The 57,671-nt window shown below is 35.1% G+C and carries 53 protein-coding genes, 1 tRNA gene and 1 other RNA gene (1 of these 55 running past the window's edge); 30 read left to right on the forward strand and 25 right to left on the reverse strand.

What is annotated here, in order from left to right; genetic code table 11:
* Positions 1 to 496: 496 nt before the first annotated feature.
* The 3 genes from B8780_RS03570 to B8780_RS03580 are packed head-to-tail and all read left to right on the forward strand — an operon-like array spanning position 497 to position 2,960.
* Complete coding sequence (locus B8780_RS03570; protein ID WP_084272687.1) at positions 497 to 1,348, forward strand: phytoene/squalene synthase family protein; 852 nt, start codon at positions 497 to 499, stop codon at positions 1,346 to 1,348.
* Complete coding sequence (locus tag B8780_RS03575; protein WP_084272688.1) at positions 1,339 to 2,076, forward strand: lycopene cyclase domain-containing protein; 738 nt, start codon at positions 1,339 to 1,341, stop codon at positions 2,074 to 2,076. Before B8780_RS03570 ends, B8780_RS03575 begins: the two co-directional genes overlap by 10 nt.
* Complete coding sequence (locus B8780_RS03580) at positions 2,073 to 2,960, forward strand: glycosyltransferase family 2 protein (protein WP_084272689.1); 888 nt, start codon at positions 2,073 to 2,075, stop codon at positions 2,958 to 2,960. The genes B8780_RS03575 and B8780_RS03580 overlap by 4 nt, the downstream gene beginning before the upstream one ends.
* On the opposite strand, the gene B8780_RS03585 is transcribed toward B8780_RS03580, so the two are convergent.
* Entirely contained in the window at positions 2,916 to 4,397 is a 1,482-nt protein-coding gene (locus B8780_RS03585) for a phytoene desaturase family protein (protein WP_084272690.1), read from the reverse strand. The two genes, B8780_RS03580 and B8780_RS03585, sit on opposite strands and share 45 nt — an antisense overlap.
* Before the next feature lie 4 nt (positions 4,398 to 4,401).
* The gene (locus tag B8780_RS03590; protein ID WP_084272691.1) at positions 4,402 to 4,911 is read right to left on the reverse strand and encodes a sterol desaturase family protein; all 510 of its coding nucleotides are present in this window, start codon (positions 4,909 to 4,911) and stop codon (positions 4,402 to 4,404) included.
* 131 nt (positions 4,912 to 5,042) lie between these two features.
* Between B8780_RS03590 and B8780_RS03595 the strand changes: the two genes are divergently transcribed.
* Positions 5,043 to 6,197, forward strand: coding sequence for an MFS transporter (locus B8780_RS03595; RefSeq protein ID WP_011178331.1), 1,155 nt, complete (start codon positions 5,043 to 5,045; stop codon positions 6,195 to 6,197).
* Positions 6,198 to 6,328: 131 nt separating this feature from the next.
* Positions 6,329 to 8,863 (forward strand): MMPL family transporter, encoded by a 2,535-nt coding sequence (locus B8780_RS03600; RefSeq protein WP_084272692.1) that lies wholly within the window; start codon positions 6,329 to 6,331, stop codon positions 8,861 to 8,863.
* Between the two features lies 1 nt (position 8,864).
* On the opposite strand, the gene B8780_RS03605 is transcribed toward B8780_RS03600, so the two are convergent.
* Positions 8,865 to 9,635, reverse strand: coding sequence for an Lrp/AsnC family transcriptional regulator (locus tag B8780_RS03605; protein ID WP_084272693.1), 771 nt, complete (start codon positions 9,633 to 9,635; stop codon positions 8,865 to 8,867).
* Between the two features lie 201 nt (positions 9,636 to 9,836).
* Here B8780_RS03605 and B8780_RS03610 point away from each other — a divergent pair, with 201 nt between their 5' ends.
* The 3 genes from B8780_RS03610 to B8780_RS03620 all read left to right on the forward strand — a co-directional run bounded on the left by B8780_RS03610 (position 9,837) and on the right by B8780_RS03620 (position 14,109).
* A complete protein-coding gene (locus B8780_RS03610; RefSeq protein ID WP_084272694.1) occupies positions 9,837 to 10,946 on the forward strand; it encodes an aminotransferase class V-fold PLP-dependent enzyme in 1,110 nt (369 codons plus the stop codon).
* Between the two features lie 192 nt (positions 10,947 to 11,138).
* The gene (locus B8780_RS03615) at positions 11,139 to 12,665 is read left to right on the forward strand and encodes a MutS-related protein (protein WP_084272695.1); all 1,527 of its coding nucleotides are present in this window, start codon (positions 11,139 to 11,141) and stop codon (positions 12,663 to 12,665) included.
* Entirely contained in the window at positions 12,640 to 14,109 is a 1,470-nt protein-coding gene (locus tag B8780_RS03620; protein WP_084272696.1) for a MutS-related protein, read from the forward strand. The genes B8780_RS03615 and B8780_RS03620 overlap by 26 nt, the downstream gene beginning before the upstream one ends.
* A 102-nt stretch (positions 14,110 to 14,211) precedes the next feature.
* Here B8780_RS03620 and B8780_RS03625 read toward each other — a convergent pair whose 3' ends face one another.
* From B8780_RS03625 to B8780_RS03660, 8 genes are all read right to left on the reverse strand, one after another.
* Entirely contained in the window at positions 14,212 to 14,529 is a 318-nt protein-coding gene (locus B8780_RS03625; RefSeq protein ID WP_084272697.1) for a hypothetical protein, read from the reverse strand.
* Positions 14,530 to 15,513: 984 nt separating this feature from the next.
* On the reverse strand, positions 15,514 to 16,740 hold the full coding sequence (locus B8780_RS03630) for an alkaline phosphatase family protein (RefSeq protein ID WP_236719370.1): 1,227 nt from the start codon (positions 16,738 to 16,740) through the stop codon (positions 15,514 to 15,516).
* 59 nt (positions 16,741 to 16,799) lie between these two features.
* Positions 16,800 to 17,066, reverse strand: coding sequence for a hypothetical protein (locus B8780_RS03635; RefSeq protein ID WP_084272699.1), 267 nt, complete (start codon positions 17,064 to 17,066; stop codon positions 16,800 to 16,802).
* 36 nt (positions 17,067 to 17,102) lie between these two features.
* Positions 17,103 to 17,190 (reverse strand) — tRNA-Met (locus B8780_RS03640).
* An 8-nt stretch (positions 17,191 to 17,198) separates the two neighbouring features.
* Entirely contained in the window at positions 17,199 to 17,828 is a 630-nt protein-coding gene (locus tag B8780_RS03645; RefSeq protein ID WP_011178325.1) for a 30S ribosomal protein S3ae, read from the reverse strand.
* A gap of 72 nt (positions 17,829 to 17,900) precedes the next feature.
* Entirely contained in the window at positions 17,901 to 18,920 is a 1,020-nt protein-coding gene (locus B8780_RS03650) for a TrmB family transcriptional regulator (RefSeq protein ID WP_011178324.1), read from the reverse strand.
* A 51-nt stretch (positions 18,921 to 18,971) separates the two neighbouring features.
* Positions 18,972 to 19,556: a peroxiredoxin gene (locus B8780_RS03655; protein ID WP_011178323.1), complete on the reverse strand. Its 585-nt coding sequence runs from the start codon at positions 19,554 to 19,556 to the stop codon at positions 18,972 to 18,974.
* A gap of 127 nt (positions 19,557 to 19,683) precedes the next feature.
* The gene (locus B8780_RS03660) at positions 19,684 to 20,034 is read right to left on the reverse strand and encodes a nuclear transport factor 2 family protein (RefSeq protein WP_084272700.1); all 351 of its coding nucleotides are present in this window, start codon (positions 20,032 to 20,034) and stop codon (positions 19,684 to 19,686) included.
* Between the two features lie 120 nt (positions 20,035 to 20,154).
* Between B8780_RS03660 and B8780_RS03665 the strand changes: the two genes are divergently transcribed.
* Positions 20,155 to 20,934: a hypothetical protein gene (locus B8780_RS03665; RefSeq protein WP_084272701.1), complete on the forward strand. Its 780-nt coding sequence runs from the start codon at positions 20,155 to 20,157 to the stop codon at positions 20,932 to 20,934.
* Here B8780_RS03665 and ppsA read toward each other — a convergent pair.
* Complete coding sequence (gene ppsA / locus B8780_RS03670) at positions 20,931 to 23,261, reverse strand: phosphoenolpyruvate synthase (RefSeq protein WP_084272702.1); 2,331 nt, start codon at positions 23,259 to 23,261, stop codon at positions 20,931 to 20,933. The two genes, B8780_RS03665 and ppsA, sit on opposite strands and share 4 nt — an antisense overlap.
* A 293-nt stretch (positions 23,262 to 23,554) precedes the next feature.
* Here ppsA and B8780_RS03675 point away from each other — a divergent pair, with 293 nt between their 5' ends.
* Complete coding sequence (locus tag B8780_RS03675) at positions 23,555 to 25,294, forward strand: hypothetical protein (protein ID WP_084272703.1); 1,740 nt, start codon at positions 23,555 to 23,557, stop codon at positions 25,292 to 25,294.
* A 72-nt stretch (positions 25,295 to 25,366) separates the two neighbouring features.
* The gene (locus B8780_RS03680; RefSeq protein ID WP_084272704.1) at positions 25,367 to 26,041 is read left to right on the forward strand and encodes a helix-turn-helix domain-containing protein; all 675 of its coding nucleotides are present in this window, start codon (positions 25,367 to 25,369) and stop codon (positions 26,039 to 26,041) included.
* On the opposite strand, the gene ftsY is transcribed toward B8780_RS03680, so the two are convergent.
* From ftsY to B8780_RS03695, 3 genes are read right to left on the reverse strand one after another with little or no spacing between them, the layout of a single operon-like run.
* Positions 26,033 to 26,980 carry a signal recognition particle-docking protein FtsY gene (ftsY, locus tag B8780_RS03685; RefSeq protein WP_084272705.1) on the reverse strand — a complete coding sequence of 316 codons (948 nt, stop codon included), beginning with the start codon at positions 26,978 to 26,980 and terminating at the stop codon, positions 26,033 to 26,035. The two genes, B8780_RS03680 and ftsY, sit on opposite strands and share 9 nt — an antisense overlap.
* The gene (gene pfdA / locus B8780_RS03690) at positions 26,964 to 27,383 is read right to left on the reverse strand and encodes a prefoldin subunit alpha (protein WP_084272706.1); all 420 of its coding nucleotides are present in this window, start codon (positions 27,381 to 27,383) and stop codon (positions 26,964 to 26,966) included. The genes ftsY and pfdA overlap by 17 nt, the downstream gene beginning before the upstream one ends.
* Entirely contained in the window at positions 27,373 to 28,617 is a 1,245-nt protein-coding gene (locus B8780_RS03695) for a phosphoglycerate kinase (protein WP_084272707.1), read from the reverse strand. Before B8780_RS03695 ends, pfdA begins: the two co-directional genes overlap by 11 nt.
* Positions 28,618 to 28,976: 359 nt before the next feature.
* Here B8780_RS03695 and B8780_RS03700 point away from each other — a divergent pair, with 359 nt between their 5' ends.
* From B8780_RS03700 to B8780_RS03720, 5 genes are all read left to right on the forward strand, one after another.
* A complete protein-coding gene (locus B8780_RS03700; RefSeq protein ID WP_084272708.1) occupies positions 28,977 to 29,177 on the forward strand; it encodes an ETC complex I subunit in 201 nt (66 codons plus the stop codon).
* Positions 29,177 to 29,590: a type II toxin-antitoxin system VapC family toxin gene (locus B8780_RS03705; RefSeq protein ID WP_084272709.1), complete on the forward strand. Its 414-nt coding sequence runs from the start codon at positions 29,177 to 29,179 to the stop codon at positions 29,588 to 29,590. The genes B8780_RS03700 and B8780_RS03705 overlap by 1 nt, the downstream gene beginning before the upstream one ends.
* A gap of 294 nt (positions 29,591 to 29,884) precedes the next feature.
* Complete coding sequence (locus B8780_RS03710; RefSeq protein WP_236719371.1) at positions 29,885 to 32,263, forward strand: penicillin acylase family protein; 2,379 nt, start codon at positions 29,885 to 29,887, stop codon at positions 32,261 to 32,263.
* Complete coding sequence (locus tag B8780_RS03715) at positions 32,256 to 32,585, forward strand: hypothetical protein (protein ID WP_084272711.1); 330 nt, start codon at positions 32,256 to 32,258, stop codon at positions 32,583 to 32,585. Before B8780_RS03710 ends, B8780_RS03715 begins: the two co-directional genes overlap by 8 nt.
* Positions 32,586 to 32,628: 43 nt before the next feature.
* A complete protein-coding gene (locus tag B8780_RS03720) occupies positions 32,629 to 33,966 on the forward strand; it encodes an APC family permease (RefSeq protein ID WP_084272712.1) in 1,338 nt (445 codons plus the stop codon).
* Here B8780_RS03720 and B8780_RS03725 read toward each other — a convergent pair.
* The gene (locus B8780_RS03725) at positions 33,963 to 34,721 is read right to left on the reverse strand and encodes an XdhC family protein (RefSeq protein ID WP_084272713.1); all 759 of its coding nucleotides are present in this window, start codon (positions 34,719 to 34,721) and stop codon (positions 33,963 to 33,965) included. The two genes, B8780_RS03720 and B8780_RS03725, sit on opposite strands and share 4 nt — an antisense overlap.
* A gap of 88 nt (positions 34,722 to 34,809) precedes the next feature.
* Between B8780_RS03725 and B8780_RS03730 the strand changes: the two genes are divergently transcribed.
* Genes B8780_RS03730 through B8780_RS03745 form a run of 4 tightly spaced genes read left to right on the forward strand, consistent with a single transcriptional unit; the run spans position 34,810 to position 37,649 of the window.
* Positions 34,810 to 35,118 (forward strand): NfeD family protein, encoded by a 309-nt coding sequence (locus tag B8780_RS03730; protein WP_011178308.1) that lies wholly within the window; start codon positions 34,810 to 34,812, stop codon positions 35,116 to 35,118.
* A 30-nt stretch (positions 35,119 to 35,148) separates the two neighbouring features.
* Positions 35,149 to 35,652, forward strand: a complete 504-nt coding sequence (locus B8780_RS03735; protein ID WP_084272714.1) for a TIGR00725 family protein — start codon at positions 35,149 to 35,151, stop codon at positions 35,650 to 35,652.
* 12 nt (positions 35,653 to 35,664) lie between these two features.
* The gene (locus B8780_RS03740) at positions 35,665 to 36,831 is read left to right on the forward strand and encodes an acetyl-CoA C-acetyltransferase (protein ID WP_084272715.1); all 1,167 of its coding nucleotides are present in this window, start codon (positions 35,665 to 35,667) and stop codon (positions 36,829 to 36,831) included.
* The gene (locus tag B8780_RS03745) at positions 36,828 to 37,649 is read left to right on the forward strand and encodes a 3-hydroxyacyl-CoA dehydrogenase family protein (RefSeq protein ID WP_084272716.1); all 822 of its coding nucleotides are present in this window, start codon (positions 36,828 to 36,830) and stop codon (positions 37,647 to 37,649) included. The genes B8780_RS03740 and B8780_RS03745 overlap by 4 nt, the downstream gene beginning before the upstream one ends.
* Here B8780_RS03745 and B8780_RS03750 read toward each other — a convergent pair whose 3' ends face one another.
* Complete coding sequence (locus B8780_RS03750) at positions 37,650 to 38,351, reverse strand: DUF72 domain-containing protein (RefSeq protein ID WP_236719372.1); 702 nt, start codon at positions 38,349 to 38,351, stop codon at positions 37,650 to 37,652.
* 14 nt (positions 38,352 to 38,365) lie between these two features.
* Complete coding sequence (locus B8780_RS03755; RefSeq protein WP_084272718.1) at positions 38,366 to 40,012, reverse strand: thiamine pyrophosphate-dependent enzyme; 1,647 nt, start codon at positions 40,010 to 40,012, stop codon at positions 38,366 to 38,368.
* 143 nt (positions 40,013 to 40,155) lie between these two features.
* On the opposite strand from B8780_RS03755, the gene B8780_RS03760 reads away from it, so the two are divergent.
* Positions 40,156 to 41,397 carry an Nre family DNA repair protein gene (locus tag B8780_RS03760; RefSeq protein ID WP_084272719.1) on the forward strand — a complete coding sequence of 414 codons (1,242 nt, stop codon included), beginning with the start codon at positions 40,156 to 40,158 and terminating at the stop codon, positions 41,395 to 41,397.
* Positions 41,384 to 42,193 carry an SPL family radical SAM protein gene (locus tag B8780_RS03765; protein ID WP_084272720.1) on the forward strand — a complete coding sequence of 270 codons (810 nt, stop codon included), beginning with the start codon at positions 41,384 to 41,386 and terminating at the stop codon, positions 42,191 to 42,193. Before B8780_RS03760 ends, B8780_RS03765 begins: the two co-directional genes overlap by 14 nt.
* Here B8780_RS03765 and B8780_RS03770 read toward each other — a convergent pair.
* From B8780_RS03770 to B8780_RS03785, 4 genes are read right to left on the reverse strand one after another with little or no spacing between them, the layout of a single operon-like run.
* The gene (locus B8780_RS03770) at positions 42,190 to 43,062 is read right to left on the reverse strand and encodes an ABC transporter ATP-binding protein (protein WP_084272721.1); all 873 of its coding nucleotides are present in this window, start codon (positions 43,060 to 43,062) and stop codon (positions 42,190 to 42,192) included. The two genes, B8780_RS03765 and B8780_RS03770, sit on opposite strands and share 4 nt — an antisense overlap.
* Positions 43,062 to 43,874, reverse strand: coding sequence for an ABC transporter permease (locus B8780_RS03775; RefSeq protein WP_011178299.1), 813 nt, complete (start codon positions 43,872 to 43,874; stop codon positions 43,062 to 43,064). The genes B8780_RS03770 and B8780_RS03775 overlap by 1 nt, the downstream gene beginning before the upstream one ends.
* A complete protein-coding gene (locus B8780_RS03780; protein WP_084272722.1) occupies positions 43,874 to 44,635 on the reverse strand; it encodes a hypothetical protein in 762 nt (253 codons plus the stop codon). Before B8780_RS03780 ends, B8780_RS03775 begins: the two co-directional genes overlap by 1 nt.
* A 32-nt stretch (positions 44,636 to 44,667) precedes the next feature.
* Positions 44,668 to 45,171, reverse strand: coding sequence for a DUF309 domain-containing protein (locus B8780_RS03785; protein ID WP_011178297.1), 504 nt, complete (start codon positions 45,169 to 45,171; stop codon positions 44,668 to 44,670).
* Between the two features lie 98 nt (positions 45,172 to 45,269).
* Here B8780_RS03785 and B8780_RS03790 point away from each other — a divergent pair, with 98 nt between their 5' ends.
* From B8780_RS03790 to rimI, 5 genes are all read left to right on the forward strand, one after another.
* Positions 45,270 to 46,700: an extracellular solute-binding protein gene (locus tag B8780_RS03790; protein WP_011178296.1), complete on the forward strand. Its 1,431-nt coding sequence runs from the start codon at positions 45,270 to 45,272 to the stop codon at positions 46,698 to 46,700.
* A gap of 118 nt (positions 46,701 to 46,818) precedes the next feature.
* Positions 46,819 to 48,432 (forward strand): ABC transporter permease, encoded by a 1,614-nt coding sequence (locus tag B8780_RS03795; protein WP_161939671.1) that lies wholly within the window; start codon positions 46,819 to 46,821, stop codon positions 48,430 to 48,432.
* Complete coding sequence (locus tag B8780_RS03800; protein WP_011178294.1) at positions 48,429 to 49,439, forward strand: ABC transporter ATP-binding protein; 1,011 nt, start codon at positions 48,429 to 48,431, stop codon at positions 49,437 to 49,439. Before B8780_RS03795 ends, B8780_RS03800 begins: the two co-directional genes overlap by 4 nt.
* Positions 49,440 to 49,491: 52 nt before the next feature.
* On the forward strand, positions 49,492 to 51,402 hold the full coding sequence (locus B8780_RS03805) for a glycoside hydrolase family 15 protein (protein ID WP_084272723.1): 1,911 nt from the start codon (positions 49,492 to 49,494) through the stop codon (positions 51,400 to 51,402).
* Positions 51,374 to 51,829: a ribosomal protein S18-alanine N-acetyltransferase gene (rimI, locus tag B8780_RS03810; protein ID WP_084272724.1), complete on the forward strand. Its 456-nt coding sequence runs from the start codon at positions 51,374 to 51,376 to the stop codon at positions 51,827 to 51,829. The genes B8780_RS03805 and rimI overlap by 29 nt, the downstream gene beginning before the upstream one ends.
* On the opposite strand, the gene B8780_RS03815 is transcribed toward rimI, so the two are convergent.
* Positions 51,818 to 52,870 (reverse strand): HD domain-containing protein, encoded by a 1,053-nt coding sequence (locus B8780_RS03815; RefSeq protein WP_084272725.1) that lies wholly within the window; start codon positions 52,868 to 52,870, stop codon positions 51,818 to 51,820. The genes rimI and B8780_RS03815 overlap by 12 nt on opposite strands.
* A 75-nt stretch (positions 52,871 to 52,945) precedes the next feature.
* Between B8780_RS03815 and ffs the strand changes: the two genes are divergently transcribed.
* Both ffs and B8780_RS03825 read left to right on the forward strand, forming a co-directional pair.
* Positions 52,946 to 53,251, forward strand: an RNA gene (gene ffs / locus B8780_RS03820) — signal recognition particle sRNA.
* Positions 53,252 to 53,295: 44 nt separating this feature from the next.
* Positions 53,296 to 55,047: an alpha/beta hydrolase family protein gene (locus tag B8780_RS03825; RefSeq protein WP_084272726.1), complete on the forward strand. Its 1,752-nt coding sequence runs from the start codon at positions 53,296 to 53,298 to the stop codon at positions 55,045 to 55,047.
* On the opposite strand, the gene B8780_RS03830 is transcribed toward B8780_RS03825, so the two are convergent.
* Positions 55,048 to 55,482: an SRPBCC family protein gene (locus B8780_RS03830; protein WP_011178289.1), complete on the reverse strand. Its 435-nt coding sequence runs from the start codon at positions 55,480 to 55,482 to the stop codon at positions 55,048 to 55,050. It abuts the gene before it with no gap.
* Positions 55,483 to 55,548: 66 nt separating this feature from the next.
* Positions 55,549 to 57,021, reverse strand: a complete 1,473-nt coding sequence (locus B8780_RS03835) for a thermopsin (RefSeq protein ID WP_161939672.1) — start codon at positions 57,019 to 57,021, stop codon at positions 55,549 to 55,551.
* Positions 57,022 to 57,101: 80 nt separating this feature from the next.
* On the opposite strand from B8780_RS03835, the gene B8780_RS03840 reads away from it, so the two are divergent.
* Positions 57,102 to 57,671, forward strand: the start of a protein-coding gene (locus B8780_RS03840; RefSeq protein WP_084272728.1) for an FAD-dependent oxidoreductase. Its footprint extends 675 nt past the window's final position; only the first 570 of its 1,245 coding nucleotides appear in the window; the start codon lies at positions 57,102 to 57,104; its stop codon lies beyond the right edge, outside the window.

The raw sequence follows: 57,671 nt of genomic DNA on the forward strand, positions 1-57,671 counted from the left end.
AATATCGTGGATGAAATTGTAATAGGCAACACGGGTATCTAGTCTATCTTATAAGGGTTTTAACCTCCTAAAAATTACATATACTATAATTTTATGTTGTCAGCACGGCATTTGATTAAGGTTTTGTTGGTTATGATGTTCTTTTTCTTCTGTAAAGGTTATATATTGTTTATTATAATCTGATCTATATATTAAAGCAAACTAATTATATTAATTGATGCTTCTCTTATTATATATTTTTACCTTTGGTTCATTATTAAAAAGATAAATTAGAGTAAAAATGCTATAAAGAAAGTTATTAGATAATTTTTTATAATATATTTAGAAAATTATACTGTCTATATAAAAGAGTTTAAAAATTATTGAAAGATATATCAATAACATACCAGCTATGTAGTTTTTTCAAGATGGTTTCAAAATCAATACTTATAATATCATATAAAAAATAAAAAATTTTTTTATACAGTATTATATAAACTTTTTTAATTTTATAATAATGTTCACATCAATAGATCATAATAATAGCGATTTAATCGTTTCCGAAGTATTTCAAAAAGGAAGTACAACATACTTTTATAGCAGCAGATTTTTCCCTTTGCATATAAGATTAAAGGTTTCAAGACTCTACGCATTTGTGAGAGTTGCAGATAACTTTGTGGATTCAGTACCACAACAGGTGGATAAATTCTATAATTTTAAAAACGAATATGAACGTGCCTTGAAAAGAGGCTTTTCAGATGATATAATTATAAATAAATTTATAGATCTAAAGAATGATGTGGGCATTGATGACTCCTGGGTTGATGCATTTTTAAATGCAATGGAATCTGATATAAATAAAAAGATCTATTATACAGTACCAGAGCTGCTGTCTTACATATATGGCTCTGCAGAGGTCATAGGTCTTATGATGGCAAGGATACTTGATCTTGATAATAGATCATATCCATACGCAAGAATGCTTGGAAGGGCAATGCAGTACCTTAATTTTATAAGGGATTTCAGTGAGGATCTTTCAATGGGCAGAATTTATCTCCCGCTTGAATTCACAGAGATAAATGATTTTAGCTATGAGAATGTCATTAAAAACATTGAAGCGTTCAATCTTTTTATAAGAAAAAACCTTAATGTTTACTTCTCATGGAATAAACAGGCAGCAAAAGGCTTTAGATATATTAAATACAGATATCTGGTTCCAATAAAGACTGCATCTGATATGTATCTCTGGACTGGAAAAATAATATACAGGAATCCAATGGTAGTATATAAATCAAAGGTAAAGCCTGGAAAAAGATTAATTAGGGGACGTGGTATTTACAATCTTATAGGTGCCTTAAGATGGATATAACGCATTTCTACTATTTTATAATACTTTCCTTCATATTCTTCCCGGTTCTTGGCATATCACTTACAAATGAATTTAAAAAGGTAAGGAATTACAGGGCATTGTTATATGCAATGCTTTTTACTGATCCTGTTTACATAGTATGGGACTCTCTTTCTGTAACTTACCATGTATGGACATTTAATAAAAAATATATAACAGGCATAATGGTTTATAATCTTCCTGTTGAGGAGATACTTTTCTTTTTTGTGGTTCCATTCAGCACCTTTCTTATATATGAATCCATAGACTACATTAAAAATGATTCTTTTATATCAAAAACATCAAGAATAAAAAAGATAATGTTTATTATAGCAATTCTTTTCATTTTAAATGGGATATACTTTTATTCATATATATACATGCTTCTTGCATCTGTATTTACAGCCTTTATTATATTATTAACGCTTAAAATAATGCCATCACTTTACAGGTCATCGAACTACTGGCTTTTTATAATAATAATGTACATTCCATTTATAGTATTTGATCATTTTTTAACCTCGCTTCCTGTTTTTACATACGGTGTTCATGCAATTATAAATATAAGAATATTGAGCATACCGGTTGAGGAATTTATATATGTGTATTCACTGATGAATTTCTATGCGCTTTTTTATAATATTTACAAAAAGAGTTCAAATAAAGATGAATTAAAATTTATTGTTAATTACCCTTTAAGGATAAAATGAGGTTTTCAATATTAATAACCGTTTATGACAGGCGTGAATACGTAGAAAGGGCGATAAAATCGGTAAAAAATCAGATCTTAAATGACCTTGAAATAATAGTAATTTCAAACATAGATCTAAAACTTGATGATGATATAATTTATATTAGAAGCCATGAAAAAAGCCTTTCCGGAAAGATCATTGAGGGGATTTCCATGGCATCAGGCGATGTAATATGCTTCCTAGAGGATGATGATGAGTTTAAACCTGAAAAATTGGTTAAAATTTCAAAATATTTTGATATGGGCTATGATTATGTTCATAATGCATTGATAACCGATAATGCAGATAAAGGAAAAATTATAAACATACCTGGATTCAACATGAGCTCCACGGCAATAAGCATAAATCTTGCGAGGTCAATAAAGATACCGGAGAACATTAATACAGGCCTGGATATTTACATATACGCAAGGGCCATGGAGTTCAGGTTTGTAAATATTGATGAGCCACTCACAGTATATCACTCAGATACCGGCAATTCAACAATTTACCATGGGCCTGTTGATGAATTTTATAAAAGGAATATTGAAATTTACAATAGATCATTAAATGATATTAAAACGTTCCTGCCATATACAAACGGCCCCGGAAGAAGATATTCTGAGCTTTTCATTTATTTATCATGCTATGGCATTTTATTAATGTCTGCTGATAGAAAAGGCATATTTAGAATATCTTTTAGAATCCTTTATAATAATTACATGAAAAAGAGCATTAAAAACATTATTATTTTCACCATTGGATCATTGTTTCATTTCATGTTTCCTGGATTTATAAGAAATTATTTATATAAAAGATCACATGGTAATTTCTCCAGTGGACTTGACTTTTTCTTTAATTAATTTATTGTATATCACCTCGGCAGATACAAAAGCCATTGGAACACCTATTCCAGGATGGGTGTACTGTCCTGTGTAATACATGTTCCTTAAAAGCCTGTTCCTGTTTAATGGCCTGAAATATGCGGTCTGCAGCATTGTGTTTGCAAGTCCAAAGGCGGTTCCCATAAAGGAATTGTAATCTGATTTAAAATCGGAAGGACCATAATATTTTATAAAGTCTATATAATCTATTATATTTTCATTTAGATATTCCTCAAGTTTTGAAAGTGCGGCAAATACATACCTGCTTCTGTAAAATTCAGTATCAATTATGAATGGCGATGCCGGTATTAGCATAAAAATTGAATCCATGTTTTCAGGTGCTACATTTTTATCTGTTTTGCTTCTAACGCTTAAATAGAATGAAAAGTTTTCAGGTATGTATTTTGATCCCGAATCTATTGAATTAAAATGATCGTTCCATTCTGCAGGTATTATAATATTATGGTGTTCAATTGCAAGCTTTTTCTTGAGTCCTATGTATGCCAGAACTGCGGATGGTGAAAGCCTTCTTGTTTTCCAGAACGATTCTGAATAGTTTCTAAAGCCAGGGGGCAGCAGGGATTCTGCATTGTAATAATCGCCTGCAAAGATAAATAGATCACCTTCGATTTTATTATTTCCTGCAATTATTGATGATATTTCATTGTTATTTATGTTAATCCCACTAACCTCGCACGATGTTATATACCTTACATTTAATGATCTTCCTATTTTATAGAGCGATGAAACAACAGATGAAAAGCCATTCTCTGGATAGTAAACGCCATCGTTGAACATTGAATAGTTTACCATCGAGTAAAATGCAGGTATGTTAAATGGATTTCCGCCAAGAAAGACCGATGAAAATGTTGTTATGTACCTCATTGATTTTGAAGAGAAGAATGATTTTGAAAGATCCATCATGGAATCAAGGAGATGGAGCCTTGATACATTTTTTAGGATATCAGGTGATAGCATATCCTTAAATGATGAGAAATCCCTGTATATAAAATCAGGGAAAACCGCATCGTATATCTTTTTTGTTTCCTCAAGATAAAGATCGAATTTTTTATAGCCATCATCCTCAAGGCTGTTAAAGAGATTCATATTATTGTATGGATCAGCCCTTATATTATAACAGCTGTTTTCAATGCATATTCTAAATGCAGGATCGAGCCTTTTTATTGAATAAAAATCGTGCCTTGATAAGCCAAGTGATTGAAAATAATGATCAAAAACCTCCGGCATTAAATACCATGATGGGCCCATATCGAATTTATAACCATCTGCATAAAAAGATCTTGATCTGCCACCAAGAGTTTTATTTTTTTCAATGAGGATTACATCATTGTCACCTGCAACAAGGTTTGCAAGTGATAGACCTGCATATCCGCCACCAACTATTACTATCTTCATTTTATCACTGCTTCAATGTATCAAGATTTTTCTTTGAATTAATCCTTTCAAGATCCACCCTTGTTTTATCTATTCCAGGTATGTATAAAAGAAATCCCCAGTTCATGCCCTTTCCGCGGCCGTCGTTTATATGGTGAAGCTCGTGAACCTCTATTAATTTATTAATATATCTTGAATGTTTTCTATTTCTTAAATGAAGATAATAATTATGTATTATCATATCATGAATGATTAAATATAATATTCCATAAAACAGCATGCCTATGCCGAATGACATGTATATAAAGTCCTTTGTTTCAAAGCTTGCTATGAACAGGGACATCGATATAAATGCAAAGAATAATGCAAATAAATTGTTCCTCTGGAATCTTCTTCCTGATGGTATATGATGATCCTTATGTATTGGCCACAGAATACCATGCATCAGGTACTTATGTGTTAATCTTGCTATGAATTCCATGCCTATTAAACCAGATACTATCCCTGCGGCATAGTATAAATACTGGATTATCATGCCTAAAAAATCTTTATATTGCTTATAATCATTTATAAAAATATTTTTTATAATTTACTGTTTCAAATCTAAAATTATTGTATAAAAATTTTTTTTAAATAGCTTAATATTAATACAAAAAATAAAAATTCATGGATAAGGGCATATTACCATTATTTGTAACGGCCATGATAGACTTTATTGGCTTTGGTATAATAATACCAATAGCACCGTTTTATACAAGGGATCTTGGTGCCACACCATTTGAATTTTCAATACTTCTGGTTGTTTATTCACTTGCACAGTTTATTGCATCACCATATCTTGGCAGGCTTTCAGATAGAATTGGCAGGAAAAATGTTCTTGTACTTGGGCTTTCAGGTGAGATTGCAGGATATTTAATATTTGGGCTTTCCCCGGTATTATCACTGCTTTATATAGGCAGGGCAATAACAGGCGCAACCTCGGGAAACCTCCCTGTAATTTACTCCTTTGTTTCTGATAAAACATCATCAGATAACAGGACAAGGGCCATAGGCATGATAGGTGCCGCAATAGGCATTGGCTTTGTTATTGGGCCCTTTATAGGCGGCTCATTGTCAATTTTTGGATACAGGGTTCCAATACTCTTTGCGGCAGTCCTGTCATTTATAAATATGGTTCTTGTCCTTAGAATAAAGGAAGAAAGGAAAAAGACAAATTACAAAAAAGGGAGTATATTAAAAGCTTTTGAAATTGCACCGTACATTTTTATTTCAATAACCTTCATAGCACTGGGCTTTGTCATGCTTCAGACAACGCTTGCATACTATGGCCAGGCACTCTATTCATGGGGCTCGCTGGCCGTTGGCATTATTCTCGGCATCGTTGGCATGGAGCAGGCATTATTCCAGCTTCTACTTGTTTTCAGACTGACCAGGAGGATTGGAAGCATAAGGACAGTAATGCTTGGAATAATATCATTTACAATGGCATTTTTAATCCTGTCGTTCAGGGTAAATGAGTACATTGCCATCTTCTCATTAACATTGTTCTCGCTTGGATATTCTCTTTTTCAAACCCCGGTTATATCAATAATAAGCGATATTGCACCTGTAGAAATACGCGGATCCACCCTGGGAATAACACAGTCAGCGCAGTCATTATCAAACATTATTGGACCGTTAATTGCAGGCTATACTTTTGAATTCATATCGATATACTCGCCATACATGCTGGCAGCTGCATTTGGAATACTATCACTGCTTTTTATATCCATTTTCATTATCAAATCAGGTTCAGCCTTAAAAGATATAGGTTATACATAAATATATTTTTAATTTTTGGATTTTTTTATTATATTTTTAGCTTTTTATCAGAGTCTGCTTTAAAAAATTGTAAGATTGTATAAAAATATTTTTTAACTATTGTTATTAACATAATAAATATTTTTTTCCACATGGTTATTTCAAAATCCATTATTAAAAGGCGGGTACTTTTAATAATAATATGGGCAATAGTGCTTGTTGCCATAATACCTGCAGTGACCGGTTACACACATTATATAAGCTATTCAAACAGCTCACCGGTAGGTCCAGGATCCGAATCATCAATAGCACAGCATATCATAGAGAAAAAGTTCCCGGATAACTCAAGTTTAATAGTTGTTGTAAATGGGAGTTCCCCATCAAAAAATATGGCATCAACTGTTCTTGGATTTCAGTCAAACCTGTCAGGGCTTGGGCTTAAAAACTATTATTCCTCATCATCGGTTTACAGTGAGTACGCAGCATATATAAACAATGAAATAAATGCATCAATATCGTCCAGGATAATATACGATTATACAATGATAAAAAATAATGCAATTGAAATATTCAGCGAACCGGCAGAATTTTATATTTTATGGTCCCATGATGGTTTTAACAACAGCTCAATAAATAAAAATGTTATGGACTCATTTTCACCTGGCACATACAGGGAAAAATTTTACAGTGCAATAATTAATTCAACAGGGTCTCCATACAATCGTGTTGAATCATCAATAGGAAGATCCATTGTAATGGATTTATTTAATGCCACGGCGTTTAAATATCTAAACATCACTGATTACAATAATAAATCATCAATAATAAATGCAACATCATATATGTTAAATTACAGTGGACTTTCATATTATATAATAAATTCCGTTGTATCATCATCGAATCCTGGCATCTTCTATGTTACACATTATGGTATTTACAATGCACCATCATTTATTTCATCAGCATACGTGGCCGGTAATATATCACTGATATACATAGACTTTGACACGCCTGCCGGCATGGACGTAATGGGCAGTTATACAGCATCAGAGCTTGCATTTCCTGCGGTTAATAACCTTGCAATGAAGACGTTCAAGAACGCCATTGTGACCGGCAACGGTGCAATATCATATGAAACAAATAAGGAAACCCAGAAGGCTGGTTTTGCCTTTGGATTAATATTTATATTCCTTGCAGTGGCCATTCTGTTTGCTGCACTGTCCTGGAAGTCATCGATTCTTGTTATTATATTTTCAGGGATTGCGCTGCTTCTTGGTTATACATCGGAATACATTACCGGGCTGATACTTCACAGTGTAAGCTACATTGTAAACTACACACTAACCGCCGTGATCCTTGGAATATCAGCAGATTACCTGCTTTTTATAATATCAAGGTACAGGGACGAACTAAGATCAGGTTCAGATGAGAAAACAGCGCTTGAGACATCCATAAGATCCTCGGGAAGGTCCATTTTAATCAGCGGAATTACAGTTGCATTCAGCCTTGCAACATTTTCTTTTATACCAGGGTTTAAATCCTGGGGCATAACGCTATTCCTTGCTGTTATATTCACCATTGCCCTGGAAACGACACTGCTGCCGGTGATTATATCATTCCTTGGCAGAAGTCTCTTTTTAAGGTACGCACTTAAACCTGATATAAATGATAAAGAAAAATCAAAATTCTATAAGGCCGCCGAGGGGGCAATATCGAAAAAGTTTTTTGTAATAATTATAATAATAATACTTGGATCATCAGGCATCTATGCATTCTTTAATGCGCCGGTAACGTACAATTTTAACACAGGGCTGCCACAGAACCTTGAGAGTGTCAGGGGACTTAACCTAATAGATAAAAGCTTTGGTTCAAGCACCCTCTATCCGGTCTATGTTATAGTCAATGAAAGTATTGGCAGTGAAAAAATAGAAAATATATCATATTACATTGCATCGCTCAGCTGGGTTGACAGGGCATACGGCCCATACATTAATGGAAAATATGTAAACAGCTCCATAGGTTATTCATCTTACAAAATTGATTCCCATTATGTTTATTACATTTTATATTCAAGGTACTCACCGTATTCTAAAAATGCAATAAATGCAGTTTCCCAGCTCAGATCAAATCATGATCTTATTGTCGGCGGGATAACATCAACAATAATAGATGAGGCGCACCAGAATAAAATAATATACAGCGAGCTTGAGATACTTATAGTTCTGGTAATAGGAATCATAATAGGTGTCTCATTCAGATCATGGAAGTATCCTGTTATATCATTATCCGGTGTTTTTTTCAGTGTTTCATGGACAACAGGCATACTCTATTTGATATCAAAATACGTTCTACACGAGGCCCTGATATATTTAATACCTGTGATACTTTTTATAATATTGTTCTCGCTTGGAAACGATTACACGGTATTTATAATCTCAAGGATAAGGGAGTACAGTTCTTTAAACAGGGATAATGCAATAAAGATTGGAATATCAACATCCGGCAGGGTTGTAACGACACTTGGTATAATACTTGCCGTATCCCTTGGGGCACTGAGCTTTATACCTGTGGCCTTCCTGGAACAGCTTGGAATCTCATTTATAATCTCATTGATAATAGATACCTTTATAATACGTATTTTTTACTTCCCTGCGATGATATCGGCCCTCTTCAAAAATAAAATTTAGGCTATTCAAAAAACTCATAATCGTATATGATCATAACCTCTATTTTATTATCTATTTTTCTTAAATTTTCTATGACGCTCTTTGCTGTGATTATGTCCTTTTCAATACTTAGTGATATTCCGGATTGGTCATCGTTTATTATTATTAAGCTCTCATCAAGTCTTGATATTATATCCTTTATTCTATCAGTAAAAATGCCAAGTATTACAGTATTAAGCTTTGAAAGGTCTAGCCTTCCTATTATTGAAATTACGCGCTTTTCAATTAAATAATCCAGTCTTCTCTTTACCGTGCTGTACTTTTTGTTTAATGCCCTTGCAATATCCTGTGTCCTCATTAATGGATCCATTCTTAGCTGTTCTATTATCATATCATCAAGCTTTATCCTTTTCACGCCCGGCTCCAGTGTGGCGGGCATGTACCTCATTTCAGGAGAACCGAGCATATCAACGATTTCCATGGATTTTTTATTAAGTTCCTCATCTGTTCCGGAAAGACCATAAACGGTTGTTTTTTCAAGGCATTTTATTACAGAGGAAACCCTCCCGTGATATATTTTATCCCCTGAAAATGCCATGTAAAGTGACTTTTTTCCATAAAATGCAGGATTAACATGAAGCATGTACTTTTTTATTATGCCCTCCTCATTTATTTTTTTCATCCTATAATTTAAATCCTGCGCACTTATATTAAGATCCATTGAGAGCGATCTAAGGCTCTGCCTCGGATTTCGCAGCAGCCTGTAAATTATGCCCGAGTATGAGGCATCCATTATTGAGTATTACCAGTTTATAAATCTATTTTTCTATTTTAAAGGTTGATAATAAATGACCCTGTTTCATTATAATAATGTTTTATAAATCCTGTTGTTATTAAACCCATGTGGGCGCCGTATCATTTTTAATGCTTTTATAATACATTATACATCTCCCGGAAAAAATATAGTATAATATTGAATTTGCAGGTGATTAAAATGCACAAGGATAGTATAAGGGAGCGTTTTATAGGCCTTGACAGGATAAATCATCTTGCAGCATGCTCAAAATCGCCAATGCTTAAAACTGTTAAGAATGCACTTGAGGATTACATCAATGATGTTATAAACCTTGGGAACCCATGGGATCTCTGGACTGATAAGGTAAATTACGCAAGAAGGCTTTTTGCAAAAATAATCAACGCAGATCCGGGTGATGTTGCCGTTTTATACTCCGTTTCATCAGCGCTTAATGCAATCATGAGCTCATTTAATTTTAAAAATAATAATATTGTAACCTCGGATCTGGAGTTCCCGACAACAAATTTTATACTTCAGGCATATAAAAAATATGGCATAAAAATTAAAACAATAAAAAATGATAATGGAATCATTAAAAGCAGTAATTATAATGAATACATTGATGAAAATACAATTATGGTAACCGCAGTGCATGTATCGTCCCTTAATGGTTTTAAACAGGACATAGATGAAATTTCAAAGATGGCGCATGAACATGGTTCATATATATACGTTGATGATTACCAATCCCTTGGTTCATTAAAAATCGATGTTAAAAAGAGCAAAATAGACTTTTTGGCATCTGGAACCCTAAAATGGCTTCTTGGAGTTTCTGGAATTGCATTTTTATATGTAAATCCCGAGATTGTTAATGATCTAAGGCCAGCAAATATAGGCTGGTTTTCACAGAAATATCCATTCCAGTTTGGATCCGAATCCATAAATTATGCACATGGGGCAGGGCGCTTCGAAAATGGTACATGGTCAATTCCATCGGTTTACGCGGCAATAGGTGGCATGGAGTGCATACTCGATTATAATGATATAGAAGGCGAAAATAAAAGATTGTTTTCATATACACTTGACGAGCTTGATAAAAATAATATAAAAACCCTGACCCCGGAGCAGTCTGCAAATATAGTTGCCATTCCATTGAAAAATCCACAGGAGGCCGAATCAATATTAAAAAGGAAGTACAATATAATAACATCGGCAAGATCAAACTCTCTTAGAATTTCACCGCACTTTTACAATACATTTGAGGAGATAGAGGCGGCTGTAAAGATCATTAAGAATGAATTTTTATAGTATGATTATATGATTTATTTAGTGTGTGAGAATTTTCCACAAAAACCTGCCCAAAATCCTCACACACCATAATGCTTTGTGTTTAAAAATAAAAAGATTTATATTATAAATAATTATTATCTATTAAGTGGATGGAGTTCCATTAAATGCCTGGTGCTGATAACTCCTGTTTAAAAATAAGGGGGTGGCATCTTGGCATTTAAAAGCATAATTTACATAAAGGATGAGAATAATCTCATATCATATGATTTAGATTTATTAACGGATTTATCATTAAATGATATCTTTAAGGGAATTAACGGAAATATAATTGATGATAACATTGATTCAATTCTACATAAACCATTAAAATACATTGAAAATATAAAATACAGGCAGGATGTATTCTCGGATTTAATGGACAATAATTTATACAATGCCGTTAAATTATTTTCTGAAAATTCAGATATTTTATTATACAAAATTAGGGGATTAAATGATCTTGATGATGTTCAGAGAAAAAGATGCTTTCTTGATTCTGTATATCTTTACTGCAATGCAATCACATCATTACTTGAATCATTGAAGAATGCAGATTTAAAATCGTCAGGATTTATTAACCTGTTGGATTATCTTAAAAATTACACAGAATCTGATTTTTTTAAATCACTAAAAAAAGAATCATATAATATAGAAAAAATTATATCATCAATAAGGTATAAAATAAATATAAATGGCAATAAAATCACTGTTAAGAAATGTTTAAATGATGATGATTTCAGTGATGAGATTATCAATGCATTCTCAAAATTCCTTGATGATAAAAATTTTGATTTTAATGATGATAATTCATATGAAATAGGCCATGTTGAGGCTTCTATAATAGTTTTGGTATCAAGGCTGTATCCTGATGAGTTTGGTTTAATGTCCTCATTTTTTGAAAAATACAATAATTTTATTGATCCTGTGATTGAAAAATTCATGCATGACATTAAATTTTATTTAAAATACATTATTTATATGAAAAGATTCACAAATTACGGATTAAAATTCTGCATACCAAAGATCATTAATTCAGGAAATGTTTATGCAGATAATATATATGACCTTGCACTGGCGCAAAAATTAATTATTCATGGAAATATTCCTGTTGCAAATTCATTTTCATTTAATGATGCAAACATATTAATTGTTACAGGACCAAACAATGGCGGAAAAACAACGTTTGCACGATCAATAGGCCAGGTTTATTATCTTTCAGCTCTGGGTTTACCTGTTCCCGGATCCGATGCCGCACTTAATATTCCGGATAAAATATTTACGCACTTTGAAAAATCAGAGGCCATAGAGAATCCAGAGGGAAGGCTAGAGGAGGAGCTTAAAAGGTTTAAAAAAATAATTGATGAATCTACAGATAAAAGCGTTATAATAATAAACGAGATGCTGAGTTCAACAACAATAATGGACGGCATTGAAATAGGTAAAAAAATAATAGATCTTTTAATCAAAAGGAAATGCCATTCAGTTTATGTGACTTTTATACATGAATTATCTGAACTTAATGGTGTAAAAAGCTATGTTGCACAGGTTGGTAATGACCATATTAAAAGAGCATATAAAATAATTCAGGAAAAATCAAACGGAATGGCATATGCACATGCACTCGCTGAGAAGTATGGTTTATCATATGAAATTTTAATAAAGAGGATTAAAAATGAGGACCTATCTAACATCAATTAATGGAAAAAGGAAAAAATGCAATATTCCATGGAATGGTGATACAATTATAAAAGACCTTGGATTAAATCCAATTTTAAATGCCATGGCATCCGGCGATGATTACCTTTTACAAAATATTAAGGAATATCTATTAAATAATATAAATTCTGTTGATGAAATATTGTACCGTCAGGAAATATTAAAAGATTTTATTAAAAATGGTGACATGGCAAAAAGAATATACAACAATGCCTCGGAATTCATTGAATCAATAAGAAGGAATTATCTATGGCTCAGCGATTCAATTTCATTTAGTGCATCATTGGGCATAATTAGGGATTTTATAAAATACATTGATAAATTAAGGCATATATTTTTGGAGAACAATGATTTTTCATCCATTGGATTAAAAAAATTTTACAATGTTATTTTTAATGATTTTGGAAATGAATATATGAATTTTATTAAGAATTATCTGGATATATTAAATTTTAATGATGGCATTGAGCTTTGTATCTCACCTGGACTTGGAAATTCAGGAAAAAATTATAAGCTTCATAGGCCATATAATGGCAATTCAATAAGAAAATTTATTAGCAATTCAATTGAAAGGCATTACACATACATACTTGCTGAGAGGGACATAAGCGGTGCGGAGGAGGTTTCTGAGATAAAGAACAGGGGATTAAAAAAGGTAAAATTTGCAGTAATAAATGCTGCAAAGAACATAATGGAATTCTATAATGATATAAAGAGCGAATCGGGATTTTATCTATCCGCAGTGAATTTATTTAATAAAATTAAAATAAAGAATGGAAATATATGCTTTCCCATTCCATTGAATGATATGAGAACATCCTTTAAGGGCTTGTATGACCTTGGTTTGTTTCTTGACACTGAATCAAATGTTGTTCCAAATGATTTAAACAGCGATGCGGAATTATTTATCATTACAGGCACAAATAAAGGTGGAAAAACAACATTTTTAAGGAGCATTGGACAGGCACAGATATTAATGCAGTCCGGAATCTTTGTTCCTGCGGAATCATTCTCTGCAAACATTGTTTCAGGAGTATATACGCATTTCAAGCATGAGGAGGATAAGACACTTGAAAAAGGTAAATTTGATGATGAACTCTCAAAGATGGATGAAATAGTTAAACATTTAAAGGCAAAAGGCATGATTTTATTCAATGAATCATTTTCATCAACAAATACCAGAGAAGGTTCAGAAATAGCATTGGGAATAACAAAGGCACTTATTGAAAATGGAATAAAAATATTCTTTGTTACACATTTATATGAGTTTGCCTCATCTGTTTATAAAGAAATAAGTGAAAAATCAATGTTTTTAATTGCCGAGAGAACATATGATGGAAGGCACACATATAAAATAATAAAAGGTAAACCATCTGAAACAGGATACGCTATGGATTTATACAATAAAATTTTTATGGAAAAGTAAGTTAATAAACAATTTTTATATATTATTTATAAAAAAATAATCTTTGTGCTTTAAGACTCTTATTATCAAAACATATCCATTTATAAAATATTTATTATTAATTCACTTGTCATCATCCTTTTTATTTTCATAATCAAGATGAATTTTTCTAGTACTGTTTCTTTTACCATTTATTAAAATGCTAGGTTCATCTGAAATTACTATATTTTTCTTATTATTACGAATAATATTTGTATATTCATTTATTACATCATCATTTGCTGGTAAATATATACCATTTTTATCATTGTTCTTTGAATTAATATGTTTCATTGCATTCTCAATGCAATTTTTAATCAAATCAAAATCAACCTCAAATGCAATTATATGCTTTCCTTTTAATTTTTCAGGCTCATATAAATAATATTCATTACATATCAACTTTCAATATACGTTACTTTCTTACCAATATTAGCAAATTTTATTGACTATTACAATATTCATTATTAATTATTGCTATACCAAGTTTCATGTTGAACTTTAATCTCTTCACAATTATGAATAGTCTAAAATTTAAACTCATTTAAAGGGGATATAAGGAATAATTTATATAAATATATAAATGATAAAAATACAATGTTATAATATTTATTCCAGAATTCAGATATCACAATAGTATCAACAGAAGTTGAATAGCAGGAGCATTCCTAGAAGTCGGAAAGAACAGATTAGAAGTAAAGGTTCTTATAAGGTATTGATAAGGAATGATAATATTAAAAAATAATAGGTGAAATGACAATATAAATTAAACATTAGTTCAACATATGAAATAATAAATAAATATAACAGTGCAACAAGAATAGTATGATATTATAAAATAAATAATATTAATAAAGAGGATAAAAATATTCAACAGGAATAGAGTACAGAATATTAAACAAAATAATAGAACTATCCGGGGAAAGGTGACGTATATCTATAATTTGAGCATTAATAGGGAATTTAAATATGAATAATTTACTTATATATAGAGAATGGATAAACCAAGTTTCGTACATAAAATATTTTTCTATATTTTTATTATTTTTGAGTTTTGTTTATTGCGCCAAAATGCACCAAAACTTATTTTACTATGTCTGCATAAGATTTTTTTCTATTTTGGCGAATCGCACCAAAATGCAACCAAAATTAATGACTTTACTTTTTAAATTATCTTTTAGATTCACTTTAAAATGGAATATTAACATATTTTAAAAATATGATGTTCATAATATATTATAGATAATAGCCATTTGACTGATTTCAATTGATAATATTACCTTAGGTGTGTGAGAATTTTCCACAAAAACCTGCCCAAAATCCTCACAAACATATAATTTATTTAATTCATTATAAATTATTTAAAAATTAAAAAATAAAATGGCGTTAATTATCATTTAGATTTATCGCTGCAAATGGTATTATCATTTCCTCTGGGCCAAGGCCGCCATGCATGCCGCGATCCTTTATTATGTCGTTTTCGCAGTATTTGTACCATACTGTATTTCCGTGATATGGAAGTATTATAAAATCTCCAATTCTATTTATATATTTATCCGGTATTTTTGTGGTTCCAAGAAGGTTTCTATTTATAATTTCATTCCTTGTCATTACCGCTGCAGCTCCATCAAGCTGATTTTCTATGCTTTCCAGTATATCCTCATTGGCATAGATGGACATATCCCTTGGGCTCCAGGTTTCTGGCATTATCTTTCCGTTCCTTACTTTAAGATATTTTTCTATATTTTTTATGTATATTTTATGCTCAACAGGCATGAATCCATGATCAGATGATATAATAATATTAACATCCTTTTTGATCTCATTTAAAAGATCGTTAAACAGGGATGATACATTTTTTATTGAGTATAGATGCTCATCACTTCCCGGCCCATACCTGTGCTCCATCTTATCAAAGTTTTCTATATAAAAAAATATATAGCCATCATGCAGCCTTGAAATAAGCTTTTTTAATATTAAAAAACCCTCACAGAGGAGATCGAAACGCTTTTTTTCCTTTGTGCCTGAATACATAATATTGCTGTAATCACTTTTTAAAAGGCTTGAGTTTGATACAACATATGACCTTATTCCATTAACCTTCAATTTTTCATAGAATGTTTCACCATTGAAAAGTATTTCTGGCGAAAACTTTGAACTGTTAAATCTTTCCCTATCGAATTTATAAACAGGTATAAATGGCAGGCTCTTTAAAACCATTGAGAATTCATCTATATAAAGACGCCATTCAAATAGTCCATGCTCGCCTGGAAATTTGCCTGTATTTATTGTATTGCTTGCTGCAGCTGTTGTTGATGGAAAAACGGCTGTTATTGGGGAGACAATTCCATCATCATTGATTTTTTTAAATGGTTTATAAAATGATAAATAATCAATCCATTGATTATAGCCAAGACCATCAATGTAAATGAACACTGTTAAAGTATTTTTATTTAAATTTGAATATAATTTTTTATTCAGCGCTGTTTTATGATTAATATCAAATAAATCGAGTATTGTATTATTTATATTTGCAAAGTTGTATCCATTGTAATCAGGATAAACAAAATTTTCATCCTTTTCATAGTTTTTAATTAAATCATTAAGAATCATGAACATAAATAGTTTCGATGCCTATAAAAATAATATTTATATGAATTTTTGTATAAATATTATTTATTAAAATCATGACCATTTTCAATTAAATACATATAATTCTTTATTTTATAAAGTATATCATCGTAATTAAATTTTGTAACTTTTATCCTTTCATTTCCAATATCTATGTATATTATTGAATTATCGACATGAAAATGTGCTATATTTTTACCGTGAAAATAAAAATGCCCTGGATTTTTTTCTCTTAATTTTTCTATTGACCTTATTCTTGATAAAAGATCATTAATATAAATTAGATCCTCCACGGTTGCATGCCTCATTTAATCAAAGTCCCAAAAAGTTTATACAATAATGGATGCCGGGATCGGGGATTGAACCCGAGACCTCCGGATATCTCAGCATTTGCTTATGAGTCCGGCGCTCTTCCAACTAAGCCATCCCGGCATTTTTTGTTACTGCGCCTCTATCTGTGTCTGGGCACCAGGCTCCTCGACATAGCCATCACGACCCAGAACCTCTGATTTCCTTATCTCTATCTTCTTTATTGGATAGACGTCCTTAAGGGTATCAACAATATCATTATAAACATTATCACCTATAATGTACTGTGCCAGCTCCGGCAATGTCATCGAGCCGCACCTTTCATTTATAAAGCCTATAATCTTTGACCTTACCTCTCCCCTTTTATTTGCCGTTAATTTTGAATCTGAAACCAGGACGATCTTTATTACAAGCCTGTAACCATCCTTTGTTTTTGAGGGCATTATAATATCTATTCTTTCCTTGCGCCTTCTTACCATCCTTCTTATTGTATCGTCACTAACCTTATGACCAATGAACTCGGTCGTGCAGCGCTTGCCGGTACACTCCTTTACACGGAATATAACCATCGTGCTTGACTTTCTAAAGTTTCCTGTGAAGTCCGATACAGGTACCTCAACCTTCCTGCCGATCATCAGTGATGGATCTGCAGCTGGGCTAAGTGCGATCTCCCTCTCGCCAAGGAACGATGGCGCAACGATCGTATACCATGTCTTCTCCTTCCATTTATCCTTTGTACCAATCTTTCTTCTATCAGCCATTTAATCCCTCTTGAACATGAACATCAGTGTTAGTGAAATACCTTATTGCTTATAAATTTATAGGATTTTAATCTACTTTACCTTTTCAGCCTTTAAATATAATTCCTCCATTCTTATATCCTCTATCCTTGTTAACCTTCCACCAACTGTAAATACCTGGTCCTCGGACTGTATTAAAAATGAGTTCTTGTATCCTGGTATTATATCGGTTCCCTTTATTGTACCTGTTATATCTATTTGACCATTCTGGGTATTTCCTATAACACGGCCCGTTAACTTATATCCATTGTTAATAAATGTGTTTATTGCCTCGCATGATATCCATGATGTGTTAAACCTCCATTCATTTTTTATCATGAACTTTGATATGTACATTGATGGTTTCCATACAATATTATAATAGTAATAATTTAATATATGTATCATCTCGGCCTCCTGGAAATCTATTGCATAAACAAGTTTTTTTGAGATGTCATCAACCTTTACAATGCTTTCCTCCCTGTCGACTATAAAGATCTCCGGTGATATTCCGGGCCTCCTTTTAAGAACGGTCGTGTTTAAAAGATCTGTTATATCATATCTATCTGAATCAGGAAAGATAACTATTATTACAGAAACACCGCGGTTGGCGGCATTTATTAGATACCTGTCAAGATACCTTAGCATTGGTAATTTCAATGAGCATATAATCTCACTCTTTGCATTTATTATTAGCTCCTTTATCTGCTCCTTTATCAGGGCCTCATTGTCCATGTACCAAAGGTATGGATTGTACTTCTTTACATTATTTGATACCTTTTCAACATAATCGGCAAGCTCGTCCTTATAGGATGACATGTCGTTTATTATTCTGCTCAATGCAGTTTCAACAGGAACGGCCCTGTATATCTTCTTCTTGCCAGGGCTCACCTGTATAAGCCCCTTATTGATTAAATTGTTGAAAAGATCATAAACCCTGGGCTGGGGAACACCAGCAAGTGAAACAATTGATGTTGATGTCTGCGGGCCGTTTAATAAAAGGGCCTTATATACCTTGATTTCATATGGCGATAAACCGAACTTTGATAAATTTTCGAAAATGTCTTCTTCCATAAAATGGGATATTAATCATATAAATAAATATTTATATTAAAAAGGTGAATTTTATAATTTACCTATATCATTTACTACATTGATGTCTAAAACTTCCTCGCCAGGTTCCCAGTTTGCGGGTATTGCGCACATGTGTCCTTCCGGCTCCTTTGTGTCATGTAATGTCTTTAATCCCATGAATGCAGCATATATATGCTTTACATCCTTTCCAAGGCCATCGTTGAACATTGCCATGTACTGTACCTTGCCCTCCGGGTCTATTATTACAAGGCCCCTCTGGGCAGTTCCTGCAGCCGTCAGGAATCCATAGGCCGATGCTATCTTCTTATTGAAGTCATCAATTAATGGTATCTTGCTCTTGCTGACCCTTGGTGATGTGTCACTCCATGCCTTGTGTGAGTAAACCGAGTCCTCGCTGATTGCAAAGATCTGTGCATTCTCCTTTAAGAATTTATCGTATGAGCCCATTAATGCCTCGATATCTGTGGCGCACACAAATGTAAAATCGCCTGGATAAAATGTTAATATTACCCATTTGCCACGGTAATCAGACAGCCTTACATTTTTTATCTCCTTTGTCTCAGGGAAGTATGTCGGTGATTCAAAATCCGGTGCAGTATTTCCTATTGCCAGCATGTTTATCGCTTATGATATTACATCTTATTATATTAAATTAATGTTTAATTAAACACAAAAGAAGGTTATTTTTTATATAATTTAAAGTATTATAAATGATCAAAAAGTAAAAAAAATTAAACATTGTTTAAATGTTCTCACCATCAAAGTATGTGTGCCTTTTTACTATTTTATCATTGGCAAAATCCATGACGTCAATGAATTCAGTGCTTACGGACCTTCCATCCTTTAACGTCCCAGAGAATGAACCCTCGACAACGGCACAGCTTCCTGATATTATTATCCTTTTTATTGTGTGATGCCCGCTCTTTATTATTCTATGCTCCTCGTAGAATTTTTTAAAATCGTTTATACCTTTTATTTCACCATATCCTGGCCTTTTATAGACAATCGAGTCGTCAAAGATTGAGAAAAGCGTTTTTAAATCCCTTGAATCAACGGCATTATAATAATCAAGACATATCTGCTTAATATCCATAGATGTGTATTAATTAATGTTTTATATTATTTTTTAAATATTCGGATCCTATTTATTATATATAATTTATAATTTTATTAATAAAGAATTGATTAATATAATAATCTTAAATACCATGCTGTGGACATAGATATTGTTAAGGATCCGGATGATGTTAAGTTTATATCAAACGTTATAAGGTCTGCATGGCATTCGATTAATATCGAGGGGCAGTTTATAGATACAGTTCGCTCAATGATATATCATGGCGGCTTTGTTATAATAGCAAAGGAGAATAATGAAATTATTGGCATGAGCTTTTCATATCCAGGGTACAGGAATGGAAAAACATATTTATATTCACACATGACCGGTGTTATAGAAGACAAGAAAAGGAGCGGCATAGGATACATGCTGAAGATGAAGCAGAGGGAGCTCGCACTGAACTATGGATACGATTTAATAGCCTGGACCTTTGATCCATACATGGCTTTAAATGCATACTTTAACATAGAAAAGCTTGGCTGTTTATCAAGGACTTACATAGACAACTTCTACGGAACAATGGATGACGGCCTAAACAATGGATTGCCAACGGACCGCCTGGTCTGTGAATGGTATATAAAAGATTTTAAAAAGCCGGATTATAATGAATATAATATTATCAATAAAAAATCAAGGCTTGGCAGCTATGAAATAACCGAGGGCATTGAATATAATTATGAAAACCCGGCAATTTCAATACCTTATGATTTTCAGGAGATAAAGAAGAACAGCATGGAGATCGCGATGGACTGGAAGCTAAGGCTGAGGCCGGCGTTTAAAAAGCTCTTTGGACTTGGCTATGCAATAACGCATTTTGATAAAAAAACATCGTCATATATCTTTCAGAAGGTTGATTTAGAAAAAAATATATTTTAGGGTAAATCCCAGTCATCATCGATTTCAACGTGCCCAAGGGCAGCCTCAAGCTTTATCCTTGCCTCAACCGAGGCCACAAGCTTTTTTACATGTATCACGGCATCTGGATTTACAGAGATATCATCTATACCAGCCCTAACGAGGAAGTCGACAAGCTCATCGTACTGTGATGGTGCCTGGCCGCATATTGAGACTATTTTCTTATCCTTGTGTGCAATCTTTATCAAATATTTTATTGCACGCTTCACGGCAAGGTCCCTCTCATCGAACATTGAGCTCATCTTTCCATTGTTTCTATCAGATCCAAGTAGTAGCATTGTTAAATCATTCGAGCCTATTGAATAGCCATCAACATATTTATTGAATTTATCTGCAAGTAATATATTGCTTGGTATCTCAGCCATCAAAAAGACCTTGAAGTCCTTGCCCCTGTAAAGTCCGTTATCCTCCATTATTCTAATGATTCTTTCCATCTCCTCAACGGTTCTTGTAAATGGAACCATTACCCATAGATTCCTGGCGCGGTATTCCTCCCTTGCCTTCCTGACGGCCATCAATTCAAGTTTAAATGCCTCCCTGTATCTTTCATCGTAGTACCTTGATGCACCACGCCATCCAAGCAGTGGATTATCCTCAACAGGCTCAAATTCACTTCCGCCCTTTAGATTTGAATACTCGTCAGTCTTAAAATCACTGAATCTTAGTATTACCGGCCTTGGATTGAATGCCCTGCAAACCTGTGCCATGTACTCTGACAGTTTATCAACGAAGTAATCCCCACGATTGTTCTTTAAAAGTGATAATGGATGCTCACCGATCTCTGCCCAGATGAACTCCTCACGCATCAGGCCTATGCCATCGCATGGCAGCTTTGCTATCCTCTCTGCTATTGATGGCTCACCCATGTTTACCATAACCTTTGTGCCTGTGATGATCTCTGGAATTTCCACTGATACCTCATTTTCCGTTTCAGAGCCGACCTTTCCCCTGTAAACAAGGCCGTTTCTGGAATCGACGGTTATTAAATCACCGGTCTTTATCGTTTCCGTGGCCTTTTTGCCAAAGGATGATGTGCCAACTATGCATGGAACACCGAGCTCCCTTGAGACTATTGCAGCGTGGCATGTCATGCCTCCATCATCCGTTATTATGGCCCTGGATTTTTTCATAACTGGCACCCAGTCAGGTGCGGTCATTCTTGTTATTAATATCTCGTCATTTTTAAACTGATCAATGTTTGATACATCAAGTATCACATGGGCCCTTCCTGTAATAAATCCAGGAGAGGCTGGAAGTCCCTTTAAAATAACCTCGTTTTCATGGTCTTTTTCCTCTGGCTCCTCTGGCTCGCGATTGCTCCAGACGGTTTCAAACCTTGCCTGGACTATATAAAGCTTTCCCTGGTACTTTGCCCACTCAATGTCCATTGGATGATTATAATGGTTTTCTATGGATTTTCCCGCCATGGCAAGTTCAATAACCTCATCATCGCTCAATGATGGCTCCTCGCAGAGCGTTTCCGGAACCGAGACCTCCATGGTACCGCCGCCTTCAAGGGCCTTTAGCATCTTGCTCTTGCTTACAACCGTGCTCTTTACAATCTTCATCGTGTTTTTATCAACGTAGAATGTATCTGGTGTAACCTGGCCGCTTACTATGTATTCACCAAGGCCGTAGCTCGACTCTATTACTATTTTTGACCTGTCGCCATTTGAAACATCAAGCGTGAACATAACACCGGAAACATCTGAAAAGATCTGTTTTTGTATTATAACGGAAAGGCTTGCACGCTCATTTATGTTTTCCTTTTTTCTGTAGTATATTGCCCTTGTTGAATACAGACTTGCAAAGCACTCCTTGACCTTTTCTATGACCTGATCATTGCCCTTTACATTCAGGTATGTTTCCTGCTCGCCTGCAAAACTTGCATTTGACATATCCTCAAGGTTTGCAGATGATCTTACAGCTACGTAGGCGGCACCCTCCCTTTGAACAAGATCCTCGTAGTGCTCTATAATGCTATCAAAAAGATCGTCTGGCATCTTTGAATTAACAAAGAGCGATTTTATCTCGGAGCTTGCCCTCTGCAATGCCCTTGTGTCATCAACATCGAGCATTTCAAGGATTTCATTTATTTTTTTCTCTATATCATTCCTATCCAAAAAAAGTTTGTATGCATATGCTGTTATAACAAAGCCCTCGGGCACGTGAACATCCGGTATGTTCATAAGTTCACCGAGACCCGCGGCCTTGCCTCCGGCAATGGAAACATCATTCTTGTCAACTTCATTCAGCCATAGAACAGGCTTTTTAGATTTTTCGGACATCAGTTTTTTATTTTTTCATGGTATTTAAAAAAATCGATATTTTTGATGAAATATTCGTCAAAAAACGTAATACAATATAAATATTGCTTAAAGAACAAAATGTATATTTTTGCAGCATTTTGTTGAGAAATTATTAGAAATACTGTAAATCCATGAATAGAAATTTAAATAAAATGTATATTATATATTGTTATATTTAAAGTAATGTTTAAATATTATAAAAATATATACTATGCTTTGAATTATAAAATTATGAGGGTAAAGATTTTTAATTTTTAAATAATTATACACTAATGGAAGATTCCATAACCGCAAGGGAGGGCTATTTAATCCTCTTTTACATATTCGCAACGATCATTTATGAGCTCTGGTATTTGACGGCCTATTTATACTGGTGGTTAAGCTCAATTGTGATTCCGTCATTAATGATCATTTTATCAGTATTCATTGTATTAAGAATCTCAAGATCAAATTATAATATTAAGCATGATCTTTTGAATTACATACCAGTTTTTGCAGTGATTTTTTCAGCCTTTGAATACCCAATGTATGAATTTTCATACATTAATGTTATAATATCGGTATTAGCAGCATCGTTTTTGCTTTTAATATATTTCATTGTAAGGAGTGATTACAAATACCTTTTTATTATACTTTTTATCTTCTCTTTTAATGTCTTCATGTTCCTGCATGCTGTAAGTCCATATGGCACCGATGAGATAAGCTTTGATTACTATTCAACGTTGAAGATCCTCGATGGAATAAACCCGTATAAACTGATAATAACAAATAGTGTATTACAAAGGCTTGGAATAAATCCACAGTTTTACACGCCGTTGTTAACAGGCGGCCACGTTGAGAACCTTTCATATCCTGCACTGGCCTTTCTTATATTCATACCGGCGGTTCTTTTAAAATTTGTTCCTGGTATTATCATAGCTGTATTCGCATTTTTTACGCTTGTAATGCTCTTCGTTTTTTATAAAAACAGGCCAAAATCATACTTTTTTGTTGCAGCATTAATAACTATCAATCCTGTTTACTTTCTATACTCAATCTCTGGAATAACCGGTTATGTCTGGCTGCTTCTACTATCAGTATCCTTTTACACGTTTTCAAAAAATAATATTAAATTATCCGGTGCATTTTATGGTTTATCACTGGCTGCAAAGCAGCTTCCGGTTTATATTGCAATACCATACCTGTACATTGTCTACAAAAGATCCGGAATTAAGGGATCTTTATATTTTGTTATATTTTCGATTATAGGTTTTTTGCCTGAAAATATATACTTTATCTATGTTTCACCATTAAAATACATAAGTGATATCATATCGCCGATCTCCGAGCCTTTAATAGGCATAGGTTTTGGTTTTTCACAGGTATCATTTTTAAATGTGTTTTACATTGCACCGGCATACTTTTCATATATAAGCATAGTAACCATGATATTGCTATCGTTTTTATTTATATTATACTATCCTGATTCATATTACTGGCTCTTTATGATACCTGTAATAGTGCTCCAGCTGAACTATCGCGCCCTCTTTAATTATATAATATTCTGGCCAATTCTATGCCTGATGCTTATTAACACAGAACCTGTGATCGAAGGGGCAAAAAAATTAAATAAATCGAATGTTTTAAAGTTAATAAGGGCAAGATATGCCAAGATTTTTTTAACGTTATTCATTGTAATTATAATAGTTGCAGGTCTTGGAATGCATTCAGAATCAAAAAATGATATGAGGATAAATATAGAGAATGAATATATAGTTAATTCAAATGTTTCATATATAATAGTAAATGTAACCGGCGTAAATATAACACCAGAATTCAGGGCATTCTTTGGGCCGGATATGTACACCGCAAATGGTGTTATATTCAACGAGACCGTTGTTTATAAGAATTCTAAATATGAGATAATAAATCTAACGCCTGCGTATAACTATTATCTACCGGTATCAAAAAACATAGAGATCGTTGGTTACTATAATAATATCCAGGCATCGGCACATTTAATAATATCATAACTACTTTTGTCTAATTTTACTTCAATTATAATCGAAACAATATATTTTTATTCTTAAAATGCATACCATGCCGTGGATCTAAAGGAAAAGATAGCAGGTGAGATAACAATATCTGAGAATCCAGGATATACAATAAAGAAATGGCGGGAGGAATTTAATATATCGCAGATGGAGCTTTCAAAATTTATGAACGTTTCACCATCTGTTATAAGCGACTATGAGGCTGGAAGAAGAAAATCGCCAGGATCTGCATCGATAAAAAAGATCGTCGAGGCACTTATAAAGATCGATGAGAACCGTGGTGGAAATGTAATAAGAAGATACAACAGCGGGATATCATCGGATGCACTTCTCGATATAAAGGACTACGACCATGATATAAGCCTGGAATACATAGCAACAAAGATCAATGCAAAATCATATTCAAGGGTTGATCTCAGGAGAAACATAAGGGGATATACCATGATTGACGGCATAAAGGCAATAATAGAATTTTCATATGCAGATTACACAAAGCTTTATGGCTGGTCAAGCCAGAGGATTATCTTTATAACACAGGTTTACTATGGAAGAAGCCCAATGATAGCTGTAAGGGCCCATCCATTAAAGCCCGCTGCAGTTGTCTACATACAGCCAAATAACGTTGACGATCTTGCAGTAAGGATATCAGAGCTTGAAAACATTCCATTACTAAAAACTGATTATGATTATAAAAGGATCTCTGATATAATGTCCTCCTTAAGATGAAAAGATCTTATCCAAATACCAGTCCGGATCGAACCTCATTATATCATTTAATCCCTGGCCCACGCCAACAAACATTATTGGCTTTTTTATCTCCATTGCAACACTTATAACTGCGCCGCCCCTGGCATCAGTATCAAGCTTTGTTAAAACAACGCCGTCAAAGTTTATTTCATTCATAAAGGTCTTTGCCTGCTCAATTGCATCATTGCCTATCATGCCATCAAGAACCAGAAGTGTGAGATCGGGTCTTGCAACCCTTTTTATTTTTTTCATCTCTGATAAAAGGTTTTTATTTGTCTGCATTCTTCCGGCAGAATCTATTAAAACATAGTCTATCCTTCTTGCCCTTGCGTGCTCTATAGCATCGTAGGCAACGGATGCCGGGTCGCTGCCAAAGTCATGCTTTATCACCTCGGTTCCTGTTTTTTCACCAATTATTGATATCTGCTCTATTGCACCGGCCCTGAAGGTATCGCCAGCGGCTATTACAACCTTCTTATTATTATTCTTTAAATATGATGCTATCTTGCCTATCGTTGTTGTTTTTCCGGTTCCATTTATTCCAATAAATAAGATAACATAGGGTTTCTTATCTACATTTAACAGATCAAGATCTGATTTTGCCTGTGATAAAACGTCATATAGAACTGACCTTAAATTGGATTTTATATCATCATAGCTTATTTTTCTGCTTAGCTTTTTCTCCCTGTTTTTTAGCATCTCAACAATCCTTTCAGCGCTTTCAAATGATACATCAGATTCAATTAATATCTCCTGAACCCTTTCATCAAATTCATCCCTTTTAATAAAAAGGCTCTCCTGGTTCTCTGATTTATTTGATATATTTTCATTTACTTTATCATTGATATTTAAATTTTCATCGTCTTTCGATTCCTTTTTAAATAGGCCTGCAAGCTTCTTTTTAAGACTGTCGAACATTGCTATCAAGCTCCTGAATCTGCATTAAAAGCATATTATAATTATTCTCAAGCTCTTTTTTCTGCTGGTTCAATCTATTTATGCTGTCATTTAAATCCTTTAAATTTTCGCTGAGCCTTTTTATCGTCCTTTCCCTTTCCTCCTCTATAAAAACACCGGAACCTACTGGAACTATAAATTTATCCTTTTTTATTGTGGCGTCAGCATATATACCAGAGCCAATCATTATCCTGAGCTGCTTTGAATTGTCAGATTCGTTATCCTTTAAGAATGAAAGGGTTTGATTTGCCTCTGACAGCGTTGCAGATAGGCTTGCTATTCTTGAGTTTAAACTATCTATGAGCGATTTCATGTAATTTGCCTGCTCAATAAGCTCCTCACCGCTTATATTATTACCTGCCATTGTATTTGCCCCCAAATAACCTTTTATTTTCTATTAAAGCATCTATAACTGGAATTGAATCACCTGATAAATAATTTATTAATGCACCACCACCTGTTGATGTGTAATCCATTTTTTTGGTTAAATGCATGCTATTAAGTGCATTCAGTGTGTGTCCGCCACCCGCTATTTTCAGTGCAGGGGTCTCGGCAACAATGTTAAATACCTCCCTGGTTCCTATTGAATATTCAGGTATTTCATATATTCCCATTGGGCCATTCATAAATATTGCCGAGGCCCTGGATATTATCTTGCTGTATTTATCAACAGTATTAAAGCCTATATCGGCTATGATCTCATCATCGTTTATGCTTTCGCTTATTGTTACATGCCTGCCCGATGGGCTCAAAAGGAAATCATCTGGCATTAAAATCCTGCCGCGAAATGTTTGTAAGAGCTGTGTTGCACTGTTAATCAATGATTCGTAATTATCATTGTTCTTGATTATAAACTCCCTGTTTTTTCTGCCTATGTTAAAGCCACCGGCGTAAAGAAATGCATTTGCAACCACGCCGCCGGTTAATATGTAATCAACGATGTTATCTTTTAAGAATGCCCTGGAGACCTTTATTGAATCCTCTATCTTTGATCCGGCCAGAATTGCAATTTTTGGCGAGCCCCTGAAAAATTTGAATTTATCAAGCATTGTAATCTCACGCTCCATCAGCCTTCCAGCTATGTTTGGACCGGAGCCCTTAAAGCCTATTAATGTTGTCTGTGCCCTGTGTATTGCAGGAAAAGCATCGATTACATAATAATCGAAGAGCGGCGATAGCCTTCTTACTATATGTGTGTTTTTTATAGTTTCAAAATCAGCATTTAATGTCTCCTCGCTGTAAAATCTTGAATTTTCAAGCATTATTATATCACCGGCTGACATATTTGATATGGCATTTATGGCATCATGGGAGAAGAGGGAATCAATAAATTTTATCTCTTTTTTTATTATATTTGACATGTACCTGGCATGACCCATTAATGATGTGAAATCATTCTTACCAGGCCGGCTCTGGTGTGAAACTATAACGACCTTTGATGATTTCAGCTCATTTATGGTCTTTGAATATGCCCTGAAGCGTGAATCATCAAGAATTTCTCCGGTTTCAGGGTTTACAGGGGAATTTATATCTATCCTTAAATAGATTCTTTTACCATCAAGATCGAAATCGTCCATTGTAAAGAATGAACCATTCATGGTGGTAGATATAATACATAATAATTATTTTTCCCTTTTATCAATGTTTTTAAATGATAATAATTTTTTACCGGTTAATGAATTTTCATATTTATGTTAACATTTAATTAATTATATTATAAAATTCATATATTGATAATTACATATTTTAATATATTACATTGCCAGATTATATTTATTATAAATTAACATATTGTCAATGACCATACAGGCCCTGCATGGTAACCTTAACTTATGTATACTTATTGTAATTTTATAATACTGATGTATACAATAAAAGAATATAAATACAATTAAATAATTTGTAATATCCGGGCAGGGTTATTAGTGTCAGATTATCTGATGATATAATTAATATTATGAATAGGCTAATTTCTTTTAAAATTGTAGATAGCAAAACAGAGGCCATAAACTACATGCTGGAACATGGTATTGAATACACAATGAACGTTATAGAAAAGAAGGAAAGATCCAGGGAATTGCTTGAAAGGTACCTGCATGAAGGCTTGCCTGAATTACCATCAGATTTATCCGATATATCAATTATGGAGAGGGAATAATGGAGTATATTGATACCAATATCCTGATTTCATTAATAAATAAAAACGATAATAAACACAATATTGCAAATGAATTAATAAAAAAATACAATGATATAATTATTACACAATTAAATATACTAGAAATGAGGAGCGTTTTATCCAGGGTGCCGGTTACCGAGGAGGAAATTGATGCATTAATAGAATATTTATTTATAAAAACCAATATAAAATTTGTTGAAATAGATATTAACAAAGCTTTAAAAAAGAGCGGGGATATAATAAATTCGGTTAAATTAAAAACACTTGATTGTATTCATATTGCCAGTGCAATTATTTTAAATGCTGATAAATTTATTACCTTTAATAAGGATTTTAAAATTAAGGAGGTATATATAAATAAATATGGAATGGAAATAATAAACCCTTTATAGGTTTTTCCAGTGTTTATGAATTATTATAATATATAAGTGTTATTTTATAATTTAAACTTATAAGGCACATTAATATTACATGATCATTCCATTAATTTTATACTGGAAAAGGCCATGATTTAAATTGATTATGGTTTCTGCATTTAATTGTAAACATAGATAATTTCAGGAAACAAATTTTTAGCAGTTAAAAAAATTAATATAGATCTCATTTTATATATTAATGTGTTGAAAAAGCGGTTTTTTACTGGACTTATCGTAATAATAATATTTTTTATCCTGCTCTTTATATCTTTGACTCCGCTGTCACCATTCTATGAGCTTTTAAACCCTGAAACTGGCATATATGCGAGGCCGCCGCCATACTCATCTGGTGTTTCAACATTTACCATTGAAAGGGATAACAGGTCTGCCAGTGTTACAGTTTACTATGAAAACTGCCTTGGCTTTATAGGAATATACAGCAATCATAACTGGTCATTGTTCTATGAACAGGGATACCTTGAGGCCAGGTACAGGCTTGCACAGATTGAAATTATTAAGGCAGAGGCCACAGGCACTCTTGCATCGATAATAGGCAAAAGTGAGCTTTCCTCTGATATACTATCAAGGGAGCTGCTTAACTGTCCCGTTGCCAGGGAGGAGTTCCAGAACCTATCAAGGAGCAGCTATACCTACATGGCACTCTCAAACTTCGTTGCCGGAATCAACTCATATATAAATGGTCTAACCTATAAGGATATGCCGTTGCTGTTTAAAACGTTGAATTACAGGCCAGGTGACTGGAATGTGACAGACGTTCTGGCAATACAGCAGTCATTTCTATGGGAGAATACGCCAGCAAACTTTGATCCGTTGTATTTCCAGTATGCACTTGAAAAGATGCCTGAAAATATAGTAAGGGCCCTTTATCCGGCCTATCCTGCAGGCATACAGAATCCAATAGTTCCATATAAGTGCAATCCATCAGTGTATAAAGAAACAGGTGACATTAATAATTTAAGCCTTTACACACCATCTGTAAACATAACAGGAAATCTCAATTTTTCAGTCTCAAGGTGCCTTGAATTTCCATCCTCAAGGAGCTTCAGTAACGACTGGGCTGTAAATGGCATTAAAACGGATAACACATCGGCACTGCTTGCCAACGATCCACATTTAACGACCAGTGTGCCGTCAATATGGATGGGCTTCCAGCTTGTTTCTCCTGGAATGAACGTCATTGGTGTTGTTTTTCCAGGATTTCCCGGGATTATACTTGGACATAACAGGTACATAGCCTGGGGTGCAACAAATGGTCAGATCCAGGAAACGTACTTTTATGCAGAGGTATCAAAAGGGTACACATATTTATCCTATAATAAATGGCTTCATTATAAGATAATAAACGAGACAATAGATGTACGTGGTTCATCGCCATATCATCTTATGATAAGAATTGCAAATAATGGCGTTGTAATGTTCAATGAATCTGGAACAGAGATCGCAATGGACTGGACAGGTATGCATCCGACATATGAGATAACGTTCTTCCTCAACATCGATAGATCAAGGGATATTAAAGGCTTTGTTTCAAATCTTACTAAATACTTCAAGGTTGCAATTCAGAACTGGGCCGTGGCAGATTCAAATGGCAATATAGGAATATATCCATATGGAGAGTATCCTATAATAGAGCATGGCGACCCAAGAGGAATACTGAACGGAACCGGCATATCAAACTGGATCGGCTTTGTTCCATTGAGGTATGAGCCCTATCTTTACGATCCTGCCAGGGGTTTTGTTTTCTCTGATAATCAGATAACAGTTTCAGATAATTATCCATACTACATAGGCTGGGATTACGAGTCCGGATACAGGGCTGATGAGGCTTACCATCTTTTAAACAGTTCATATAATATAAACATGGATAAAATGAAGAGCATACAGCTCACCGTGCATGATTACACAACAAACATCTTTTTAAAGCCGTTGCTAAGGGCCATCTCAAGGTATTATTCTAATACATCATATTATAATGAATTATCAAGCTGGAATGGAAATATGACCATAAACTCAACAGCCGCAACGATCTTTTATTTCTGGGAGAACAACACATTAAATGATACATTTATGCCATACATGGAAAAATATAACATAAATCAGAGCAACGGACTCTTCAACGTATCGTTTTTCCTGGGGCCTGATGACATGTACCACGGGCCTTTGATAGAAGACCTTGTAAACTGGACATTGAATGATCCCTATTCAAGATACTTTGATAATCCATTAAATGGTGAGACCAGAAATTTTTACACCATTGCACTCACAGCCTTTAACCAGACAATAAGGTATCTAAACGAAAGGTATGGAGGAATACCTGCCTGGGGTAATATACATAAAAGATACCTTGTCAGCTTCTTTGGAATAAATGCCATGAATACAATGGATGTCCCGGCGGCAGGTGATGGCAACACAATAAATGCAGCATATGGAATAATATCTGACTTTGGTCCGTCATGGAGATTAATAGTAAACATGTCAAGACCTGAAGATGCAATTGGCATATACCCTGGCGGCATATCAGAGAATCCATTGAGTAAATACTATGATAACAACTTTATTCCATGGAACAATGGATTATATTATAAAATAATGCCTGAAAATGAACCGGAGGTCTTTAGATATGAATAAAAAATTAATTTATTCATTAATAATTGTTCTGGCAGGAACGTTTTTAATTTCATACGCCGGATACTGGTACCTTGCATTTATTTTTTCAATAATGGCCGGATACCTCTGGGTTTCAGAGATAAAATACATATTAATGATCTCATTTTTATCATTAATCGCCTTCCTTCTAAGCTTTAACATTGGCTATTCACTAAGAGCCTTGAGCCTTTTTTCAGGGATCTCTGGAATACCGCAATACATTGTAATTTTAATAACGTTTTTAATTGTTTTTTCATTAAATACTGCAGGCATGCTTCTTGGTTCAGGAATAAATAGATCATAATTTATATAAAATTATTTTTATCCATAATCATAATTAGCCAGGCATGGAACTAAAGAGGTCAATAACATTAACAGGAGCAATAATGATAAATCTTGGTGCCATCATAGGCGCAGGCATCTTTGTTATAATAGGCATAGCTGCATACAGGGCAGGCCCCGGTGTTATAATATCAATAGTTTTATCCGGTATAATAGCAATTCTAACAGGATTAAGCTTTTCAGAGATCGCAAGGCATGTTGCCAAGGAAGGTGGTGCATACGAATACGCAAAGGATACGCTGTCGCCGTCAGCAGGTTTTGTTGCGGGCTGGATGTGGACCTCCGGTAATATAATAGCAATAGCCGCCGTTGCAACAAGCTTTGGCAGCTACTTCGATGTTCTATTTAATATAAATGTAAACCCGTTTTTTATAGCTGTAATATGCATACTTGCCTTCATGACATTAAACATCCTTGGAATAAAAAATTCAACAAAGACCATAACTGGCCTTGTAATATTAAATGTGCTTGTACTGCTGGTTTTTATATTCTCAGGAATAACAAGGTTCAATTCTAATAATTATATTAATTTTATGCCACACGGAATCTCCGGAATAATAACAGGAACGGCACTGATCTTCTTTGCATTTACAGGTTTTTCAAGGGTGACAACTGTAAGTGATGAGGTTGTTAACCCTGAAAAAACGATACCTCTTGCGATAATTGTATCGATAATAATATCATCAATTCTATATATATTAATAGCCGTTGTTTTAATAGGACTTAAGCCATATTATGCATACCAGGGCTCAACGTCACCCTTAAGCCTGGCCGTATCCTCGCTTCATAATAGATATATTGATATAATAGTATCAATAGGTGGCGTTACATCAACGGCAGGTGTTACACTGACAGGCATACTTGGCACGTCAAGGGTTCTGTTTGCCATGGGCAGGGATAAAGAGCTGCCGGAAAAACTATCATACATTGATAGGTTCTCAACACCGGTATTTGCAATAATATTATCATCAATACTTGGAATAATATTTTTGATCTTTGTTTCCTTTGGAACAATAGTTGAGGCCTCAAATTCATCTGTTCTGATCTCATATATAATTATAAATGTGGCTGCAGGCTTTTTGTATCTAAAGCTAAGAAAAAGGGAAACAAAAAGGCTTGCAGGCAGGCCATTTTTTATAATCATACCTGCACTTGGCATAGCAACAATTCTTTTAATAATAAGCCATATAAATATAGGAAGCCTGGAGATTACAGGTGTAATACTATTGATCTGCATAATATATTATATAATAAGAAGAATAGCTCTTAACATTGAGGGGCGCAGGGTTCCCAGGCACAGCGATGTGCGTCTCTTTGGAAAAAGCAGGTCAAGGACAAACTAATCATTTTTTATTATATACTGTTTTTTTACCATGTTCTTATTCTTTATGGATATTATCCTTGATAGTATGCTCACAGCTATCTCATATGGTGACACTGCGTTTATTTCAATTCCTGCCGGGCATTCAATGTCAATATCGTAATTTATCATTGCCATATCGCTTTTATAACGATTTAAACTGGCCATCAGACCTATGTAATCCGGTCTTTTACCCGCAAGTTTGTTTATAACCCTGACGTCGTTTTTGCCCCTGGTTAATATAATTACATAATCGTTTCTGCCAATCTCTGTTCCCTCAATATCATCGATTTTATAATGCCCGGAATCAGGCTCTGAATCGTCACTGAATATTAATATTTTAAAGCCGAGAAACCTTGACAGATTCTCAACGGCCTCGGCTATTATGTCACGGCCAGGATCCTTTATAATTATTATCCTTTTCCTGCCATGATATGGCTCAATGTATACTGACAATGTGCCGCCGCAGGTTGTGTCCATTTTAATATAATCATCAATGCCCGTGCCAAGATCTATATTTATTATATCAGGCTCATTTATATTGATTGATCTATTAAGAACTGCATTGTCTATCGCCGCGCTGCCAAGTGTTCCATAAACGATCATATTATTGTGTATTATCATCTTAAATCCAGGCTTTGCTATTGAATTGCCCGTTGTTGAAATAACAGTACAAAGGATAAAATCCTCATTTTCTGATACAAGTTTATTAAAAACCTCGAGGTAATCCTCATACATAATTTAAAATTAAAGGTTGTTATTTAATATTTTTATTTAAGAGATAAGAAATAGGAAAATAAATATAAAGATTTTTATATTTAGGTTTATGGTAAGCCAGCAGGTTGCAATAGAGCTAATACTTGATGCTGTGGTCTTCTTTTTTATAGGTGCATGGTTTTCAAGGTTTTATTTAAGGCATCCATTTAGAAGAAAGCCGGTAACAGGCAAGGATGCAATGATAGGAAAAACCGGCATCGTTGTTAATATAACAAAAAATAATTTCTACGAGGTTTCGGTTGATTCAGAGATATGGCGTGCCCTTCCACTTGAAAAGAATGATAAATTTCAGAAGGGTGATGAGGTTATTATAAAGGATATAAGAAGCCTTGTGCTTTACATTCAAAAAATAAAATAAGTTTAAAATTGTTTTTGCAATACCATTGTTATGCACGCCATAAACATAGGTATAATTGGTGGAAGCCATACAGATGATTATTACTGCAGCATAGCATATAAGGTTGGTGAGCTCCTTGCAAAGAAAAACATCGTTGTTATATGCGGTGGCAAGGAGGGAATAATGGAATGCGTTTCAAAGGGCGTTTCAGATAACAATGGAATAGTAATAGGCATACTGCCTGGCAATGACAAAACAGAGGGAAATAGATATCTAACGATTGCAATGCCAACAGGCATAGGCTACATGAGGAATTTTTTAATAGTAAGGGCGAGCGATGCACTGATAGCAATAGAGGGTTTCTCCGGAACAACCTCCGAGGCGGCATTTGCAATAAGTGAGGGGAAAACAGTTGTTTCAATCGGAGATCTTGATATAAAAAGAAAGGAGACAGATGGAAAGCTTATAAGGGCATCAGATCCTGAGGAGGCAGTTGAAATAGCCATTTTAGAGGCAACGAAACATGCCCATAACAAAATAGATAAATCTTTATAATATATACATTCAATGAAAGATGTTTATATTGTATCAGCAAAGAGAACCCCCATAGGCAAATTTGGCAAGGGCTTCTCGAAAATAAAGGCAACGGAGCTTGGCGGAAAGGCCATAAGGGCTGCCATAGATGATGCAAAGCTCGACCCTGCACTTGTACAGGAGGTAATAATGGGCAATGTCATAGAGGGGGGCGTTGGCCAGAATCCTGCAGGTCAGGCAGCATACCATGCGGGCCTGCCTTTTGGAGTTACAAAATACACTGTAAACGTTGTTTGTGCATCCGGCATGCTGGCCGTGGAATCCGCGGCAAGGGAGATCATGCTTGGTGAGAGGGATTTAATAGTCGCAGGCGGTATGGAGAATATGAGCATGTCTCCACTGCTTTTGAGCAGCGAGTTCCGCTGGGGGCCAAAGCAGCTTTTATACAAGAACATGAAGATAGAGGACTCAATGCTTGTCGACGGATTAATTGATGCAATGTACTATGAGCACATGGGCGTTTCTGCTGAGAGAAGCGCCAGGAAGTACAATTTAACAAGGGAGGATGCGGATTCATATTCAGTTCAGAGCCAGGAGCGTGCGATCAGGGCAACAGAGAGCGGAGAATTCAGGAATGAAATTGTTCCAGTTAATGATATAGATAGGGACGAGGGCTTAAGAAAAACAACCATGAAGGATCTTGAGAAGTTAAACCCTGCATTCGACCGTGATGGTATATTAACAGCAGGCAATTCATCGCAGCTATCAGACGGTGCATCTGCACTGGTAATTGCCTCTGAAAAGGCCATAAATGAGTATGATTTAAAGCCCATTGCAAGAATAACCGGTTATGAATCTGCATCACTGGATCCAAGGGACTTTGTTGAGGCGCCGATACCTGCAACAAAGAAGCTCCTGGAAAAACAGAACAAAAGCATAGACTACTATGATCTTGTGGAACACAACGAGGCGTTTTCTGTTGCATCAATAATAGTAAGGGACCAGCTAAAAATAGACAACGAAAGGTTCAACGTTAACGGTGGTGCAATAGCCATTGGTCATCCACTTGGGAACAGCGGTTCAAGGATCATTGTAACATTAATAAATGCATTAAAAACAAGGCATATGAAGACAGGACTTGCAACAATATGCCATGGTGGCGGTGGTGGCCATACAATAACACTGGAGATGGTTGAATGAGGGTAACCGTCATTGGTGCAGGAACCATGGGCTCTGGCATAGCAGAGGTCTTTGCGCTGAATAATCACGAGGTTCTGCTTAGCGATGTTAGCAATGATATATTAAACAACGGAAGAAAAAAGATAGAGGCATCACTGGAAAAATTTAAGGAAAAGGGCAGAATAAAAAGCGTCGAGGATGTCCTTGAAAAGATATCAATGAATACAGATATAAATGCACAGGAATCTGATCTTTACATAGAGGCCGTTCTTGAAAGAATAGATGTAAAAAGGGATGTTTTATCAAGGATCAGGAGCGATGCAATCATAGCAACGAACACGTCATCGATCTCGATAACATATCTTTCAAAATTTGTAAGGAACCCTGAGAAGTTTATAGGCATGCACTTCTTTAATCCACCGCCGATAATGAGTTTAATAGAGATAGTACGTGGAAACAGCACATCAGACGAAACAACAAAAAAAATAGTTGAAATATCAAGATCTCTTGGTAAAACCCCTGTTGAGGTCAATGATTTTCCTGGCTTTGTTTCAAACCGTGTTTTAATGGCAATGTTAAGGGAGGCAATAATAGCATACGAGGAAAACGTGGCAAGCGCAGAGGGCATCGATACAGTGATGAAACTTGGCATGAATCATCCAATGGGACCGCTGGAATTGTCAGATTTCATAGGTCTTGATGTTGTCTATGATATAATGAATGTTCTTTACAATGACACGGGCTCCGAGAGGTTTAAGCCCCCGATTACATTAAGAAACCTTGTATATGCAGGAAAGCTTGGAAGGAAGACCGGCGAGGGCTTTTATAAATATAAATAACTATTTTGAATTTAATATTTCAATCAGCCTTAACGCATTTTTTGGCGCCAGCCCATTGTAATCATTGTTGAAATAAATATATGATTCATCAAAATTGTTTTCAAGAATTAATTCTGCAAAATAATCTAAACGATCGCTGTAATCCGTCATGTATCCATTTTCATCGCCATGGAATCTTAAATATAAAATTTTATCATCATATAAATTAAATGGCATCTTTTTTGAACTAACAGAAACAACATGTATTCCGGAATTAATTATATCATTAATTGATTTAAGATCCCATGACCTGCTCCTGAATTCTATGAAGCTGCCCCCTGGTATGTTTTCAATGATGTTTTTTATGTTTTCATCGCTTCTCTTAAATGACGGCGGCATCTGGTAAAGAACGCATTTCAGTTTTTCCTTTAATATCGATACATTTTTTATAAAGCTATTTATTAATTCAGCTGAGTCATTCAATTTATTTATATGCGTCACAAGCTTATTCATCTTAACTGAATAAACAAAATTCTCCGGCGAGTTCCTGTAATAATTCTTAAAGGTTCTCTCATCAGGCATCCTGTAGAATGTGGAGTTTATCTCAACGGTATTGAATTTTGATGTATAGTATTTAAACCATTGACTTTTTTTAAGATCCCCTGGATAAAATTTTTTATACCAGTGTAAATAGAACCATCCGGAGCAGCCTATGTAAATCATAAAAATCATTAAAATTATTCCCTTGGTTCAAGCTTTTCCCTTAGTATTGATGTTATATAGCGCTCGGCGACCCTGAACTCCAGCTTTGGCGGCATTGGTGTTTCGTTCGTCTCTGTTATTACATCAAGAACCGCAGGGCCATCGTAATTAAAGAACTCATCAAGCTTTTCATTTAATTCATTGTAGTTCTCTATTCTTATGCCCTTTATGCCAACGGACTCTGCAAGCCTTGCAAAATCCGGGTTATAGAGATCGACGCCGTACTCAGGGTATCCCATGATCTCCTCCTCAAGCTTTATCATTCCAAGTATATGGTTATCGTATATTATTAGCTTCACAGGTATGTTGTACTTTTTAATTGTAATTAATTCCATTGATGTCATTGCAAAGCTTCCATCGCCTATGATGCCGTAGACCTTTCTCCCGGAGGCAAGTGATATGCCTATGGTTCCTGGTATGCCCGCACCCATGGTTCCAAGCCATGATGAAAAGAAGAATTTATTGTTCTTTTTTGCATTTATGTACCTGTTTACCCATAATGTAACATTGCCGGTATCGCCAACGATTATTGCATCGTCCTCGATGCGTTTTGATATTTCATAGCTTAATGCCTCGGCGCTTATTATATTATCTCTTTTAAATGCCCTGCTTTCTATATCCTTCTTCCATTTTGAGATCTCGGAATCCATCTCATCGTAGAATTTATCGCTTTTTTCAGAAACATTCAAATTATCAAGAAAATATGATACATCGCACAGGCATGATACATCGGCCTTCATAATCTTATTAAGATCCTCTATGTTGTTGTTCACCTGAATGTTTTTCACATTATTTATAAATGCACTGTATGGAAATACTGTTCCAAGAAAGATGATTAGATCTGTTTTGGACATTGCCTTAATAGATGGCCTGGTTCCCAGAAGGCCTATGCCGCCAAGGACTTTTTTGTCCCCATCGCTGATTATGCCCTTTCCGTTCAATGCATAGATAATTGGTGCCCCTATCCTTTCCGCAAGTTTGTTTATCTTTTCCCCGGCATCCCTGGCACCAGAACCTATAAATATTAATGGCCTTTTGCTTTTATTTATTAATTCCTCTGCACCTTTAAGATCTGGTTTGTAATCAGGCCTTTCTATATTATATGATAAATCAATCTCCCTTGAATTCATTCTTAGAACATCGACAGGCATATCAACATGGGCCACTCCCTTTTTTATTAATGCCTCCCTGCATGCCCTCCATATTATATAATTCGCATTATCTGGATTTGTTATCCTGGCATTGAAAACTGAAACATCATCGAAGAGCTTTACAAGATCAACCTCCTGGAAGTAATCATGATATAAAAGATCCGTTTCTATCTGACCGGTAAGCGCTATCACCGGAACATGCTGCATCTTTGCATCGTATAAACCGTTTAAAAGATGAATTGACCCGGGGCCTGATGTGCCCATGCACGCTGATAAATTACCCGAATACTTTGACTCAAATGATGCGCTCAATGCACCGCCCTCCTCGTGCCTTACCTGAATATATTTTATATCCCTGTTCCTTCTTATTGCATCTATTATTGGATTAAGTGAATCCCCAGGAATTGCATATATACGTTTTACACCAAAGTTTACAAGCGTTTTTACAATTACATCTGCCACGGTTGCCATATTTTTACATTATATTATCTTTGAAATACTTTTTTTATAAAATAAAATTATATTTTTAAATTGATCTTTTATAAATAAGATCCTGAAATTCATTTGGTTTAACCCGGCGGTAAATAAATATACAAATATGTCTTTTATTATCAATGAATGTTAAAAGGATACTGCCGGAGCTATGCGTAAAATGCAGGGGTTCAAGGATGCTCTGCGGGCTTTCATACTGTCCCTTGCTTATATCAATGAGGATAAAAAATATTTATTCAAATTCAAATAATTCAATTAACGGTGATTCCCCGCCATCGGTCTTCATAGGAAGGCATGGATATCCTAAGGTAAATGTTTATCCATCGGCACCGCCGGTATCAGGTGATACATCAATCTACGAGGATGAAAACGCCTGGATAAACATGGATATAAATGATTTTATTGAAAAGAGGCTTTCAATATACCGCGGGTCATTAATTTATAATATAGATACACCTGCAGATCCTGATTATAAATTCCAGGAAATACAGATGCTTTCAATGTCTTCCAAACCTGTTAATATAAACATGAGTGTTTTAAAACCATTTAAAAGGGATGTAATCCTTGATGAAAACATATCACCAATGGGACCATCATCACCATTAAAAGATATATACATAGGGAATTCAAGCATTGATAATAGTATAGAGCGTGCCTACTATGACACGGATTTTAAGGCAGATGATGCAATGATATATTTATATAAAAACGGCAAAACGGTAAATGAAATCTCAAAAATTCTGAGCACCGGCTCAATTGGCACAGGGCGGATGAGAAGGATGGTGCCAACAAGATGGGCAATAACCGCGGCTGATAAAAACATCTCTGATTACTTCGTTGATACAATTAAAAATTACAATTCAATAGATAAAATAGAATTATATTTAAGGAAAACAAATGGAAATCTTTTTATCGGCATATTGATGCCTGGAAGCTGGTCCTTTGAATGGGGTGAATCCTGGTTTCCGGACACAACATGGAATAGATTCGGCGGTTCCGTTGCCATGGAACTTGATTATGAAAATTACAATGGCAGAAAAACGTATCCGGATATAGGTGGATGTTATTACTCATCAAGGCTTGCGGTTTCAGAGTATTTAAATAAAAGAAGGAGGCAGGCTGTATCAATACTCTGGCGTGAGATCTATCCAGGTTTTAATCTGCCAGTCGGTGTATGGTACGTTCGCGACCATGTAAGGGAGCTCTTCAAATCAAGGCCTGTGATCTTTGATGATATAAATGATCTAATGAAATATTTATCAGGAATTACAAGGATTGATGTTAATCTATGGAAGGTTAAATCAAAATTAATTGGTTTAAAAAGGCTGGATTCATTTTTTGGAGGTCTGTATGAAGATCATTGAAATCAATGCCAGGTCTGCAATAGGAAAATCCAAAATGAAGGAACTTGATTATACTTTTAATCCATACATAGGATGCTCACATGGATGCCTTTACTGCTATGCAATGGATTTTTCACCTAATGAGGCAAATTCAGACTGGGGCAATGTTGTTTTTGTAAGAAAAAACATTATTGAACTATTAAAAAATGAGGTAAAAAGATTAAAAATCGGCAGGGTGGGCGTATCATCAATAACAGATCCATACATGCCGGTTGAGGCAAAATACATGATAACAAGATCTGCAATAGAGATCCTTGCAAGGAACAATTTTTATGTAACAATTCAGACAAAGTCAAAATTAATAACAAGGGACATCGATTTATTCTCAAGGTATAAAAATCATATAGATGCCGGATTAACAATAACAACATTAAAAAATGATGTTTCAAGAATGATCGAGCCAGGGGCGCCAAGGCCTGATGCAAGGGTCTCAGCCCTTGTAGACCTTTCAAAAAGGATTAAGACATGGATATACATAGGCCCGATAATAGAAAATATAAACGATGATCTAAATGATATAGAAAACATAATAAGAATTGCATCTGAAACCGGATCAAGGGTGATATACGATCACTTTGAGGAATATAATTACAATGTTAATTACATGCTTAACATAAAATATAAAAGGTTCAATATTGAATGGTGGCGGGAAATATCAAGGGCAATAGAAAAACTGGCATATAAATATAATATAAATGCAAACAGCGAGGAGGATGAATGGCTTTACGAGTCCATGAACCAGAGGCGCCTCTTTTAGGATGTTATTGATATGTATGTTTCCTCAAGGTCATCATAATCCTGTGCACTGTTAACCTTTACGCCGTTCTTTATTAAATCGTATATTATATTGTAATTATCAGCATCCTCCCTTGGTGTTATTATTATCCTGTTTTTGTCTATAACAAAATCCCTTATAAAGTCGCTCTTTATATTACTTATTGAACCATCAAATGTTACAAGGATCTTTCTTTTATTATCGCTGTTAATTGAATCGTATTTTATCTCTCCATGATCTATTATAAGAGTCCTGTTTGAAACCTCCTTTGCCTCGTAGATTAAATGCGTGCTTAATATAACCAGCTTTTCCCTTGAAAGATTTTTTATTAGATCCCTTATATAGGCCATGCCCTTTGGATCCAGGCCAAATGTGGGCTCATCAAGGATTATAATCTCCGGATCACCTATCATTGCCACGGCAAGTGCAAGCCTTTGCTTCATGCCCCTTGAATAGGTTCCTGTTTTTCTGTAAAGGTAATCATTCATATCTGTTAAATCTACAAGCCTTTTTATCTCATCATCAATATTATTTTTTAAGCCCTTGACCTTTGCCGCGAATTTTAATATCTCATAGCCGTTTAAATAGTAATAAAATTCGGGCTGCTCTATTAACGCACCGAGATACTTTAACGCCCTTTCAGGATAATCAGAGACGTTTATATTATTTATCAGAACGCTTCCATCTGTTGGCTTTATAATGTTTGATATTAATTTTAACATTGTCGTTTTGCCTGCACCGTTTGGACCAAGTATTGCTATGCACCCCGGCCCGCTGGCATGCATGTTTATTTTATTTAATGCAAGAATTCTGCCATACCTCTTTGTTAAATTCCTTATCGAGATCTCCATTATGATACCTCCTTTCTTTCAAAGATTATTATACCGGCAACAAAGGAGATTATCATGTATATTATCATAATAAGCACAGAAGTATATATCTCGGTATTTGTTGCCGGTGCCAGGCTTGGTGATGTTACAAAGCTTGATGTGTTTATATTAAGATAGACCTTTTCAACGATGTCGGCGGCCTCGTTTAGAAGATATATCGGTGTTATTTTATACAAAAGATTTATTATAAGAGAGCCAGCCTCGAAGACTATATAATATATTATAAAGACTGTTATGTATGCATATGTATTTTTATTAAATATGGAGCTTATCATAAATGTTATCGATAGTATTGTAAAAATGAAGATTGCAAGAAGGCCTATTGAATAGTAAAAGCTTAAAGGTATCGATCCAAAGAGATAATGCAGTATTATTACCTCAAATGATGAGTATATAAGAACTATTATAAATGTCACGGTGAATGCTGATAGATATTTTCCTATGTATAATTTATACCTGTTTATCGGCAGCGGGAATATATAATATGCAGTTTTGTTCTCTATCTCACTTGATATCGCCGGGGATCCAAAGAAAACCGATGAGAACACTGGAATATTTATTAAAACAAAGGACCATATAAAATAGAATAGGATCTTCTTTAAATGAAATGAAACGTTCCTGCCAAGAAATGCCGGAAGGTCATTAACATATTTTAATGAAAAGTAGGTCATTAAAATGCTTATAACAAGTATAAGCGTTAGCATAAGGTAAAAGCTCTTGGATCTATAATAGTTCTTAACATACTGCATGTAAACGTTGTATAGATTGCCCATCATTTCACCTTTTTGTATATGCCATTAATTCCTTCCTTTATATATATTTCTGTGTAATTCTTTTTTTCATATATATTTATATACCTATCAATGGAGCCATTTCCAGTTATTCCAAAAATATGGCTTAATGTTGAATTTATTGTTGGATTCATTGTTGAATTGTATATATAAATATATGTGCTGTTTTCATACATCATGGCCTTTATATATGTACTGTTGAATTTTGCCATTAACGTTGCATTTCCATTTTTTATACTGTTCGTGTTAAATGTTTTTCCAGAGTTAACGGCATTTATTGATGCCTTGACGCCATTTAAATTGCCCAAAACGACATAGTTGTTATTCTCTATAAAGGCATATAAATTAAAATTACTGATTTTTAGCAGGCTTAAATTAAATGGTATTATTCCAGAGATGTTTAGATCCTTTATTTCATATATTGTTTTTCCCCTGTATGATATCTCTGAAACAGATACATTCGAGGATTTTAATCTTGTATCGTTGCTTATTTTAACATCCTTTGATATAATGCTATTTATTCCGGTTACAATGCCGATACTGTTATTTGATGCAAAGAAGTAAAATGTTGTTCCATTGTAATTTACATAACCGTATATGTTTTGATCCTTTGGTATGAAATCAGAATAATTGTATACAGCCCCGGTGGAGCTTGATATGTTCCTTGAAATGAAGTATGCGGACGGTATTATTATAATAATCGCAATAATAATTATAATGATCTTTGTGATAATCGGCCTCATGATTTATCTATTTAAATCTTGTAAATAACCTTTTACTTCAATGACTTTATAAAGAAATATGTATTAAAAATTCCAGATCTTATTTCAGATTTTAATGATTTTATATTTATACATTTATATTCATTGTAAGTATCTATTTTTAATGCATTTTCCATGACCTCGTGGTATATACTGTAGTGACCTCTCTGAAGATGAACAAAGGCGGTGCATACCATTATTATAAACCTGAGTGTTGATTTCTCAAGGCCATTTGAATGCCTCCAGAGCTGCTCAAGGGCCTCGTGTGCCTCCCAGAAACGCTCCTGAACCATTAATGAAATTCCATCATTGAATGTGTAACTTTTTTCATTTAATTCTATATAAAAAAGATAATCATCAATTATATTAAAATCAATGTTTTCAAATGATGATATCTCTGTATGGTCAAAGGCGCATCTAAGATCATGTATGCATTTATATTTCGATGTTATATCCCTGAAGATTTTATCACGCTCTGATAGGTTTATCTTCCTACCAAAAAAATAGATGTACCTCATATTATTCCATTATATTTTAAAATAAATCATTTTTGTGAATATAGAAATATATATTATAGATGGTAAAAATTTAATTACATGTTACAGTTACTGAATTGATGGACGATAATAATAAAGATTTCTATAAGAAAAAAAGTAGGGGAAGGATCTTTGCTGTTATAGCCGCAATAATAATAATCGTTGCCGCAGTTGGTGGTGTTCTCTATTATTTGAGCACAGTGCACCACGTCAGGACGCAGACAATTACAGTTCTTGTTGGCAGCGGAAGTGATACAGAGGAATATTTAAGTGCAGTTGCAAAGAACTTTGAGAAGGCAAATCCGAATATTAAGATAGACATAACAACTGTTGGTTACAGTGATATAGTTGACACACCGCTGACAGCACTGAGGGACAAGGCATCATCTCCGTCGATTATAATGTACTATCCATCAGGAGCGCCAACGCTTGGTCCTTATTTATATAACCTCTCAGGAAGGATAAATACCGGTCTATTCCCGGCGGCCGAGATGTTCTCAGGTGGTTATCTGCTTAATTTAAACGGAAGTGTGGAGAAGACCATAGGTGTTCCTATACATAACGTCCTCGGCTACGTTCTTGTATACCAAAAAGATGTCTTTGATAATAAAACGTTGAGCAGTGAGTTTGAAAAGGAATACAATTTCAGCTTTAACCCGGATACATGGACAAACTGGACACAGGTTCTTGATGCGGCCACATTTTTAAAGAACTCAAACGATTCATCACTACCAAAGTACCAGCTACTATTCCCGGATTCACCAAACCATTCGATTATAGATGCCTTCATGGGGCTTTTATACTCGTATGGCCAGGGAAAAAGTGAAACAATGATACCCAAAAACTCAGGTTCAGCATACTGGACATACATAGGTGATTTCAACGGAACATGGGAACCAACCTTTAACAATGCAGCCGGTGTTCAGGCACTAAAAATGTATAAAAAGTTAATAAACTTTGAACCGTCTTTATCCGTTGAGCCAATAGGCTATGATGAGCAGCTTAAGCTCTTTGAGACCGGCGATTATGCAATGGGCCTTGCATGGACAAGCTTCCTGCCAGCATACTCAAAATCGACTGTTGGAAAGGATCTCGGTGTTGCAATACTGCCACAGGGTGCTACAGGTTACCAGCCGACGTTTCTTGGTGTAAATCCATATTCAAACACATCTCTTGATATGAAATTCATAGACTTTGCAATATCAAACAGTGAGTTCTCAATGGGTGTTAAGGATTTCCAGTTTTTGCCATCAACATACTCTGGCATGGAGGCTGCAGAATCACAGCCAGGATTCTCATGGCTTGCACCAATGCTAAATTACTCTGAAAAGATCGTTCCGCCTGTTAAGAACGTTGCAGTTTACATACATCTTGAGCCCCTCTTTACTGAGCTGACACCGGATCTAAATGGGCAGATATATAATTACTTTGAGGGAAAGGAAACGGCCACTGCCGCACTTTCAACTGCATATTCCGAGTGGATGTCCGAGATAAAGAGTGAAAATTTATAAACCATTTATAAATAGAGAATCCGGAATGAAATCTGGTATTAAAACCTCATTAAGAATGCGGGCCCTTTTATTGGTAATACCCGCCCTTATCTATTTTTTGATTTTTGCAATATATCCAATGATAGAAAATGTTATTTTAACATTTGAAACCCAGAATTCAAGCGGTGCTTACATATTTGCGGGTCTTAAAAACTATTATCTTTTGTTTAACACACCGCACCTCGGCCGGATATTTTACAACAGCCTTCTTTACACATTTGTTGTCCCTGTTGTTGATGTTGCATTGTCAATACCACTGGCAAATTTTTTGAAAAATTTGAAAAAAAGTTATCTGTTCCCGTTGATACTTTTACCATCATTTGTACCATTGGTCACTGGTGCAACAATGTGGATTTTAATGCTAAATCCATTTTATGGAATATCATATTTTATATTAAGGAAAGACCTGTTTACAAGCGTATGGAGCATAATAATAATTGATATATGGTCAAGCATACCCCTTGCAACAGTAATGATATACTCCGGATTAAATGGAATACCAAAGAGCATCGATGAGGCCGCATACATGGACGGAATAACAGGACTGAAAAAGCTTGTTAACATAGATTTACCTTATATAAAATACCAGATCCTTGCAGCCTTTGTTTTAATGCTTATCTATGGTTCATTTACCTTTGACCCAATATACGCATCTTTAAGTTTATCGCCACCATTTGCCACAACGGATCTATCATTCTTTTCATATCAATTATTTTTCACGGGAAACATAGGTTTTTCTGCTGTTTTAATGACATTAATGTCCTTATTTTCCACGGCCGTTGCAATTATATTTGTAAAATTAACTTTAAGCAGCTCCAGGTCTAGTGGAAGAATAAGGTTTAAGAGGCTTCCAAATAGAATGATGCCTTTAAAGCTCCAGTGGTTCCTTACAATACTTTATATAATATTCTTCCTGATACCATTCTTATGGCTAATACTTGAATCATTAAAGACAAATGCAGAGATCTTTGATATACCGCCGTTGATAATACCAAAAATAGTAACGGCCCAGCATTACATATCATCAATATTTAAGGGTGCGCCGTATTATATAACAAGCCTTGTTGTTTCAATTCTTGGATCGTTGCTTGCATTAATAATAGGCATTCCCGCGGCCTATTCTGTTGCAAGGCATAAAATAGGAGGTTTAAAGTTCATAGGCCTTGTTTTATTTATATATTCAATACCTCTTGTTATATTAATGATACCGGACTATTCAATATTAAATGACTTACATACAATAAATTCATGGCTTGGCCTTATAATTGTTTACCCGGTTATGGTCATGCCCATTGTTATATGGATGTTATATAACTTTTACATTGGATTCCCAAAGTATTATGATGAGGCATCATACATGGATGGCATGGGCTTTTTCAAATCATTTTTTAAAACAATAATACCATTAAGCTATGATGGAATCTTCGTTGCGTTTTTATATGCCTTTATATTTGCCTGGGGTGCTTTAATATTCCCGCTGGCATTTACATATTCTCCATATAACATGAGTATTTTATCTCCATCCGGAGCACAGACATTAACAATATTTATAGGAAGCTCCATAGGCCATGAGGCCATAGATTACGGCCTTTTATCAGCGGCCAGCGTTGTCAGTATAATACCTGCGGTAATAATTTCAATTCTTGTTAGGTCAAAGCTTGATAAGGTCTGGAGGGGGAGTGGCATAAAATGATACTTGAAATGTATAATATAGAAAAACGGTTTGGTAATTTTACAGCACTAAAATTTGATGAATTATTATTTGATAATAATAGATACTATGTAATTCTCGGACCATCTGGTTCCGGAAAGACCACACTTTTAAGGATCATAGGCGGTCTTGAGTACGCCGATTCTGGAAAAATAATTATGGAATCGAGGGAAATAACAAACATGCCGCCATGGAAGAGGGATATCGGACTTGTATTTCAAAACTATGCCCTTTATCCACATTTAAAGGTTTACGAGAACATAGCATCGCCATTGATATCAAAGAATGTTCCTGCAGAGGAGGTAAATCATGAGGTAAAGAATATACTTGATATCATGGAGTTAACAGACCAGGCAAGGAAGTTCCCATCGCAGCTCAGCGGCGGCCAGCAGCAGAGGGTTGCACTGGCAAGGGCCCTGGTAAAACGTCCAAAGGTTCTGCTTTTGGATGAGCCGCTATCCAATCTTGATAGCAGGGTGAGGGCAGATCTCAGGGATTATTTAAAAAAGACCCAGAGGGAGTTTCAGTTCACTGCAATACATGTTACACACGATCCTGAGGAGGCCATGGCCCTTGGTGATAAGCTTGTTGTATTTCATCATGGTAAGATAATACAGAACGATACGCCATATAACGTTTATAATAATCCAAATGATATATTCTGCGCAAGAATGCTTGGCAACATCAATTTAATACCAAGGAATAGCATAGATCTTGATTTAAATGATGATTTCGATTACTATGGAATAAGGCCAGAGGACATATTTATTGATCCCAATGGAAATATAAATGGAACAATAAAATATAAGGATTTTCTGGGGCACGGATATATGTACGCCATAGATGTCAACGGCTTTACATTAAAGGTTCTGGCAGGCAAGGATGTTCATCTATCATCAAAGCAGGAGGTAAGGCTGAGGTTTGATATGTCAAGATTAAATATATACAAAAATGGCAAAAAGGTCTCTCCTGCAATAAAAGCGGTTTAATTCTTTGTTTTAGCAACTTAAGTATTAAATAATAATTATCAATAATAGCACAATGGTTAGATACATACCCATGGGTAATGGGAAGATCCTTGTGAGCTTTAATAATGATTATAATTTAACAGACTTTTACTTTTCAAAGGACATGGCTGAGAACCACAGTGCCGGAAAACCTTTCAGGTACGGTGTCTCCATTAATGATAAATTCACATGGATAAATGCTTCAAACATTGTTTCTAAGGATTATTATGATCATACAATGATAGGCATTGTTAAATACAATATCAACGACGTTTCATTTGAGGATGACAACTTTGTTGATATATACGAGGATGTCTATGCAAGAAAAATAAAGATAACAAACAAAAGAAAGGAAAAGATAAATGTTAAATTGTTCTTCCATCAGAATTTTTCAATTTACGGAAACAATATTGGTGATACAGGATTCTATTATCCTGATACAAATGCAATAGTGCATTACAAGGGCAGAAGGTATTTTATAATATCAACAACGGACGGAAAGAATTCATTTGACCAGTATGCCATAGGAATAAAGGATTTCAATGGCATGGCAGGTACATGGAAGGACGCCGAGGATAATAATTTATCCATGGGGCCAATAGCCATAGGCTCGGTTGATTCAACGATCAGGCACAGCATCGATATTGATCCAGAATCGCAGAAGGAGCTTTACTATTACATAGCCTGTGCCAGGGATCTTGACACAGTTTTAAGGATTAATAAGAATATGAGCACGGGCAAGCTTGACAGAATGATGAAGAGAACGGAGAACTTCTGGGAGCTCTGGGTTTCAAAGTCGCCGTTAAATTTAACAACAGAGCTAAATGAGATGTACAAAAAATCACTTTTTATTATAAGGTCACATATAAATGAGAAGGGCGCAGTCATGGCCTCAAGCGATAGCGATATACTTAGAAGCAACATGGATTCATATTACTATTCATGGCCAAGGGATGCCGGCTATGCTGCAATATCAATGATTGTTTCAGAGCATAGTGATCCGGCAAAGCTATTCTTCGATTTTTGCATAAATACAATATCAAAAGATGGATATTTTTATCATAAGTACAACCCTGATGGAAAGATTGCAAGCAGCTGGCTTCCATACATTATGGATGGAAAGAGAATACTCCCGATACAGGAGGACGAATCGGCAATAGTTATAATAGCAGCCTGGTACTATTATTCAACAAACAATGATATTGAGTACATATCATATTTATACGAGAGATTAATTAAAAGGGTTGCCGAGTTTTTATACAATTTTACATACGATAACGGCCTTCCAAAGGAATCATTTGATCTCTGGGAGGAGCGCTTTGGAATACATACATATACCGTTGCCTCTGTTTACATTGCACTTATATACGCGGCGAATTTTGCCGAGATATTCAATGAGACCGATCTTGCAAGGAAATACAAGTCAAAGGCTGATAAGATGCTCGAATCCTTTGAAAAGATGTTTTATTCAGATGATCTTGGCTACTATGCAAGGCGCATATACAATGGAGACGTGGATTTTGTGCTTGATTCATCTGTTCTCTGGCTGGTGATCTTTGGAATTAAAAAGCCGGACGATCCGAGAATTGTATCCACGGTGAAGGCCATAGAGAAGAAGCTCTGGGTTCCAGGCATTGGCGGGATAGCAAGGTACGAGGGTGATTACTACCAGAGGATTTCAGGTAAAAACATACCAGGCAATCCATGGATAATAACAACCCTGTGGCTTGCAGATTATTATATAATGGCCGGAAACACGGGCAGGGCACTTGAATTGATAAACTGGGTGGTACAGCACAGCGAGGAATCAGGAATATTATCAGAACAGATAAATCCTGACAATGGCGAGCCAATATCTGTATCACCGCTGATATGGTCGCACTCACAGCTCGTTTTAACACTTAAAAGGTATAAGGATGCCATTAAAAATAAGGGAATTCAATGATAATGATATAAATGGCATATACAAAGTCGAGCTGCTATCTTTTGGCAGCGGGGCCTACTCATACGAGATGATAGATGAAATGCTGCATGATAAAAACAGCATTACACTGGTTCTTGATAACAATAATATTATAGGATACGCAACCGCCGTTAAATTAAACAGTAGTTCAATGGATGTAGAGAGCATAGCGGTAATTCCAGAATACCAGGGGCACGGCTACGGAAAACTGCTTTTATCCAGTTTGGAAGATAAAATGAGGGGGCTTGGATATTTATATTCCATTCTTGAGGTTAGATCAATGAATTACAGGGCAATATCCATGTACAAAAAGAACGGATACAGGGAGATTGAATACATAAAAAATTACTATGAGGTAAACGATCCTGGCGGCAGGGACGCAATAAGGATGATAAAATCACTTCATTAAAAAGATGTATTTATTCGATATATAATCATCAAGGGCCCTTATTATTGGAGATATATCCTTTAAATTTTCCTTTCTGTTGTTTACATAAACGTATATATTATTTTTTATTCTGTCCGAGCCGAAGAAGGAAAGCGGCGGTATAACATCGATGATGTTTTTTGAGAGTTTTTTATATTCATTTTCATCGTACTTTATCCTTTTGTATACCTTGTAAAGCCTTCTGTTCATTATGTTTCTTATAATATTGCATGATTTGTCATATTTAAGCATGTCATACATTAATTCAAAGTCGGTCTTTTTAAGATCCTTTACATCATATGAATAGTTTTTATATGCAATCTCAAGCATCTTCTGTGCTATCCTGCATGTTTTATGAAAGTAAACGCTTTTATACATTATCAGCCTGGCTATCATTGCCGCCTCAATTGCAGGTATGCCCTTCTCCTCTATTATTAGATCATTATTATCCATTGATGATGTGTTTATTATCCTCTCGTAATCTATATTAATGCCTGTACCGGTATAAAAGGCATCACGCCTTATATAATCAAGCTCGTCAGAATCAACAGGCCCGCTTATTATCCATGAGTAACTTGATTTTTTGCCTGTTGCAAGATCCGATACCATTTTTAGATCATAATGGTATTTTTCTATTATCTCAGGGATCTTGCTGTCATTGTATGGATAAATGCCATTTATTATTTTAAAGGTCATGTCCTCGTGCCTCATGCCATAAAGTTCATTGAATAGATCCTCAAGGGAGTGGCTGAATGGTGGATGCCCAATATCATGGAGCATGGCTGCTATGCCTATTTCCTCGGCATCTATGTTAAGATGATCCATGAACTTCCTTGCTATAAACATCGTTCCTATTGAATGCTCGAACCTGGTATGGTTTGCACCTGGAAAGACAAGATTGCACATACCAAGCTGCTTTATATATCTTAACCTCTGAAAATAATCAGAATCAAGTAATTCTAAATACACTCCTGAGATCTTTATCATTCCATTTAGCGGATCCTCTATGATCTTGTAATCCATAAAATCTTTATAAAAAACATGCTATAAATATAACCAATATTAGGAAATTTTTTATGCATTGTTTATATTATCTCTTGCTGGACTTGGCCGGGAAGCCAGGCACTTCCTGTTACCCGAAGCCTAAATGCGGGGGCGACAGCCGGTTGAGGGCAACCAGGCCTCCATAGGGTCCCTGTGGAAGCAATGAATCTCTGTCCTCCTTGGTCCTGGGTTTATGCGTGCATTTCCAAAGGGAGATGCATGCATAATCTGTCCGGTGAACCCGCCAGGCCCGGAAGGGAGCAACGGTGGCTGGAACCAAGGATGCTAGGAGGGTGCGGGGACGAGTGGAAGCAGGGGGCAGCCCTATGGGCGCCTGGTCCGATTCCGGCGTGTCCAGCATTTTAAAGACGCAAACATTAATAATTTTTATGATATATTTGTTCATGAGGGATCAGACAGTAAACGACCTTTTAAGATTAAAAAACATAGCAGAGTTGAAAATAAGAAAAGACATGATCGCCGTTGTGATTAGGGACAATTATAAAAATTATAAGAGCGATTACAATAAATCATATTTAAATGTATATAACCTGAATTTTGATCTGCTGTTCTCATATGATGGAAACATACATTCAATAGACTTTTCTGATGATGAAAGACTGTTATTTGCCGATGGGAGATATATAAATATACTTGATGCCAAAAAATGGACAAGGCTCTCTGTTGATACATCTGTTAATGTTGATGCTGCAAGATGGCACTCTGGATCGGTAATATTCACCGGATCAAAAAAGCCCGAGGAATCAGAGGACGATGCATACTACTTTGAGGAGAGCGACAGCTATAATGACCTATTTATTATGGATTTCAGTCATGGTATTAAAAAGATAACAGAGGACATAAACATCTGGGAATTTGATACAAATGGCAGTGACATAGTTTTGATAGCATCGGATAAACCCCAGGAGAGCTCATGGTATAAATCCTCCGTTTATATCATTGTTAATAACAGGCCTGTAAAATTATACGATCCAGGATTCAGGCAGATAGGAAAGATAAGAATATCAAATGATAATAAAATAGCGTTCCTTGAATCAATAATGAGTGACAGGGGTGTTGTCTCCGGCGACGTTATATTAATAGATCAAAACCATGTAAAAAATTTAACGGAAAATTATGATAGAACCTATTCGCATGTTGAGTTTATAAATAACAGCATATACGCCCTTGAAAACCACATGGGTAACTTTTCAATAAGGAATCTCAATAACAATGAGATAATGGCCATAGGCTCCGGCATCGTTTATCCTGTTTTTTCTCCCATGTTTTCATATGATGATGGAAACTTCGTTTATGCATTTTCAGATAAAAATAATCCGCCAGAGGTTATAATCTCAGGAAGGCATTCTGGAAGATCGTCAATTAATTCATCGCTGCTTGATCTTGATGCATATCCAGGTCAATTAATCGAGTGGGAATCTTCAGGGAAAAGAATATACGGTTTTCTGCGGTGCAGAAATAAAGATGATCCGTTAATAGTTTATATCCACGGCGGGCCGACGTCGTTCTCATACCTATCATTCATTGACAGAACCTCGGTATACCTTGGCTACGGCTTCTCGGTTTTTATGCCAAATTACCGCGGCAGCATAGGCCTTGGAAGGGAATATGCAGAATCAAACATCGGTGATCTTGGCGGCATGGACTTCGAGGATATAATTTCCGGAATAAGATATATAATGGATAAAAAAATGGTAACAACCGACAGAATATACATAACCGGTGGATCGTACGGGGGTTACATATCAGCGCTTGCACTGTTTAAAAGTGATATTTTCAAGGCCTCGGTATCACTGTTTGGAATATCGGACTGGTTTAGCTTCCACGGAACCAGCAGCCTTTATGAATGGGACAGGATACACATGAACGATGATCCATACGCAGATGGAAAATATAAATATTATTCGCCAATAATGATGAAACACGATGTTAAAACACCAGTGCTTTTAATGCATGGAATAAACGATCCATATGTGCCTGTGGGCCAGTACTATCAATTATACAGGTACCTGAAGGATCACAACAAAAATGTCAGACTTTTGCTTTTCGCAAGAGAGGGTCACGGATTCACTGAAAAGGAGCATATAATAAGGCAGTACGAGGAAACAATAAAATTTTTTAATGAGTATAAATAATTAATTTTCCGCCGCCTGCCTATAATTTGAAATCAGCCTATTTATATATTTATCGGCTGAGCCCTTTATCATCCTGGATCCTGCAGCTGCTGCCGCACCGGCTATATTTACATCGGCACTGTATTTTACATTTACCGGGTTATTACCACTGTAATCAAAGTATGCCTTGAAATCAACGGATACACCGGAGCCGGAGCCCTTCGCAGTGATCTCTATTCTTTTATTATCAATGTTGTTTCCGTAGCTTATTTCAAGATTAAATTTACCCTTTATAAAAGATACGCCGGCCTTTGCGGTTATTTTTAATCTGTTCTCCTCAATGTGGTACTCTATTAAATCCGGTATCAGCTTTATTAAATTATTATAATCACTTAGGATATTATATGCCCTTTCTATGTCTGAGTTTATCTCAAATTCACCGTTGAAATTAAGCATGTAATGTTATTTTATTGTATTAAATAATAATTATCTTTTTCCTGTAAAAACCAAATTTATTTATATTTATGTAACGCGTTTCCTCTTCCTTGAAAGAATTAGAACCAGTGCGATAAGGACTATTACTATTGGAATATAAAGTATGTTGAACCCCGGTGTCTGGTTTTTCCATACAAGATCTATTGTTATATTGTTCCCTGTTACATTAAATGTGCCGTTTTTTGTAACCGGTATGAAATAATTATTGTATGAGCCTATTCTATAATTGTATGTCCCGTTTTTTAGGTAAATGTATGCATTCGCTCCAGTTAAATTGTATCTGTTTCCATTTATTATAATGTACCAGTTCACATCATTGGTTAGATTCGATGATACAAAGGATACCCTGTAATAATTTAATGCTATTACAGAGGCAGAGTTTGATTTAATTATTATGGTTTTGCTGTATATTATATTATTATCTGATCTTATTGTAATGTTGTATTTTCCAGGTATTAATGTTATGTTTGCATCACCGTTTTTAAATCCGTATGATTTGCCGTTAATATTTATTATTCCGGTCTTTATTCCTGAATAAAGATTTATGTAACCAACGTCGTTTGAGTTGTATATCATCTTTAACCTTCCGCTTCCACTGGTAATATGCGCAAATAAACTCCCATTTGCATTGTAAACACCAGTGTCTGTTACATTTGATACGGTCTCTGCGGTGTCAACGCCGTAATCATATGCGTTGTTTATCTCCTGATAGTTGTTTCCATTCCAGTAATAAAGTGATAATAGAATATTTGATGACAGGTCAACGGTTGATGAGCCATTGCCAGGGCCGCCTATGATTAACTCCGCATCTGATAAAAGGCCGGCAGGATTGTAATTGTATCCATTAACCATGAAATGATAGCTTCCATTTTCATTGAATATAACTGTATCATATTTTACCCATGAATTTGAATCAAAATAATAAAAATTAACTGCAGGCTTGTTATTTATCTCGGTATCGTTAACCATTAAAGATATCCTCGCCGGATATTTTAGATCAATATTATTACCAGGAAAATCCTGCGGTGCACAGTAATAATAAAATCTTCCATGATCTGCTATTGTTCCATTGCCTGATAATGAATTAAAATGCAGGCTTGCATTACTGGATGAATAATTCCAGACGTTGTCTATAAACGCTATGCAGTTATCCGTTGTATTTATGTATGCAACGTCCTGAATCCAGTAATCATATGTTTTATTGCCGAAAATAAAGAAATTTGTGTTTAACTGAATCGAAAAGCTTGTTGATTTTGATGTGTAATTATAAAATGTTGCATTGTATATTGTTATTGAACCCATGAAGGATGATGTATTAAGATAAAATGGTGATCCTGAATCCAGACCAAGGTCGCTTATACCCATTGGCGCCGGTTCACCCTTAATAAAATAACCCGGATTAACCTGATAATTTTTATTTAAATGATTGTTATTTGCAAATCCAGGTATTGATATTAATATAATAATGATCATTGATAAAACGATGATCTTTTTTATCATGAATTTCATAACAAAAGATCGTTTATTATATTTTTCATTCTGGATGGTTTAATTTATATATAAAATAATCATGGAATGCCATGGAAAGGATCTGCGTTATTGGCGGTGGCATCACAGGCCTGTTTACAGCCCTGGATCTTTCAATAAACGGTTTTGATGTAACATTAATAGAAAAAAATAGGATATTATCAGGAGCCTCCGGAAGATTCCATGGAATGCTCCACAGTGGTTCAAGGTATTCGGTGAACGATAAAAAATCAGCCAGGGAATGCATAAGTGAGAATAGGATAATAAGCAGTAATGCATCAATGTTTGTTAACAATACCGGAGGTTACTTCATCGGCATAAACGATGAAGACCTTGATTATGGAAAAAAACTTATACATGAAAATAAAATAATAGGTATAGAAACCGATGAAATCGAAATAAATGATTTAATGAAGATTGAGCCATACATAAATAAAAATACACTCATGGCCCTAAAGGTCCCGGATAAAACCATAAACGGGCATGCATTTGCAGGTGCGGTTGCCGTTGAGGCCTCAATGAATGGCGCAAGAATCCTTGACAATTCAATGATAATCGATGCAGATGTTTCAGATGGTTACATAAACAATGTTAGGATATCAAAGGACAATGATGTTTTCAAT

The sequence above is a fragment of the Picrophilus oshimae DSM 9789 genome (assembly GCF_900176435.1).
Lineage (GTDB): Archaea > Thermoplasmatota > Thermoplasmata > Thermoplasmatales > Thermoplasmataceae > Picrophilus > Picrophilus oshimae.

What these genes read in the sequence shown, in the direction of transcription:
- B8780_RS03575 (WP_084272688.1), top strand. Translation starts at nt 1,339, where the DNA reads ATGGATATAACGCATTTCTACTATTTTATAATACTTTCCTTCATATTC.
- B8780_RS03595 (WP_011178331.1), top strand. Translation starts at nt 5,043, where the DNA reads ATGGATAAGGGCATATTACCATTATTTGTAACGGCCATGATAGACTTT.
- B8780_RS03770 (WP_084272721.1), bottom strand. Translation starts at nt 43,062, where the DNA reads ATGGAGATCTCGATAAGGAATTTAACAAAGAGGTATGGCAGAATTCTT.
- B8780_RS03795 (WP_161939671.1), top strand. Translation starts at nt 46,819, where the DNA reads ATGATAGAAAATGTTATTTTAACATTTGAAACCCAGAATTCAAGCGGT.
- B8780_RS03600 (WP_084272692.1), top strand. Translation starts at nt 6,329, where the DNA reads ATGGTTATTTCAAAATCCATTATTAAAAGGCGGGTACTTTTAATAATA.
- B8780_RS03585 (WP_084272690.1), bottom strand. Translation starts at nt 4,397, where the DNA reads ATGAAGATAGTAATAGTTGGTGGCGGATATGCAGGTCTATCACTTGCA.
- B8780_RS03675 (WP_084272703.1), top strand. Translation starts at nt 23,555, where the DNA reads ATGGAAGATTCCATAACCGCAAGGGAGGGCTATTTAATCCTCTTTTAC.
- B8780_RS03805 (WP_084272723.1), top strand. Translation starts at nt 49,492, where the DNA reads ATGGTTAGATACATACCCATGGGTAATGGGAAGATCCTTGTGAGCTTT.
- B8780_RS03605 (WP_084272693.1), bottom strand. Translation starts at nt 9,635, where the DNA reads ATGGATGCCTCATACTCGGGCATAATTTACAGGCTGCTGCGAAATCCG.
- B8780_RS03660 (WP_084272700.1), bottom strand. Translation starts at nt 20,034, where the DNA reads ATGGATATTAAGCAGATATGTCTTGATTATTATAATGCCGTTGATTCA.
- B8780_RS03830 (WP_011178289.1), bottom strand. Translation starts at nt 55,482, where the DNA reads ATGCTTAATTTCAACGGTGAATTTGAGATAAACTCAGACATAGAAAGG.
- B8780_RS03815 (WP_084272725.1), bottom strand. Translation starts at nt 52,870, where the DNA reads ATGGATTACAAGATCATAGAGGATCCGCTAAATGGAATGATAAAGATC.
- ppsA (WP_084272702.1), bottom strand. Translation starts at nt 23,261, where the DNA reads ATGTCCGAAAAATCTAAAAAGCCTGTTCTATGGCTGAATGAAGTTGAC.
- B8780_RS03650 (WP_011178324.1), bottom strand. Translation starts at nt 18,920, where the DNA reads ATGGAAGAAGACATTTTCGAAAATTTATCAAAGTTCGGTTTATCGCCA.
- B8780_RS03635 (WP_084272699.1), bottom strand. Translation starts at nt 17,066, where the DNA reads ATGAGGCATGCAACCGTGGAGGATCTAATTTATATTAATGATCTTTTA.
- B8780_RS03825 (WP_084272726.1), top strand. Translation starts at nt 53,296, where the DNA reads ATGAGGGATCAGACAGTAAACGACCTTTTAAGATTAAAAAACATAGCA.
- B8780_RS03695 (WP_084272707.1), bottom strand. Translation starts at nt 28,617, where the DNA reads ATGAATGGTTCATTCTTTACAATGGACGATTTCGATCTTGATGGTAAA.
- B8780_RS03785 (WP_011178297.1), bottom strand. Translation starts at nt 45,171, where the DNA reads ATGAGGTACATCTATTTTTTTGGTAGGAAGATAAACCTATCAGAGCGT.
- B8780_RS03750 (WP_236719372.1), bottom strand. Translation starts at nt 38,351, where the DNA reads ATGATTTACATAGGCTGCTCCGGATGGTTCTATTTACACTGGTATAAA.
- B8780_RS03590 (WP_084272691.1), bottom strand. Translation starts at nt 4,911, where the DNA reads ATGATAATCCAGTATTTATACTATGCCGCAGGGATAGTATCTGGTTTA.
- B8780_RS03630 (WP_236719370.1), bottom strand. Translation starts at nt 16,740, where the DNA reads ATGATTCTTAATGATTTAATTAAAAACTATGAAAAGGATGAAAATTTT.
- B8780_RS03655 (WP_011178323.1), bottom strand. Translation starts at nt 19,556, where the DNA reads ATGCTGGCAATAGGAAATACTGCACCGGATTTTGAATCACCGACATAC.
- B8780_RS03765 (WP_084272720.1), top strand. Translation starts at nt 41,384, where the DNA reads ATGAAGATCATTGAAATCAATGCCAGGTCTGCAATAGGAAAATCCAAA.
- B8780_RS03705 (WP_084272709.1), top strand. Translation starts at nt 29,177, where the DNA reads ATGGAGTATATTGATACCAATATCCTGATTTCATTAATAAATAAAAAC.
- B8780_RS03580 (WP_084272689.1), top strand. Translation starts at nt 2,073, where the DNA reads ATGAGGTTTTCAATATTAATAACCGTTTATGACAGGCGTGAATACGTA.
- B8780_RS03570 (WP_084272687.1), top strand. Translation starts at nt 497, where the DNA reads ATGTTCACATCAATAGATCATAATAATAGCGATTTAATCGTTTCCGAA.
- rimI (WP_084272724.1), top strand. Translation starts at nt 51,374, where the DNA reads ATGCCATTAAAAATAAGGGAATTCAATGATAATGATATAAATGGCATA.
- ftsY (WP_084272705.1), bottom strand. Translation starts at nt 26,980, where the DNA reads ATGTTCGACAGTCTTAAAAAGAAGCTTGCAGGCCTATTTAAAAAGGAA.
- B8780_RS03755 (WP_084272718.1), bottom strand. Translation starts at nt 40,012, where the DNA reads ATGGCAACCGTGGCAGATGTAATTGTAAAAACGCTTGTAAACTTTGGT.
- pfdA (WP_084272706.1), bottom strand. Translation starts at nt 27,383, where the DNA reads ATGGCAGGTAATAATATAAGCGGTGAGGAGCTTATTGAGCAGGCAAAT.
- B8780_RS03835 (WP_161939672.1), bottom strand. Translation starts at nt 57,021, where the DNA reads ATGATAAAAAAGATCATCGTTTTATCAATGATCATTATTATATTAATA.
- B8780_RS03610 (WP_084272694.1), top strand. Translation starts at nt 9,837, where the DNA reads ATGCACAAGGATAGTATAAGGGAGCGTTTTATAGGCCTTGACAGGATA.
- B8780_RS03730 (WP_011178308.1), top strand. Translation starts at nt 34,810, where the DNA reads ATGGTAAGCCAGCAGGTTGCAATAGAGCTAATACTTGATGCTGTGGTC.
- B8780_RS03740 (WP_084272715.1), top strand. Translation starts at nt 35,665, where the DNA reads ATGAAAGATGTTTATATTGTATCAGCAAAGAGAACCCCCATAGGCAAA.
- B8780_RS03780 (WP_084272722.1), bottom strand. Translation starts at nt 44,635, where the DNA reads ATGAGGCCGATTATCACAAAGATCATTATAATTATTATTGCGATTATT.
- B8780_RS03700 (WP_084272708.1), top strand. Translation starts at nt 28,977, where the DNA reads ATGAATAGGCTAATTTCTTTTAAAATTGTAGATAGCAAAACAGAGGCC.
- B8780_RS03720 (WP_084272712.1), top strand. Translation starts at nt 32,629, where the DNA reads ATGGAACTAAAGAGGTCAATAACATTAACAGGAGCAATAATGATAAAT.
- B8780_RS03775 (WP_011178299.1), bottom strand. Translation starts at nt 43,874, where the DNA reads ATGGGCAATCTATACAACGTTTACATGCAGTATGTTAAGAACTATTAT.
- B8780_RS03725 (WP_084272713.1), bottom strand. Translation starts at nt 34,721, where the DNA reads ATGTATGAGGATTACCTCGAGGTTTTTAATAAACTTGTATCAGAAAAT.
- B8780_RS03620 (WP_084272696.1), top strand. Translation starts at nt 12,640, where the DNA reads ATGAGGACCTATCTAACATCAATTAATGGAAAAAGGAAAAAATGCAAT.
- B8780_RS03790 (WP_011178296.1), top strand. Translation starts at nt 45,270, where the DNA reads ATGGACGATAATAATAAAGATTTCTATAAGAAAAAAAGTAGGGGAAGG.
- B8780_RS03760 (WP_084272719.1), top strand. Translation starts at nt 40,156, where the DNA reads ATGAATGTTAAAAGGATACTGCCGGAGCTATGCGTAAAATGCAGGGGT.
- B8780_RS03735 (WP_084272714.1), top strand. Translation starts at nt 35,149, where the DNA reads ATGCACGCCATAAACATAGGTATAATTGGTGGAAGCCATACAGATGAT.
- B8780_RS03645 (WP_011178325.1), bottom strand. Translation starts at nt 17,828, where the DNA reads ATGGCTGATAGAAGAAAGATTGGTACAAAGGATAAATGGAAGGAGAAG.
- B8780_RS03715 (WP_084272711.1), top strand. Translation starts at nt 32,256, where the DNA reads ATGAATAAAAAATTAATTTATTCATTAATAATTGTTCTGGCAGGAACG.
- B8780_RS03745 (WP_084272716.1), top strand. Translation starts at nt 36,828, where the DNA reads ATGAGGGTAACCGTCATTGGTGCAGGAACCATGGGCTCTGGCATAGCA.
- B8780_RS03800 (WP_011178294.1), top strand. Translation starts at nt 48,429, where the DNA reads ATGATACTTGAAATGTATAATATAGAAAAACGGTTTGGTAATTTTACA.